This is a genomic window from Sphingobacterium paucimobilis HER1398, assembly GCF_000416985.1.
Taxonomy (GTDB): Bacteria; Bacteroidota; Bacteroidia; order Sphingobacteriales; family Sphingobacteriaceae; genus Sphingobacterium; species Sphingobacterium paucimobilis.
This window is the reverse complement of the sequence record NZ_ATDL01000005.1, coordinates 1-57671: the sequence shown is the minus strand read 5'-3', so window position 1 is coordinate 57671 and position 57671 is coordinate 1. Positions and strand designations below refer to the sequence as shown.

Here is a 57671-nt window from a genome sequence, read left to right as displayed (position 1 = left end):
ATGAACGAAGTGTCGGTTCCAATAATCCGGTGTCCTTTAAAATTATCGCCGAGCGAGATAGGGACAGCCTGTTGGACAAAGGGATTTTCAGCTATTTTATTGGCTTCCGCAAGTGAAATATTTCCAGTAGGGTTATCCACATGGTATAGACTACTCAATATTAATTGCATCGGGCTACCTTTTGCCCCAATTACCAGATCTACGTTCTTACTGTTGTTTTCCAGCTGTTTTTCGAAGGTATCGCCCGATATATAGATGACTAAAAGTATCGCTACGCCAAATGCTGTCAAAACTATACTCAGTAAAGTGGCGCCCCATTGCTGGGTAATATTCTTCCAGACTAATTTGAAATTGTTCATATTATAACTGATAGGTATTGGAGAAATTGTCCTTTATTCGTTTATCATGTGTCGCTATCAATAGGGTCGCATCATAGGTTGTTGCGGTATCCAATAGTAGATCCAGTACGTGCTTGGTGTTGGTGTCATCCAATGCTGCCGTTGGTTCGTCCGCAACCAGAAGTTTGGGCCCGTTGATCACGGCTCTAGCTATAGCGGCGCGCTGCATCTGTCCCCTGCTCAGCTGCGATGGATAGCTGTTGATCTTTTCGGACAACTGTAATTTGTCCAAGATCGCAGCAATAGCTGTCTTATCGACGGTTTTCTTGGCGAGGGTTTGAGCCAGTGCTATGTTTTCACCGATAGTCAGATTTTTCAAAAGGTGGGCCTCCTGAAAGATAAAACCAATATTGTCTGCCCGAAATCGATCGAGCTGACTTTCGCCAAGTTGATAGATATCCTGGTTGTTTATGAATACTTTCCCACTAGTGGGGCGGGAAAGTCCACTCAATAAATGTAGTAAAGTCGTTTTTCCAGTTCCTGAGTCTCCTAATAGAAGGGTATGTTGGTGCTTTTCTATTTTGAAGTCAGGAAACTGAAGTTCGTGCGACGGTAAATAGTTGAATTTAAGGTTTTCTGAACGTATCATGAATAATGTATTCCTACGGTGTGAATTTTCAACCTTAAAGGTATCGGAAATTGGTTACAATAGAAAATCTTAATAAAATTATTACAGGATTAAGTCCTTTTCGTCTTAAAGAAAAATTAATGTATCTGAAATAAAACGTGGGTTATCGAGGGGGCTGAGAGGTCTTTTTTTGTTCAATGGGGTCTAGTTAACGATTAATTAACAATAGGTTGAGCTAAAAGTAATTTGTCGGTAATATTGAGTTAATATACCCCTTATACTTTTGTGTTAAATTAAAATTAATTCAAGTTGAAACTAAATTTAAACATTAAAAAGGCAGGTTTGCTAGTATTAGGTGTAGTAGCAGGCTCAGTTGTATTTGCACAAAAGACAGATCCGAAAGGAAATGCCTTAGTAAAGGAGTCCACTAAAAAGGATACTGTTAATACGTTGAATGCACAGCAGAAGACAAGTGCTTCAATCGCTGATGGGGTTTCAGCTTCGGTATTAGGTATCCGGGGTCGGATCATCGACGTAGAGACGATGAAGCCTATAGCAGGAGTAAGTGTGTCCTTGTCTGATAATAGCAAAGTGACATCGACGAATGCGAATGGAGAGTTTATTATCCCTGTAGCCAAAAAGGGTGATTATAAAATAGTAAGTAGTTATCTGGGGTATAATAAGGAAGTTACTCCAGTAGTTTTAGAAGCTAAAAATTGGGAGACCGTAAGTGTTGTTTTGGTCAGTGAGTCTTCTACTCTGGATGAAGTCGTGGTAACACGTAGACGTGTACAAGCTAGTGAATTTGCGTTATTAGAAGAACGAAAAAACTCGAATCTATTTGTAGAAAAGATCGGAGCCCAGGAGCTGTCCCGTAAAGGGGTGTCTGATGCCGCTGGTGCTGTCAGTCAATTATCAGGAGTTTCCAGACAGGAAGGATCAACACAGGTTTATGTCCGAGGATTAGGGGATCGTTATATCTCTACATCGTTGAATGGTTTACCTATACCAGCTAGTGATCCTAACCTGAAAAATATTGCATTAGATATATTTACGACTGATGTTGTGGATTACATTGGTGTCGATAAGTCGTATAATGCCCCTTTGAGTGGAGATTTTGGAGGGGCAAGTGTTAACATCGGATCGAAAGATTTTAAGGGAGATCGTTTGTTTGAAGTTTCCGTAGGATCTTCTGTAAATACCAATGCTCTACAGCAGTGGAATAATTTTTATTTGCAGGATGGACCTAATTTTTTCGGGTATTCGGATTACAAAGCACCAGCGGATGTAGAAGGAAGTTATCATTTCAAAAATGGATGGGATCCGAAAAAGAAGACCCTGCTTCCAATGAATTTTGGCATAAAAGCAGGAGACTCCTTCAAAGTCGGTTCTGAGGGAAGGATGAGTTTGTTCGCTATGATGGACTTTGCGAATGGATACAACATACGCGAAGGTGTGAACTCCAGTTTTAGTGCGCAGGGAGCACCATTAAAATCCTTAAGTCAGTCCCAACAAAGCTATACTGCCAATACAACCGGAATGTTGAATGCCAATTATCAAATTAATCCTAAGCATAAATTGACCTATAACTTCATGTATGTCAATGCAGGGAATCAATACAGGGATGTGTTTACTGGATATATCAGAGACGCAGGCGTAGACGCTGAGAATTACAGAGGAACAATCAATCGTAGTACGTTTTCAAGTACGCAATTGTTTATTAATCAATTGTTGGGCAAACATACCTTGACGGATAAAATAGAATTAGATTGGGGAGTCGCTTACAACAATGTGAAAGGAGATATGCCTGATCGTTTGCAGAGTATGCACAGTGAGACTATTGATGGAGACCATTATTTCATTCGAGTCAATGCAGGAGATAATCATCGGTATTCCCATTTTCTTAAAGAGAATGAACTTGCTGCTAATATCGCTACATCTTATAAGTTAGGAGATAACAGAGGTAAACTAACCGTAGGTTATAGCGGAAAAAAGAAAGAGCTTTCTTTTAACGTCATGCAATTGAACTTTAATATTCTGGATGGACAGCAGAATACCACCAAGATAGATCCTTCTAACCTAGATCAGTACCTCGGAGCTTCTGGTTATGGCTCATTTTATAATCTTATTGGCTTGGCTGGGAATGCTTTTCAATATTATAATGGAGATCAAGATATTCATGCCGGTTTTGCAACAATGGATTATAAGTTGACCGATCGGTTGACAGGAGTATTGGGTGTACGGTACGAGAATATAAAGCAATACGTTGATTTCTATAGCATCGAGTATTCAAGAGATAAAAGCACATTAACCAAAAATGGATTATTGCCGAGCTTGAATCTAAAGTATGAATTAAATGCTAATAATAATCTGCGACTTGGAGCAAGTAAGACCTATACATTACCACAGTTTAAGGAACGAGCGCTCTTTTCGTATGATGATGTGACACAGCGATTCTTTGGTAATCCACATTTGTATGCATCCGACAACTATAATGTTGATCTAAAATGGGAAATGTTTCCTCGTGAAGGAGAACTATATTCTGTAACTGGTTTTGGAAAGTATATTGAAAACCCCATCAATGAGATCGTCGTGTCATCGACATCGAATGATATCTCTTATGCTAATACTGGTGATAAAGGATATGTCTATGGTATAGAACTAGAAGCTAAAAAATATCTGTTGAATTTGACAAATGATAAGCTCTCTATTGGTTTCAATACTGCAGTTATGAAGACAGATCAAAAGTTCAATCCAAATAAAGTACTCACTGAGACTGATGGATTGATCAATATTGATCCAACTAATATGTCATCAAAATTTACTGGAGCGTCTGATTTTATAGTTAACGCTGACTTATCATATCTCAAAAGCTTTGATGCTAATCGAAATCTTTCAGCGACGATATTATACAATTATTACTCCGATAAACTCAATGCAATCGGTACCGGAGGACGTGGTAATTTGATGGATAAAGGTTTAGGTACATTAGATTTTGTATTAAAATCAAAAGTAACCAAACACCTAGGAGTTGATCTGGCAGCACGTAATATCCTGAATCCTTCTTTTGAAAGATGGCAGCAAAATGAGACACCAGTGAAGGTGATGTCCTACAAGAGAGGGGCTTCCTTTAGCTTAGGTGTAAACTATAAATTTTAAATATAAGCTTAACAAAAAGCTAATATAGAGTTAATTATAAATAAATAACAAACGTCTTTCTTTGTATTATCGAAAGAAGAAAAAATTAAAATTAAAGAAATGAAAAGATCTACTTCTACATTGTTAATGCTCGCTTTACTTGCGGCTACTCCAACGGTTTTTACAGCTTGTAGCAAAAATGATGATGCTACTGAAATTATCGATACCGATATTCGCACAAATCTGCAAGGAGAAGTTAAGGATGGTCAACATCTAGTATTGGAAAGCGGTACTTACAAATTGAATGGTCCGTTGATTGTAAAAGCTGGTGGAAAATTAACGATCAAGCCTGGTGTAATTGTAGAGGCAACACCTTTTAAAGGTGGTGAGGAGATTCGTTATATTGCAGTAGCTCAAGGGGGACAGATTTTTGCAGAAGGAACTAAGGAAAAACCGGTAGTTTTTACCGCGGTAAACAAAACACAACAAGCTTGGGGTGGTATTGTATTGTGTGGTAAAGCTCCAATTAATAAGGGCGTTACTGCATCAGCAGAAGTTTCTTCATTAACCTATGGAGGTAATGTGGCTAACGATAATTCTGGTGTAATTAAATATGCTCGTATTGAGTATTCAGGTTATTCTTATAACACAGAAAAGGAGTTTAACGGTCTTTCTATGTTCGGTGTAGGTAGCGGTACTACGATTGAGTATGTTCAAGTACACGAAGGTTCTGATGACGGTTTTGAGTGGTTCGGTGGTACAGTAAATACAAAGTATTTGGTAGCTACTGCCAATGAAGATGATCAATTTGACTGGACTGAAGGTTGGAATGGTACGAACGAAAACTGGTATGGAAAAGAAGCCGCTTCTAAAGGAAACAGAGGTATAGAAGCGGATAACAATTCTAATAACCATTTAGCGAATCCTATTTCTAACCCAACAATTAAAAATTTAACGTTAATCGGTCGTGGTGAAGCTGGAGCAGAGCCTCAAGCAATGAAACTACGTGTAGGTACTAAAGCAAACATCGATAACGTCGTGTTAAGTAACTGGTCAGTTGGCTTTGATGTAGAACATAATGAGGGAATTAAATATGTTGGAGATGGTACATTGAAAGTTACTAATGTGAAATTTGACAAGGTCCTTACCAAGTCGAAAGGAACAACAACTAGTCCTGGAAAAGATCCAGTAACAAATAAAGATCTTCCAGGTTTACCAGCTGATGTGTCAGCAATCTATACAGAAAATGCTAATGCTACAGGTGCTGGTGCTGGAGCAGGCGTTCCAGAGTGGGCTAAAGGATGGACTGTTGGTTTGTAATCAAATAGTTTCTAAATAGATAAGAAGGGCTAACTCGTAGAGTTAGCCCTTTTCTATGGTGCTTATCTGCAGTTTTTTAAATTAATCATTTATTAATAATGTTTTGACGATTAAATCATATGTTTTGCATTTATTGTGATTATAAATACCATGTTTTTTTTACTAGAAATGACCTCAATATGAAAGCACTTTGTTTATTTATCTTCTGTTTATTATCTATTAGTCTCTCTGGGCAAGAAGTAAATCTCTTTGTCAATGCTTATAATCCGAGTAAAGAACAGATTGATAGTGCTACTACTTTTATTCCGCTAAAAGATGGAAAGGTGGTGTATAGGGAATTATTACCTTATACTGGTGACAGAGTTGAAGTTCATGCGACTTTAAAAAGATGGTTTGTAGATAGGTTTCCAGATATTCAGAATGTGATCCAAATCGATGATCCACACTTGGGGACATTGGTAGGAAAGGCTGTCATAAAATATAGTTTTAAATCAGGAGTTAATAGTTCGAATTTTTCTATGTTCTTTACTGTCTCGATCGATATTGGTCCCGAGACTGTTGATATGAGTATATATAACATATACGGTAGCGATAAGAGGAGGAATAATCTGCAGATGTATCTTGAAGCAACCAATTCCATGCTGAATGACGTTAATTTTGATCAGCATAGTTCCGTAGATAAGTTTGATCTGGACTTAACTAAATCCTATTTTGATTATATGAAAGGGAAGCAGGAAAAATATAACGGCAAAGTTTTGTATGCGATGGATCGAGAGATTAGGTCGATTTTTGAGTCGGCGGAGAGTGTATTGAAGTAGACCTAATTGAAGAGAGAAATTAATACTTATTAACGGTTATAACTAAATTTAGTTTATGGCATTGTGAAGTGCTACAATTTCAATTAGTCAGTAGTTTAAGAGTTATTCTGAATGTAATACAGATTACAAATAGCTACGTGCAACTATTGAAGTAAGTGATGATAATTTGTGCTCTTGCTACGTAACATGCGTTTAAAGAAATAGTAGTTTCTCTTGGATTACAGTGAAGACTATCTCTGGTTAATTAAGAACGGGGTAGACTGTGTTCTCTTTTTCTTAGTCTTGTACAAGTGTGACATCAATTAGATACTGTTTGTTTCAATTTTAAGATGATTTTTGATAAAAATGTGACTTTGGCTCCAATAGCTACGTAATGATGGGATAAATTTGTTTAAGGACGACATAAACTGGTAGAAAGTTATCACAAGCTCAGAGCAGACCCGGAGTTACTGTTATCAGTTTCTAGTTTTTTTTGTTCTGATTGTTTTTTTGTTGTACACGGATAGATCTATGTTACGTAGCAACATTAATCTTGTAGAAACGTGATAAATTAATTGGCCAGAGTCCGCTCAAGTCCCTTTAAGTCCGCTCAACTCCGTTCAACTCCATTATAGCTTCGACTATACTTCGATAAAGCTTCGTACCATCTTCGAGATTCCTTCGGGACTGCTTCGCCTGTCCTTTGACAGTTCCTCGACAATGCTTTGTCTCCAAGGCAAACAATAGCTGAACAATAGCCGAACAGCAGACGAGTATGTCCCAAGGCAGTCTCGAGCCTGTCTCCTCCCTCTCTGGAAGGGACGTGCAAGAACTACCGAATGCTATGAAAAAAATCTGTACAAGGTGATGCGAAGGATCTCCTTCTTCCGCTGGGATTACGACTATGATCTTACTCTGTTTTTTGACGTGGGTAGATTTTTAAGATTTTGTGAAAAGGATATGAGATTAAATGTTATTTTAACCGATCAGTTTGATTTGCTAAGGTTTGTAGTGATACACAATCTCGTATTTTTCGTGCTTGTACTTCTCGGCTAGTTCGCCAATATTTAAATTTTGTCCTTGCGGAGTAGGTTCGCAGATGGAAAAATACTGGCCTTCATATTTGATAGCCTTTCCGATTTTTTGCTCAAACTGTACCGCCATGGTAATATGTGTCGGATACAGTATAGCGATCATCGGGAGATTGTACAGTTCCTTGACCAAGAAGAAAAATAGTCCTGCACGGTCATCACAGTCACTATAGTTGTTCATCAAAGTTTGTTCCGGTGACAAGCGTTTTTCTATACCGAAGTTGATATCATCATTTTCATATAAGAAAGCATACCGTGTAAACCGCATAAGGTAATCGACACCATCTTTGGTCGTCATTCCTTTGGTATTCTCTTTCAGTACCGGAATCAATGATTGGTAGGTCACCTTGGTGAGGGGGATGTTGAAATACGTTTCAAAGTCTACACCTGGATAGTTTTTAAAAATCCCGGCGACATGATCATTGACTTTGATGTCAAATTCATAGACTTTGTCCTGATATTGAAAGTTGACATTCTTAACCGCGTAGGACTCATCTTTAAATTCGGGCATTTGCGCGATTTTGTAACTGAAGTCGCCTTCTGCGCCAGGGATGGTAATTGCTACAGGGCGATAGACATCGGAGCGTTTGAATAACTTGCCATAATCATGGTAGTTAAGGCAAGTAAACTGCTGTCCATCGATGATAAAAAAGGGAATATCCGAGATATCCTCTTTGTTTTTGATGTAGAATATCACTTGGTCATCGCCAACCGCTAGGCGGGCATCGTACCCCGATTTGTTCATCAGGTACCATTTATAGAGCGTGTAGCGATGGTAGTTCTCGGCTTTAGGGCTTATTGCTTCCGATACCTGTCGGATAAGCTGGTAGTAAAGCCAGTCATTAAGGTTATTTTCCGTTTTAAATGCTGTTAATTGTTCTATAAGCGGTGTATATTCCCTTGATTCGATGTCCTTGTAAAAGTGTAAAATAGACTGCTCATCAGTTTTTCCCAGAATTTGAACCTGAGGGGTATGAGATCTGTCGAAAACAAACGGTTTTTTGAAAAAGTCGATGGTATCCAATTGCTGTCCCCACAACGAAGCCGTACAGGTCAGACCTATACAGAGTAAGAGGATATATCGGATACAAAGCCTCATTTTATTAACATTTGCTTAATATAAAGTTAATAAAAAAATAATGTTATTTTTCTTATCCTGACTTATTTAGGTTCAATAGGCGGACTGTCGTCTAATCGGGTCGGGTCAGTTATTTTCGGTGGAGTTTGATCTAACCAAACCTATTGTGTCGAATTTCAAACCTTGGAGATAGGTTTTTGATTCTAATTCCATATCTTTGCAGGGATGGATAATTTCATTGTTTCAGCCCGTAAATATCGCCCAGCGACCTTCGACTCCGTTGTAGGACAGTTGCATATTACAAATACGCTAAAGAATGCGATTCATAGTAATCAGCTTGCGCAAGCGTTTTTGTTCTGTGGACCTAGAGGAGTGGGGAAGACGACCTGTGCCCGTATATTGGCTAAGACGATAAATTGTGAGAATATCTCCTCGAGTACCGAAGCTTGTGGAGAATGTGAAAGCTGTAAATCTTTTGCGGGAGGTGCTTCATTCAGTATTCATGAGTTGGATGCGGCATCGAACAACTCTGTCGACGATATCCGTAGCCTGATCGATCAGGTACGTATACCGCCTCAGACGGGAAAATATAAGATTTATATTATTGATGAGGTGCATATGTTGTCTCAAGCAGCGTTCAACGCCTTTTTGAAGACCTTGGAAGAACCACCTTCCTATGCGATATTCATATTAGCGACCACAGAAAAACATAAGATTCTGCCTACGATACTATCGCGTTGTCAGATATTTGACTTTAACCGTATCCGTGTAGAGGATATGTCCAATCATTTGGCGTCTATCGCAACAAAAGAGGACGTAGCTTTCGAAATGGACGGTCTTCATGTGATTGCGCAAAAGGCTGACGGTGGTCTGCGGGATGCTCTCTCTATGTTTGATCAGATAGTCAGCTTTTCGAATAGAAATCTGACCTATCAAGCTGTAATCGAAAATTTAAATATTTTGGATTATGATTATTACTTCAACCTAGTCGAAGCAATAAAGAAAGAAGACGCAGCAGAAGCCTTATTGATACTGGATAATGTGCTAAACCGCGGGTTTGATGGCGGACATTTTATCGCTGGGCTTTCCGGACATTTAAGAAACCTCTTGATTACAAAGGAACCCAAGACCTTAAAGCTCTTGGAGGTAAGTGATAATATCAAGAAAAAGTATCTTGAACAGTCCTCGTCTTTGAGCTCAGGTCTTTTATTGTCGGCATTGAATATAGCAAATCAATGCGAGATAAGTTATAAGGCAAGCAAGAACCAAAGGCTTCAAGTGGAGTTAGCACTATTAAAGATGTGCCACCTTGCTGCAGCAATACAGCTCGGAATAAATGGTGTATCAACTCAGGTTGATCAAAAAAAAAAACTACCTGAGTCCACAGTAAAAGCTCCTGTTCAGGTGACAGCACCTGTCGCCCAGCCAGTGGATAATAAGACGGTTGCGCCTAAAGAAGAAGCTCCTAAGCAGCGTGTTCCTGCCCGCAAGCTTCCTGTCGAGGAAAAGAAAAGCTTCTCTTCCGGAAAAGGTTGGGGAAGTTTTAAATCAACTGTAGCTGTCCCCAATTTGAATACGGTATTCGAGGAAAAGAATGAGGAGGAGGAAGAAGAAAATGATCTCATACAGGGAAGTGAATTCAGGGAAGTGACATTCAATTCTTTTATCGCTAAATGGAATGATCTGGCGGAGAAAATGAAAGCGAATAATCGGATCACCATTTATACCATAATGACAGCCAATCCGCCAAGGCTGAAAGGCAATGTTATTGAGATCGATGTAGAGAATGCTATTCAGAGTGATCAGTTGAGAGAAGGCAAGATCGATATGTTGAATTACCTGCGTCCAGAACTTCAAAACTTCTCCTTGGATATAGAGACGGTGCAGCTGGAACAGGCGGTCATCCGTAAGGCCTATACCTCTCAGGAAAAATATCAGGTTATGGCTTCCAAAAATCCCGCACTGGAAGTGCTGCGGAAGACTTTTAATTTAGGACTTAGTTGAGTAATATTCTTGCCGTTCGATTTGAATGGCTTTTTAATTTTTGTTTTTTAACCGAGCTTTTGCGAGTTCACCTTCAGATAATTTAATACATGCAACATAATTTCCAACGTCGCGATAGAGGCGAAAAAAGAGAAACTAACCAAATGGTTTTCGGTATCCGTGCCGTTATCGAAGCTATCGACAGCGGAAAGGAAATAGAATCGCTTTTCATACAGCGAGGTATCAGTGGCAGTCTTTTTCTAGAGCTTAAATCATTGCTCAAAGAACATGGATTGAGCTACCAACAGGTTCCGGTCGAAAAACTGAATAGAATCACTAGAAAGAACCATCAGGGTGTAATCGCTGTAATCTCACCGATTACCTATGAGCGCATTGAAGATTTGTTGCCTACGATTTATGAAAAAGGAGAAACACCTTTGTTATTGATGCTGGATGGCGTGACCGATGTACGTAATATGGGTGCTATCGCACGGACAGCAGAATGTGCTGGCGTACATGCGATCATTGTTCCTAAAAAGGGATCGGCCGAAATCAATCCGGATGCGATAAAGACTTCGGCAGGAGCGTTGTACAAAATTCCGGTATGTAGAGAGGATTCCTTGGGTAAGACGGGACGTTTTCTGATCGAGTCGGGAATCCAGTTGGTGGTGAGTACCGAAAAGACAAAAGAATCGGTATATGACATGGATTACAGTGGGCCAACCTGTATCATTATGGGAGCGGAAGATGTGGGCGTGTCGGATGAACTGATCCGTATCTCCGATAAATTGGCAAAAATACCTATGTTCGGTGAGATCGGTTCGTTAAATGTATCGGTATCTGCAGCTGTAGTGATTTATGAAGCGATACGTCAGCGAGGTTTAGAGCGTTAAGGAAGAAAGAGGGAAAAAAGAGGAATGTTAAAGAGAAAGCTGGAGCGGCAGTTCAGAAAATACCGATATGTCATGTATCGGGAGACATTGATCGATCATCGTGAGCATTTCTGGTCTTTTATAGGTGCGTTTGTTGGTATAGGGATTATAGCATTTATCCAATCACTTCATTTACCTTCTCTGGAGAATGTCTTTTTGATAGGCTCTTTTGGGGCGTCCAGTGTGCTGGTTTATGGTGCCATACAAAGCCCGTTGGCACAACCACGGAATTTGATAGGAGGGCATGTCGTATCTGCCATCATCGGCGTGACAGTAGCAACCTTGTTGCCTGACATTATATGGATTACTGCACCATTAGCTGTGGCTTTTTCCATCGTTTTTATGCAAATTACGCGGACACTGCATCCGCCAGGAGGAGCGACGGCTTTGATCGCAGTATCCGGAGGGACCAAGATCGCTTCTTTGGGGTATTGGTACGTGTTGAGCCCGGTCTTTACGGGAGCCATTATTCTCTTTCTCGTTGCCTTGTTGTTTAATAATATTACAAAAAACAGGCATTATCCTGTGAAGGGGTCTCGCCTGAGGAGATCTCGGAGAGAGTCCTTGAAAAAGCGATTTAATAACTCATAAAAAAACGCCTCATCAATGATGAGGCGTTTTTTGTGAGTTCGAATCTTACGATTAGTATTTTCCTTTTGATTCACGGCGTTTGCCAGAGAAGTCACGGAATCCACCATTGTTTCCTCCACGGTCTCTGCGTTCGCCACCACCGTAACCACCACTGCGACGATCACCGCCACCGTAGCCGCCACGTTCTCTGCGCTCGCCACCACCGTAGCCACCGCTACGACGATCTCCGCCTCTTGAACGGCCACCTCTATCAGATTGGCTGTCACCAGAAACTTCGATGCGAACTTGACGACCGTTGAAATCAACAGCTTTAAATCCTTCAAAGACTTTGTTTACCTCTTCATCTTGAACCTCGAAGAATGTAAATACACCTTTCATGTCAATCTTACCGATTGATTTTCCGGATATCTTCGCGTTGTTACAGATAAATCCCAGCATGTCTCCACGGGAGAATTCATCCACAGCACCTAAGTTCATAAACAAACGTGTATAGCCTTTTGATCCTGTACGTGGTCCACGTTCGCCACGATCGCGGTCTCTACCATCTCTGGTATCACGGCCATCGATATTCAGGTCCGGAGCATTGTTATAGTACTCTAGGAATCTGTTAAATTCTAGTGAAGCAAATCTTTTTACGATATCTTCTTTAGATAACGATTCAAAGCCTTCCATGATAGCTGGTAAGAATTGATTGATTTGATCCTCATTGACTTCTACATTCTGAACCTTATTAATGATCGTTAAAAGTTGTTTTTCTACAACTTCTGGACCTTGAGGTACCTGTTTGCGTTCAAATGTTTTACCGATTACTTTTTCAAGTTGACGGATTTTACTTTGCTCTTTGATGTTGATCAAGGAAATTGAAATTCCTGTTTTACCAGCACGAGCGGTACGACCAGAACGGTGCGTATAGTTTTCGATTTCGTCTGGTAACGAGAAGTTGATAACGTGTGTGATGTTGTTTACATCTATACCACGAGCTGCAACATCTGTCGCAATTAACAACTGTAAGCTACGATCGCGGTAACGCTTCATCACTTTGTCACGTTGTTGCTGAGACAAGTCTCCATGGAGCGCATCTGCGTTGTAACCGTCTTTGATTAAAGCTTCCGCAATTTCTTGCGTCTCGATTTTAGTACGACAGAATACGATGCCGAAGATTTCAGGATTGGAATCCACGATACGCTTGAATGCTGCATATTTATCTTTAGCTCTAATCAGATAGTACTGATGGTCAATGTTTGCATTACCAGTGTTTTTCGTTCCGACAGTCATTTCTACCGGATCTGTCATGTAGTTTTGAGCTATACGACGGACTTCTTTTGGCATGGTTGCTGAAAATAACCATGTTTTTTTGTCATCTGGAGTTTCCGATAAGATGTCGTTGATGTCTTCTTTGAAGCCCATGTTCAACATTTCGTCGGCTTCGTCCAATACAACATATTTTACCTGTGAAAAATCAATCGCATTTCTGCCGATGATATCCAACATACGACCTGGGGTCGCTACTACAATCTGCACACCACGTCTAATCTGACGTAATTGGTCTGAGATGTTTGCACCTCCGTATACAGCAACAACATGTACATTGTCAATGTATTTCGCAAATTTTTCTAAATCCTTAGAGATTTGTAAACACAGCTCACGGGTTGGGCAAAGAATCAAAGCTTGAGGCTGTTTTTGAGAAAAGTCTAATTGCTCTAATAATGGTAGACCGAATGCTGCTGTCTTACCTGTGCCGGTTTGGGCTAATCCGACAAAATCGTCGTTGCCAGTCAATAATACAGGAATGGCTTTTTCCTGAATTTCAGAGGGCTTTTCGAAACCTAACTCTGAGATGGCATTAACAACTTCCTCACGGATTCCCAGTTCTAAAAATGGGTTCATGAAATAAATTATACAATAGGCACTATTGCCTAAGGCGATGCAAAGGTACAACTATTATTTTATATATCCTAGACTATAAGCAGTTGATAGTGAATATTATGAAGTTTTTTCTGTTCAAATGGCTTGGATGATAATAATTTAGAAGAAAAGCATATTCTTTTATTAGATGTAGTCAATTTTTTTTAGGTTTGGATAACATTTAACTAATTATACATAAATTATGTGGTACAAAAAATCGATAGCGAAGCTTGTATCTGAAGCGGAGCAAAGCGGAGAGGGGACTTTAAAGCGAACATTGTCTACTTCTGGGCTGGTAGCCTTGGGGGTAGGAGCGATTATTGGAGCGGGATTATTTTCATTGACAGGAATCGCTGCAGCTGAGAATGCGGGACCCGCAGTTATGCTTTCTTTTATCATAGCAGCTGTTGGCTGTGCATTTGCGGGACTTTGTTATGCCGAATTTGCTTCAATGATTCCTGTAGCGGGGAGTGCATATACGTATTCCTATGCAACTATGGGAGAGTTTATGGCCTGGATTATCGGTTGGGATCTCGTGTTGGAATACGCTCTTGCAGGAGCAACCGTTGCTGCAAGTTGGTCGCAATATTTTAATGAGTTGCTCAAGATATTCGGTATGGCCTTGCCCAACGAGCTGCTGTATTCACCCTGGGTAGAGCATCATTTGGCAGATGGTACCGTTTTCTCGGGAGGCATCGTTAATCTGCCTGCTATTATAATTGTATGTTTATTGTCGCTGTTGTTGATTCGCGGTACACAGGAATCTTCGTTTGTGAATAATATCCTGGTGGTGTTGAAAGTGGCGGTCGTTATTCTTTTCATTGCATTGGGCTGGCAGTTTATTGATCCGGCTAACCACAATCCTTTTATCCCTGTTAATGAGGGGGAAGAGTTGTTGAAGAACGGGCAGATCGGTTTTTTTGATTTCTTCAAAGAGGGATATTTTGGACATTTCGGCATATCTGGCGTGTTACGGGCGGCCGGTGTACTGTTCTTCGCATTTGTGGGTTTTGATGCGGTGAGTACAGCTGCGCAGGAAGCCATCAATCCGAAGAAAGGTATGCCTATCGGTATTATAGGCTCGTTGTTAGTATGTACCTTGTTATATGTATTGTTTTCTTATGTGATGACAGGTTTGGCGCATTATTCTGATTTTAAGGGAGATGCCAAGCCTGTGGCTACTGCTTTTGCAAAAACAGGATATACATTCTTGAATACAGCGATGATTGTGACTATTATTGCGGGGTATACCTCCGTCATCTTAGTGATGTTGTTGGGTCAGAGTCGCGTTTTTTATTCTATGAGTAAGGATGGACTACTGCCCAAGGTGTTTTCAGATTTGTCCAAAAGACAGACGCCGTGGAAAACTAATCTTATTTTCATGGTATTTGTTAGTTTGTTTGCTGGCTTTGTACCGGTGGCAGAATTGGGGCATATGGTGAGTATCGGGACCTTGTTTGCATTTACCTTAGTGTGTATTGGTGTCATTGTGATGCGAAAGCGCAGTCCGGATATCGAACGGCCATTTAAAACACCGTTAGTGCCCCTGATTCCGATTTTAGGAATTATTGTGTGTGTATTGATGATGGCTTCCCTGCCTTTGGAAAGTTGGGAGCGGTTGGGGATTTGGATGCTTATTGGTGTCGCTGTCTATTTTCTGTACGGGAAAAGACATTCTGTTCTGAGAAAAGAAATAGAATCTGGCAATACCAAATAAAAAAAGGGAGCTCTTGCTCCCTTTTTTTATTTGGTATTGCGTATTGTTAAAACAAGGTGAATTCTACACGACGGTTTTGTTGACGTCCTTCTGCTGTAGCATTGGTTGCAATCGGCTGGTTAGGACCATAGCCTACTGCTTCAATACGTGATGCATTTGCACCTTTCGATACTAAATAAGCTTTAACCGACTCCGCACGTTCTTTGGACAGACGTAAGTTTGTTTGAAGAGACCCTGTGTTATCCGTGTGTCCTGCTAATTTTAAGCTGAAGTTCTTTTCGATTAATAAAGAAGCAACACGATTCAACGATTCGAATGAAGTCGAACGTATAGTAGCTTTTCCTAAATCAAACTCTAGGTTTTTGATGGCTTCATCAACTACTTTTTTATCTTCTTCTGTAACGATGATTTTTTCGATTACCTTAGTTTCGTTTTTCATCTCAGGTAATGGACAGCCCGAACCATCAACTTTTACACCAGCTGGAGTGTTGGGGCATTTGTCGAATTTGTTCGCAACTCCGTCTCCATCGTCATCTCTTAAGTCTGCTGCGATTTCATTCAGTTGCTGTTTCAATTGAGCATTGGAGGCAACTAACGCATCACGTTCTGCTTTTATAGCATCATATTTCTTGTTGGCATCATTTACAAACGCTGCAACAGGGTTGCTGTTGTTCATGAACGGTTTCTCTTTGTTGCCCAATGCAACTTCGATACCTGCGTGTGCATAAGAGAATAGATCGTTTTTGTATTGTCCTCCCATCACACCGTCAAAGCGTTGGTTAGCCCAATTTAATTGGTAACCCAAATCAAGGTTTATACCTTTTGTAATAGCGAATTTAAATCCAGCGTCAGCAGGTACGTATAGTTTTGTTGTCGCGTCGTTCTTGTGAGAAGCTCCACCTACATCGGTAGTCGTGGTTTCAAAATTTAAAGCGCCCAGACCTATTGCGAAATAAGGCTTAACGATGCCATTTGCAAAACGCCAACTGGTATTACCTAGTGTCCATTCTGCCGATAAGGCTGCAGACCAAGGTGTTTTCGCTTCGAACTCGTTGATGCCTGCAGTTGCATTTTTCATCGAGCCGCCTACTTTACCCCCCAGGTATTGTGCTTTCAGACCGAAAGAAGGAGTAAGGTGCTTCTTGATATAAGCGCTATAGCCTACTTCATGGTTTAGCTTGTTGAAGCCAGCTCTGTTGAAGCCAAAGATGTTCGTTTGGTTAAGAACACCAGCGTTAACACCGACAGACCATGTTCTGTACTCTTCGGATGATCCAAAAGGTGTGGTGCCATCAATTGTAGCTGTGTTGGTGATTTGTGCAAATGCTCCTGTAGAGGTCAAACCTAAAGCAAGTGCCAAAGTCAGATTGCGTAAATTTTTAATTTCCATGTTATTTTTATTGATTTGTGTTTCAAAAGAACGATTAGACATCCCCTTTCTTTCTTTTGAAATTATAGATGCTGAGCGCAAAAGTACTGCCAAAAAAATGTGAAAATAGAAAAGTATTCAAAAAAGGTTGATTCTGTAGGTTGAATCCGACAAAACAAACCTTAATTGTTTGACTTACTAGGTTATAGACCTGGCAAAGAATTTTGGGATTTGAATCTGATAGGCCATCTTCTTGACGATGTTTTCTTCTGTGATTTTTCGTAAAAATCCTTTTTTACTTTTGGTAACCAATAGAACGTCCAGTAGTTCATCAGCGATGACGGTGTCAATGGCGGAGGAGATATCTTCTTTATACTGGATTAGAAATGCTTGGTTTTTGATAACATATGAAATATTGTCAATCCCGGTTTCGGTAATGATATGCTGGATGAATGCTGCAAATTTGGCATCCAGTGCTTTAATGCTTTCGTCAGCTGTATTGATATGGATAAGTACCAATTCAAAGTCGTGGGTGTAGAGTGCTGTCGCTTGCTTGAGTACATCTATTTCACCCTCTTTGAAATTGCACAAAAGTCCGATTTTCTCCGTTTTGTATGTCTTGTCGCTGAAAGGGACAGCGAGTACAGGCGTTTTTGTGTTCTGAAAAACATCAAACATGTTGGATCCGATCAATAAAGAGTCCAGCCCTGAGGAGCCTTTAGTGCCCATCACTATAGCATCGTAGGTGTCTGTTTCGGTAAGTTTCCCGATTTCTTCGAAAAGATTGCCATCGCTAAAGACACTGCGGACTACTGTCTCAGGGTTGTCCTTTTTGATGGACGAAATTAACTCTTCCATCTTGCTTTTTGCTTCTGCAACCCGGGGGTCGATTAGGGCTGTGTCTTCAATAGCGTTGCGATAGCTGTTAATATGACCCGTAAATACATGGATCAATACCAGCTCGTGTTTTGTCGCTTTAGTGAGCTGGCAGGCATACGCAATGGCCTTGTTGGAGTATTGTGAAAAATCAACGGGTATAAGTAGTTTGTTTGCCATGGTGTCTATATGCGTTAATTGTTGTCAAAAAATGTTGGACGTTCCAAGTCCAGTACGATTTCTTTGGAAACAGAGGGCGAGAAAAGTCGCTTGAAAAAAGATTTTCTTGTTTTTGTAACAACCATCATATCATAGTCATTCTCTTTTATGATATGATTGATGACTTCGGGAATGCTGTCTAGATTTTCATCGTCAATATGGATCGATTGGGCGATACTATGCACATTTTCTACTCCATTAAGGTTCTTGATGTTGAATGACCAGCTTTCCAAGTGCTCAGTTATTTCAGTGGTATCTTTAGAGTCTCTGTACACATGGATTGTATCGAGAGATGGGATGGAGGAAACTAGAGACAGGTATTCTTTTAAGGTGTCGAGTTCTTCGACTTTGAAGTTCGTCAACATCCCTACTTTTTGTAAACGAAAATCTGAAGTTGTGCTGGGGATGGCTATAACAGGGATTCGAGCTTTTGTCGTGATGCTGCTGGTATTGCTGCCCCACACCAACGATTTTCCCTTTCCTGTCCCCGTAGTCCCCATAATGATCAAAGCATAGCTAGGCGGTACCGCAATTGTAGGAAGGATTTCAGAGAGTAATCCACTTGTACAGGTTGTTTCAAACGACAGGGAAGGGTAATCCTTTTGTAGGCTTTCTTTGAGATCCAGTATGAGCATGTCTGCTTTTAATACGGGAATGCTGGTGTCTTTGTTTGCTTTTTCCTCATCAAAAAGTGCCGAGTCGGAGGTGTAGCAATGAAATAAATGAACCCCATAGTTGTTCTGTTTTGCCAATTCACAGGCATATCTGATCGCCGTTAGCGCATTGTCTGAAAAGTCAGTAGGTACTATTATTTTTTTTGTCATATTTCTTCTAACTATCTGCATCGAAAGATGGAATAAATCTACTAAAATTAATTGACTTTTTAATGATTTCGGTTAGTTTTAAGCGTGATTCTGGTCACTTTTAAATAGCGTTATCTTTTGCTTTATGCATTCATTGGATAGTTGGTTGATTTATTCTACAGACATCAGGTCGGCGGGCTCCTTATAGTGCTTGCTACTGAAAAAATCAATTGTAATAGCGCGCTATTTTGAGTAAATTTGGCACTTTATAAAATATAATTTCATGACTAGTAGAGAAATACGCGAAGCATTTTTAGAGTTTTTCAAGAGTAAATCACATCATATCGTACCGTCTGCACCTGTAGTGGTGAAGAATGACCCTACATTAATGTTTACCAATGCAGGGATGAACCAGTTTAAAGATTTGTTTTTAGGGGAGGCCGCTGTCAAATACTCGCGTATTGCAGATACGCAGCGCTGTCTGCGTGTCTCCGGTAAGCACAATGACTTGGAAGAGGTGGGGATTGATACCTATCATCATACCTTATTCGAGATGTTGGGAAACTGGTCGTTTGGAGATTATTTTAAGAAAGAGGCGATTACGTGGGCTTGGGAGCTGTTGACAGAAGTCTACAAGCTGGATAAAGACCGGTTGTACGTAACTATTTTTGAAGGCGATGATAGCGAGGGGTTGGTTAGAGATCAAGAGGCTTATGGGTTCTGGAAGGAGTTTATAGCAGAGGATCGTATCTTGTTGGGAAATAAAAAAGATAATTTTTGGGAGATGGGCGATATGGGACCTTGTGGTCCTTGTTCGGAGATTCATTACGATATGCGTACGGATGCAGAGCGTGCCCAGCAAAAGGGACAGGAGCTGGTCAACGCAGATCACCCTCAGGTCATAGAGGTATGGAATCTTGTATTTATGCAGTTCAATCGGTTGAAAAATGGTAGTCTAGAGCCTCTCCCTGCCAAGCATGTGGATACGGGTATGGGCTTTGAGCGTTTGGTTCGTGCGATACAGGGGAAGACGTCCAATTACGATACGGATGTGTTTCAACCATTGATCAGTTATATTTCTCAAAAATCAGGTATTCAATATGGTGTCGCAGAACAAACGGATATTGCGATGCGGGTATTGTCGGATCATATCCGTGCCGTCGCTTTTGCTATCGCTGATGGACAACTGCCTTCGAACAATAAAGCGGGCTATGTCATCCGACGTATTCTGAGAAGAGCTGTCCGCTATGCGTATACGTTCCTGAACTTTAAACAACCATTTTTCCACGAGTTGGTGCCTTTACTGGCCGATCAATTCAAGGGCGTATTTGATGAGCTTTATCAACAGCGGGATTTTGTGGAGAAAGTTGTCATGGAAGAGGAAGTTTCCTTTTTGAGAACATTGACGACTGGAATACAGCGTTTCGAAAACTATGTCGAAGGACACCAATTCATCGATGGGGATTTTGCTTTTGAGTTATTTGATACGTATGGTTTTCCGATAGACTTAACGGAATTGTTGGCTCGGGAAAAGGGCGTAACCGTCGATATGGAAGCTTTTACGAAGGCTTTGCAAGTACAGAAGGAGCGCTCTAGAGCAGCGACTACAATAGATACTGGCGATTGGGTAACGGTCAATGATAGTGACGAAGTGGATTTTGTGGGGTATGATGTATTACAGGCCCAAACGGAAATCCTTAAGTACCGTAAAGTGAGTGCTAAAGGAAAAGAACAGTTCCAGTTGGTATTGGCAGTAACACCATTCTATGCAGAAGGGGGAGGGCAGATCGGTGATTCGGGACTGTTAGTCTCCGACCGTGGGGAGAAAATAATCGTTACCGATACCAAAAAAGAGAATGGACTTATCGTGCATTTTGTAGATCAGTTGCCTGAAGAGATCGGTGCGAAGTTTGAGGCTACGGTCGATGTTACAAAACGTATCGATACCGAGAGTAACCACTCTGCTACGCATTTGTTGCATGCGGCCTTGAAGGAGGTGTTGGGAGAGCATGTCAATCAGAAAGGTTCTTTGGTATCACCGGATATACTGCGTTTTGATATTTCTCATTTTGCCAAAATGACCTATGACGAAATCAAAGCGGTGGAAGATATTGTCAATGCAAAAATCAGAGCCAATATTCCATTGAAGGAGGAAAGACAGGTGCCTTTTCAGCAAGCTATCGATTCGGGAGTGACGGCTCTTTTCGGTGAAAAATATGGTGATTACGTACGGGTGATTACGTTTGATGATCAGTACTCCAAAGAGCTGTGTGGTGGCACGCACGTAAGGGCTACAGGGCAGATCGGTTTCTTTAAGATTGTATCTGAGTCTGCTGTAGCTGCTGGTGTGAGACGGATAGAAGCAATCACGGGTTCTAAAGCTGCTGCTGTGATTAGAGAGCATTTTGAGTTGTTTCAGCATATGAAGGAAATATTGAATAATCCGAAGGATTTTGTTTCTGCCGTGACTAAGATTATGGATGAAAATGGAACGTTGAAGAAGGAAATCGATAATTTCTTAAAAGAGCGCTCTTTGTCTCTAAAGAATGAGTTAAATGAGAAGATGGAAGTGGTTAATGGTGTTAACTTTTTGGCTACTGTAGTCGATCTGCCAAGTGCTGACGCGGTCAAAACGTTAGCCTATGCGCTGAAAGGAGCCATGGATAATCTGTTCTTGGTGCTCGGGGCGAATATAGATGGAAAGCCGAGCTTGACGGTGGTGGTTTCTGAAGGGCTGGTAAAGGAGCGTGGTCTCAATGCGGGGACTATTGTACGCGACCTGGCTAAAGATATACAAGGTGGCGGTGGCGGACAGCCTTTCTTTGCTACGGCAGGAGGGAAAGATGTTACAGGACTAGCTGGTGCTATAGCCCGCTCCAAGAATTTTTTAATGTAGTATTATTTGCACTATAATAGATATGGACAAGTTTAGTATTTTTCTTTTTTCAATTTTAGGATTTGGACTTTTGGGTTGCTCTAATAAGGATACAATTGCTATCTCTGGGGAGGTTTTAAATCCTGGTAACGTAAAGGTGGTAGCTTTTTATGAAGGAGATCGTAAACTTGATTCTGTTTTTTTGAGTGACCAAAATAAGTTTAAGTTTGAACGTGAAGCGACGCAGCCGCGTCTTTTGACCTTAGAAGTCGGTAAGAATAGATATCCCGTTATTGTCGCTCCTGGAGAGAAGTTGTTGTTTAGTTCTGATTTGCAAAATAATCCAGAGGGGTATAAGGTCGAAGGGTCTGAGCTTTCTTCTGTATTGCAGGACTTTGCGCCAATTAAACAGCGTAAAGAGTTTCTCGAAGATTCTCTACAAGGGGATTTTGTGAAGCGTATGGCAGGAAAGAGCGAGAATGAAATCGAAAGCCTCCGTGCAGATTATATGGCACAGTATAGAAAGGAAATGGTGAGTTTTACGACACAGGCAGTAGCTTTTGCGAAAGCGAATCATGCTAATTTAGCGGGTTTCTATGCGATGAGTACCTTGGATCCGGATGTTTCAGAAAATGAACTGATAGCTTATGTCGATAATCTTGGCGATTTATTTGCAGACAATAGAACCGTCGTTCAATTTAAGGAAGAGATCGCCAAATTGAGGAAACTGGCAATAGGTCAGCCTGCGCCGGATATAACGGCATATACACCCAATAACAAAACGGTAAAGCTTTCTGATTATCGTGGTAAATATGTATTGGTCGACTTTTGGGCATCTTGGTGTGTGCCCTGTAGAAAAGAAAATCCTAATATCGTGCGTCTCTATAATAGTTATAAGGACAAGAATTTTACGGTATTGGGGGTATCTCTGGATAATAATCCAGGCTCATGGATGCGCGCTGTTGAAGAGGATAAGTTGGACTGGACAAATATATCGGACTTGAAGGCATGGAGCTCGGACTTGGTATTGGATTATCGTATTAAGGCAATACCAGCATCCGTAATCGTCGATCCTGCCGGAACGATCATCGGTAAAAACCTAAGGGGTACGGACTTGGAGGCATTTTTAAAGCAGACGCTAATAGCAAATTAGAGGAAGTTTATTAATTTATTAAGTTATTTTTAATAGTTAACAATTTCATAACATTTGATTAACTTTATCTTACCATAAAGTACATACTTTAGCAAAAAAACTAATATGAGTGCCAAGCAAAAAATACTTGTGGTAGATGATGAGCAGGATATCTTAGATCTCATTTCCTACAATCTGAACAAAGAAGGATACCAGGTCTATACAGCATCAAATGGAAAGCTGGCAATTGATAAGGCAAAAGAAGTAAGTCCGGATTTAATTATCTTGGATGTCATGATGCCTGTGATGGATGGGATAGAGGCTTGTCGGATTATGCGGTCTTTACCAGAGTTTAAACATACCTTTATGGTGTTTTTGACAGCGAGGAGTGAGGAATACTCCGAGATAGCTGGCTTCCATGTCGGAGCCGATGATTATATTGCCAAACCCATAAAGCCACGGGCATTGATGTCTAGAATCAATGCTATACTGCGAAGGAATTCGCAGGAATCTGTCGACGAACCTGCAGATAAGTTGGAAATAGCAGATTTGGTGATCGATAGAGATTCGTTCTTGGTATATAGAGATACAGAGAAAATCGTGTTGGCAAAAAAAGAATTTGAACTGCTCTATCTCTTGGCTTCTAAGCCGAATAAGGTGTATACGCGCGAGCAGATATTAAAAGCAATCTGGGAGGATTCTGTCGTTGTTACCAACAGAACCATTGATGTTCACATCCGGAAGTTGCGAGAAAAAATTGGTGATAACTACGTAGCAACAGTCAAAGGTGTTGGTTATAAGTTTGAACTTAATTAAATATTTGATAAATAAATGGGGCGAAATTAATTTCGCCCCATTTATTTTATATCCTTATCATTTTCAATAATAAAGGATCTCAACTCTTCCAACATGAGTTCAAAGTTCAGTTTTAATTCTTGGAACTTGGTGTTAATGATGTCCATTTCCAGTTCATCTCGTCCCATATTTTCTAATTCTTGAAAAGCTGTAGAAAGTGTCGATGCACCAATGTATTGCATGGTAGGTTTGATGTGGTGGGCGCTGTCTCGGATTACTTTTTTATCTCCGTTGTTCATTCCAGATAGCAATGCCTGGAAATCAATAGGACTTTGTTCCAGATACATCTCTACAAATTGTTTCACCAAAGAAGGGTTTCCCATCATTGATTTTTTTATGATATCTGGATTGATGATTTTATAGGGCATTTACGTGTTATTTAAATATACTTTTTGACAACAAGTGTATCTGTGGACTGGGCCAGTAACTCCTTGTTGCTACGGCGCAATACGGGATGTACATATTCCGCTGCGATTTCGCATAGCGGAACCAGTACGAAATTACGGAGCTGTAATAATGGATGTGGAATGATAAGATTCTCCGATTCATATACGTCTTCATTGAAATAGATGATGTCGATGTCTATAAGTCGAGCCCCCCATTTGACAAGACGGACGCGTCCCAGTTCCATCTCTATCTCTTGACAGATGGAAAGGCATTTTTGTTTTTCAAGTGGAGTCTCTATAATCAGTGCTTGGTTATAAAAAAGGGGCTGATCTTTGACGCCCCATCCCTCGGATACGTATAGGGCAGAGGATTTGATTACTTTGCCGATCCTATTCTGTAGCAGGGTGAATGCCTGCTTGATTTGTGTAGTAGGATTGCCCAGATTAGCGCCTAATAGGATGTGGATTGTGTTCATTCTTTCCAAAAATACAATATTGAACCTTTAAATTCGACAAAACCAATTAAATACACTAAATTTAGTTTGTAAAAAGATAATTTATGAGCTTTATTAAACAAGTGTTAGCCACTATCACAGGGATACTTATTACCAGTATTATCCTGTTTTTTCTTTTTTTAGTATTTATTGGCGTGCTGGTCCAGCAGTCGTCGCAACAGGCCACAGTAGTCGCGCCAGCCAAATCCGTGTTATATCTGTCGCTGGATTATAAAATTGTAGAAAAGACGGAGAGCAATCCCTTGGGAGATTTGAATCTGCCTCTTTACAACGTGGAAAAGTCTATTGGACTGAATGATGTTTTGGCACGTATTAAAGCTGCTAAAACGGATGATAATATTAAAGGTATCTATCTGAATCCTTCGACGGTGGGTATGGGCTTTGCCAGTTTAAAAGCGATTCGTGACGCCCTGTTGGATTTCAAAGAGTCGAAGAAATTTATCGTTGCCTACAGTGAAGGTTATTCCCAAAAAGCCTATTACTTGTCCACTGTGGCGGACAGTATTTATTTGAATCCCCAAGGATCGTTAGATTTCAGGGGATTAAGTTCTTCAGTCGTATTTATGAAAGAAGCCATGGATAAATTGGGGGTCGAGATGCAGGTGATCAAAGTCGGAACTTATAAATCGGCGGTAGAACCTTTCTTGCTCAACGAAATGAGTGATGCAAACAGGGAACAGGTCACCTCTTATCTGGGCAGTATCTATGACTCTTTCTTATCGGATATTTCGCAAGCTCGAAATCAATCGGTCGATACATTGAAAAATATTGCGAATGAATACTTGATTCGGAATGCCGATGATGCGCTTCGTTATAAATTCATCGATGGTAAGGTCTATAAGGATGAACTGTTATCCCTGCTTAAAAAGCGATTGGATATTGCTGAGGATAAAGATATCTCGTCTGTCTCTATATTGAATTATGGAGGTAGTCCTGCCAGTACCTCGGGAGCTAAGATAGCGGTGCTGTATGCGTATGGCGATATCGTGGATGGCGAGGGTTCTGTAGGTCAGATCGGAGGAGATAAAATTTCACGACAGTTGCGTAAGCTGCGCAGAGATAAGGATATTAAGGCTGTGGTGCTGCGGGTTAATTCCGGCGGAGGATCTGCTCTAGCATCCGATGTTATTTGGAGAGAGGTGGAGCTGATAAAGAAAGAAAAGCCTATTGTAGTCTCTATGGGTGATTATGCTGCTTCGGGTGGCTATTATATCGCCGCAGCAGCCGACTCTATTTTTGCTGAGTCGAGCACGTTGACTGGGTCGATTGGGGTATTTGGGCTAATACCCAATTTTAAAGGGCTGTTGAACAATAAGCTGGGTATACATATCGATGAGGTGAATACGGGTAAGTATTCAAGCCTGATGGCGAATCCGGACAAACCGCTTACTGCCGAAGAGCGGTCTATCATACAGATGGAAGTCAATCGGACGTATTCGACATTTATGGAACGTGTAGCTAATGGACGTAAGATGAATGTAGAGGCTGTCGACAGTATTGGTCAGGGACGCGTATGGACAGGTAAGCAAGCGCTTGACTTGGGGCTGGTTGACGGGATCGGTAACCTGCAGCGTGCCATTGGTGCAGCAGCGGCGAAAGCTTCGTTGAAAGACTATCAGCTGGTGGAGCTTCCGGAGAAAGAGGATCCTTTTGCGAGTATATTGTCTTCTTCCAAAGACAAGGTTAAGATGTGGTTGTTTGGCGAAGAGTTGGGCGATTATCAAAAATACTTATTGGACGTGACCAAAGTTTTAAAACATACCGGAATACAAGCAAGATTGCCTTATCAGATAGAGATCTACTAGCGTTATTTTTGTAATATTTTTTACGGTATGGCGTGAATGCAAAGCAATTTATATAAGTTTACGTCTCAATCAACTTAAATACTTTTAGTACACATATGAAAACAATTGACGATTTAAATTTTTCTGGTAAAAAGGCCTTAATCCGTGTAGACTTTAATGTTCCTCTTGATGCGGATTTTAATATTACGGATGACAATAGAATTCAGGGGGCAACTCCGACTATAAAGAAGATTCTTGCAGACGGAGGGGCTGTCGTATTAATGTCCCACTTGGGGAGACCAAAAGAAGGGCCGACTGATAAGTATTCGTTGAAGCATATTGTTTCGCATCTTTCAAAGGTATTGGGGGTAGAGGTGCAGTTTGCCAACGATTGTATCGGTGACGAAGCCCGCGAGAAGGCGGCAAACCTAAAACCTGGTGAAGTGTTGTTATTGGAAAATCTTCGTTTTTATAAAGAGGAAGAAAAAGGAGACGTGGCATTTGCAGAAAAGCTTTCTAAATTAGGGGAAGTATATGTTAATGATGCATTTGGAACGGCGCACCGTGCGCATGCTTCTACGGCTATTGTAGCGCAGTTCTTCCCGACAGCCAAGTATTTTGGCTACCTGATGGCGGCAGAACTGAACAATGCTGAAAAAGTGCTTAATCATCCGAATAGACCGTTTACAGCAATTATGGGTGGGGCTAAGGTCTCGGATAAGATACAGCTGATCGAAGCATTGCTGGATAAGGTGGATAACCTGATCATCGGTGGAGGAATGGCTTATACCTTTGTCAAGGCGCGCGGTGGTGAAATCGGTAAGTCATTGGTAGAAATGGACAAGCTGGATTTGGCTAATGAACTTGTTAAAAAAGCAGAAGAGAAAGGGGTCAATCTGGTATTGCCTACGGATGCGCAAATAGCGGATAGCTTCTCGAATGATGCTAAAACATATGATGGACCTAATGATCAGATTCCTGCAGATCTTCAAGGTCTGGATATTGGTAACGAGTCGTCTCGGCATTTTGCAGAGATTATATCAGCCTCCAATACGTTATTGTGGAATGGCCCGATGGGGGTGTTTGAGTTCGATACGTTTGCTAGGGGTACGAAAGCGGTTGCTGATGCGATTGTCGCTGCGACAGAGCGAGGTGCATTCTCCTTGATCGGTGGTGGTGATTCAGCCGCTGCTATTGCCAAGTTTGAGATGACGGAGCATGTAAGCTATGTGAGCACAGGTGGTGGAGCTTTGTTGGAATATATGGAGGGAAAAGAGTTGCCAGGTGTTGCTGCAATAAATGCTTAGTTATCGTAACTATAAAGAATCATAAAAGCCGCAGATTATGCGGCTTTTGTTTTATCAGCTGATTTACATTTCTCGTGTAAATAAAAAAAGGGATTTGTCAAAGACAAATCCCTTTTCTATATAGTAAGAAGGCTTATTTAGCCTCAGCTTCTAATTTATTTAAAATCTCGTCGTTCTTAGTGATTTGACTATGCTTAGGCATTTTTGAACGTGATCCTGGTTCGATGTTACGACCCAAGCTTAGAAACTGAACTTCCATACGTGAAGTAGTTTTGTTTCTTCTATCTTTTCTTTTTAAACGTGTAACTCCCATTTTATTATAATATTTTTTGTACGTTATAAACGAGGTCGGAAGCGGATTCGAACCGCTGTAGGAGGTTTTGCAGACCTCAGCCTAGCCACTCGGCCATCCGACCCTTTTACCCTTACTGGGCATGCAAAAGTAATGTTAAAAATTGAAAATGCAAAATTAATTATAAAAACCTTTGTGATGAAATGGCAGTTGAGCAGATTGTCCTGACGGGCACTTGAAGTTCCGTTACTTTTTTGTAGAAATATATTGACATTTTTTGGTTGTAAAGGTCTTGAAAACAGATAGAATGCGGTTGGGGTCGTTGGTGTATTTATTGTTCTAGAAAAGATTTAAGTTTGGTATCAAATTTGAATAGATAGTAATCGATAGGGTTGTCTGTTCAATCCCACATATTAAAAAAGAGTATTAAAATAAACGTTATGAAAAAAGTTTTACTAACATTAGGTGTTGCATTATTAACAGCGGTAGGAGCACAGGCTCAGATTGGTTATGGGGTTAAAGCAGGTTTAAACTTTCCCAAATTGAATTATTCTGGAGGAAATGTAAGTTATACGACGAGTGCAGCTACTAATTTTTATCTTTCCGGTTATGCAAGTATCCCTGCTGCGACTAATTTTGCTATTCAACCAGGAGTTTCTTTGCAAGGTAAAGGAGGTAAAGTTGAAGTAGGTAATCTAACCACTACTCGAAATCTAATGTCTATTGAAATTCCTGTTAATGCGGTATACTATATTCCTACTGGAGCTACTGGCTCTGTTTTCGTTGCTGCTGGACCTTATGTTGGTTTTAACGTGTCAGGAAAAGATAAGGCGGGGGATGTAAAGAAAGACATTAAATTTGGTTCAAAAGATGATCAATTAAAGGTTGTTGATTACGGACTTAATTTTCAATTGGGCTATAAATTATCAAATGGTTTGTTAATTAACGGAGGTTATGGTCTCGGATTAGGAAATATGTCAAATGTTGACGCTCTAAAAATTAAGAACAATGTATTCTCTGTAGGTATTGGTTTTGAAATTTAATCAATATTTCTCTAGTAAGAGATAATTGAGCCCCTTGGATAATTATCCAAGGGGCTTTTTATTTAAAGTGAATATGATACAAGACTAACAAATCTTGTCTCTTGGATTCAGCGAATAATATTTATCTTTGTACCATGATTGAATTGCCTGTTATACCCGTAAATCAGACACAGCGTAAACCAGATTGGCTACGTGTGAAACTTCCGGTAGGAAAAGAATATCGCCATGTACGTGGTTTGGTCGATGAGCACAAGCTTCATACCATCTGTGAAAGTGGTAATTGTCCCAATATGGGAGAGTGTTGGGGAGCTGGTACGGCTACTTTTATGATTTTAGGTAATATCTGTACGCGTTCTTGTTCTTTCTGTGCGGTAGCAACAGGAAGACCGCTTCCTGTGGATGTAGACGAACCGAATCGCGTAGCAACTTCTGTTAAGTTGATGGGGGTAAAGCATTGTGTAATTACTTCGGTCGACCGTGATGATCTAAAAGATGGAGGTTCTACTATTTGGGCGGAGACTATTCAAGCAATCCGCCGAGAGAGTCCGGAGACAACTTTGGAAACACTTCTTCCCGACTTTAAAGGACAGTGGGATAATCTTGACCGTGTGATTGCAGTTCGGCCAGAAGTGGTGTCACATAACTTAGAGACTGTGCGCCGCTTGACTCGAGAGGTACGTATACAGGCCAAATATGACCGTTCTCTAGAGTGTCTACGACGTATCTCGGAAGCAGGTCTACGGACTAAATCTGGTATCATGCTGGGCTTGGGAGAGACGGAAGAGGATGTGATCGAGGCTATGCAGGATCTGTATGACGTTGGTGTTCATATCTTGACTTTGGGGCAGTATTTACAACCGACCAAAGCACATCATCCGGTTGTTGATTGGGTTACACCTGCACAATTTGATAAATATAAAGAGATAGGATTGCAGATGGGCTTTAAATATGTAGAGTCGGGACCTTTGGTTCGCTCTTCTTATCACGCTGAAAAGCACTTGTTCGATATGCAATAATATGAATAGTATAAAAAAAGGGGATAGCTGTAGCTATCCCCTTTTTTATTTTAATGAATCACGTTCGCAGGTCTATTGAGAACTTCGTTGGAATACGGTCTCTCCGCCAATGACGGTACGTAGGGTCTTGACTTTGCGTAATTCTTCTGCTTGGACTTCCATGATATCTTTTTCGAGAATGACGAAGTCTGCATCTTTACCTTTTTCAATTGAGCCCCTTTTCTTTTCTTCAAAGCAAGAGAAAGCTGCCCATATCGTCATCCCTCTCAATGCCTCTTCACGACTGAGGGCATTTTCCATTTGAAAGCCACCTGACGGATATCCTGAATGGTCCACGCGCGCAATAGCGGCATGAAATCCGTATAGGGGATTAAAGTGTTCGATAGGGAAGTCAGATCCGATAGCTACTTTACCATATTGTTTCAATAGTTCTTTATAGGCATAAGCCCCTTTAATACGTTCGTCACCCAGTCGCTGTGGTGCCCAATACATATCTGATGTGGCGTGAGTAGGTTGTATTGACGGAATGATGTGAAACTGGTTGAATTTGGCAAAATCTTTGGGAGCGATGATCTGTGCATGTTCAATGCGCCATCTTCGCGCTTTATTGTCGGTGAGGTATTTGCCGTAGACGTCCAAGATCAGGCGGTTTGCAGAATCTCCAATAGCGTGAGTATTGACCTGAAACTCGCTGTTGGCTAGTTTTTTGATAGTTTCATCAAATTGCTCGGGTGTGTGCAGCAGAAAGCCTTTCGTAGGAGAATCATGGTAATGTTCCAAAAGGCAGGCACCTCGGGAACCCAAGGCTCCATCTGCCAACAGTTTGATCGACCGTATATTCAGTCTGTCACTTTCAAAAAAATCTTCTTTAATATAGCGGTCGATTTGTAAGGGATCAGCTAGAATCATCGCGTAATCTCGGATCTTAAGCTGTCCTTTGGCATAGAAGGTCTTGAGATAATCAAGCTCTTCATCGTTTAGTCCTGCGTCAATGATGCTGGTCAATCCGACGGATACTAGGGAATCCTGTGCTTGTTGTAAGAATTTCAGGATACTCTGTTCGTCGTGCTTAGGAAGATGCTTACTGACCAAGGGCATAGCATTGTCAATCAGTAATCCATCGGGTTTGCCGTGTGCGTCAGGAGAGATGAGACCGCCCTGTACATCAAATACAGAATCTAGCCGTGCGATCTTTAATGCGGCAGAGTTGACTAACGCAGCATGATAATCTACACGAGAAAGGTAAATTGGGATGTCGGGAAAGTATTTGTCCAGACTATCTTTAGTAGGGAACGTTTTACTAGGCCATAGATTTTGGTCCCAACCACCACCGATGATCCATGGCTTGTTTGGATTTTTCTGATGGTATTGTTGAAGCCTGCCAATAAGCTCTTCCATGGATTTGGTTCCATTCAGATCCACTTCTTGGAAAAGGTTCGCTAATTCGAAGTAATGGGCATGGGCATCATAGAAACCAGGGTATACCGGAGCCTGTTGAGCATCGATGATTTCTTTTGCCTTGTAGCGTTTCAGAATATCTTTTGAAGTGCCTATGTCTATAAAAATGCCGTTTTTTATTGCAAATGCCTCTTTAATCGAAAAAGAAGAATCGACACTATAAACTTTGGCATTATGCACAATAAGATCCACTTCGTTATTGCTGGTGCAGCGAATAAATAGAAGTGCTGTCAGAAAAAATAAAAGCGTATTTTTCATAATCGGAGGTTGTTCTACACATTTTTCTTAAATGTAACCTTTTTTCCTCAGGAAATAAAAAGGCCTGTAAAAGAAGAGAGCCCAATAGTATATATTGGGCTCTCCGATACGTCTAAAAAAACGTGTATTACATGGCTTCGGCGACAACTTCCTCTACTTCAGGAACCATACGCTTTAAAAGTCCTTCTATACCAGCTTTGAGTGTGATCGTTGACGACGGACAGCCGCTGCAAGACCCTCTGAGCTCGACCGTTACAATCCCTCCCTCAAATGATTTATACGCAATAGCACCACCATCTTGTTCGACAGCAGGACGCACATAGTCGTGTAGGACTTGTTGAATCTTGATTTCAGTTTCTGTCCCTTCGAAATTGACGTCTTGGTCACTCACGACTTCTTGCACTTTAAGCTCAGATTCTACGGCACCTTTTACGAAATCTTTCAGTATTGCTTCAATATCGCTCCATTCTGTATCTTCAGCTTTTGTAATCGTAACAAAATTGCTTGCAAAGAAGACGCCGTTTACAAAGTTGAATTTAAATAACTCTTTGGCAAAAGGAGATTCCTGAGCTTTTTCTCTGTCAGGGTAATCTACACTCCCATTGATAAGAAGCTTATTGACCAAGAACTTCATGGTAGCAGGATTGGGAGTACTTTCTGTATATACGTTTATTGTAGCCATTTTTTTATTTTAAAAGTATGGAAGTTATAAATTGTAACTTCATTTTATCCTCCCAAAGATAGGGTATAAGTGTTTGATGCACGTCATTGTTTCGTAAAACCTTACGTTTCAGGACCTGTGTTTTACAGCATAACACCTGTGTAATTGGAGGGACTGATGTTTTTTATTTCTTGTTTGACATCTTCAGATATATTGAGGTTGTCTACAAAACTTGCAATCGTTTCTTGGGTGACCTGTGTATTGGTACGGGTTAAGTCCTTCAGGGCTTCGTACGGCTTAGGGTATCCTTCACGACGCAAGATCGTTTGTATCGCTTCGGCAACAACGGCCCAATTGTTTTCCAAATCTTTCTGAAGCGCAGATTCATTAAGAATCAACTTGCTTAGTCCGCGTAATGTTGATTTGATGGCAATCATGGTGTGGGCAAAAGGCACTCCTATATTCCGTAGTACGGTGGAGTCTGTAAGATCACGTTGTAGCCTAGAGATAGGTAGTTTAGCTGCCAGATACTCAAACAGCGCATTTGCTAAACCTAGATTTCCTTCTGCATTCTCAAAATCGATAGGGTTTACCTTATGAGGCATCGCTGATGAACCGATCTGTCCTGCAGTGATCTTTTGTTTGAAATAATCCATAGAAATATAGGTCCAGACATCTCGGCACAAATCGATAATAATATTGTTTATGCGTTTTAACGCATCACAGCTTGCTGCAAAATTGTCGTAATGTTCGATTTGTGTTGTTGTCTGTGATCGGTCTAGTCCCAATTGTCCGTTGACGAACGAGTTTCCGAAAGCGACCCAGTCTTGACTTGGATAAGCAATGAAATGTGCGTTAAAGTTACCTGTAGCACCACCAAATTTGGCAGAGTGAGGTACCGTTTGCAGTAAAGCAAGTTGTTTTTCCAGACGTTCTACGAATACCTTGATTTCTTTGCCCAAACGGGTAGGAGAGGCAGGCTGTCCATGGGTACGTGCGAGCATAGCCACATCGTTCCATTCGTCTGATAATTTTTTCAGTTCGCCTACGAGGTTCTGTACTCCTGGGAGGTAAACCTGATGGAGAGCTTCTTTCCACGCGTAAGGAATCGCTGTATTGTTGATGTCCTGGGAGGTGAGTCCAAAATGTATAAACTCTAGGGAGTCATGAAGCCCTAGTTTTTCGAACTCATTCTTTAGAAAATATTCAACTGCTTTGACGTCATGGTTTGTTACTTTCTCCGTGTCTTTAATCCACTGTGCGTCCTCTAAACTGAAATCTTGATATATCTTACGGAGCTTTTCGTTTAAGGAACCGTCAAAATGTTGCAATTGAGGGATGCCAGATTGTGCCAAAGCGATGAAGTACTCTACTTCTACCAGAACGCGATGTTTGATCAAGGAGAATTCCGAAAAATAAGCAGATAGTTCTTGTGTGGCATTGTGGTATCGTCCGTCAATAGGAGTAACAGCTGTTAATGCTGATAATGTCATTTTCTGTGGAAATTAATAAGTCAAAAGTAAAAACTAAAAAGATGGATATTCGCCGATTATAAGTGAAATTGGCGATTGTTATGCCTTCTCTGTGATACAAAAGTACAAAAAGCAGTGGTTTTTTGGTAATTAAAGCGTATAAAAAAAGCCTGTGTCATTAAGAACACAGGCTTTTATAGGAGTATTTTAACTCTCTTTCGGATTACTGAGCGTTTTTAGTAGAATCGATAACTTGTGCAGTTGAATCGATAGCTTTGTTCGCTGAATCAGCAACGTTGTTGATTGAATCAGTAAGAGCACCAGCTGTTGAATCAACGATTCCTTTTAAAGAATCAGCAGTTTCTTCAGTTTTAGAAGTGTTGTTACCACATGAAGCTACAGTTAAAGCTAATGCTAAAAATCCGAATGCGAATAAATTTTTCATCTTTTAATTTTCTATTTAATTGAAACAAATATTGTTTTATACTCTTTAATACCGGTAACCTGAAAAGGTAACCCAAAAAATAAAAATTTTTATTTATCAATAATAACATTCTGATTTACAGATGTTAAAATAATAATGATTTTTATTTCGGATGCAAATATAGTATTGTTTTGTTGAAATGCAACAATAAAAAACTATTTTAAGTAAAAAATGTTGTTAAACTATAAAAACGACTTATGTTAGGAAAGATGAAGAATATTATCAAGCTGTTAAAAACAGTTGATTTCGAGCAGCTTGAAAAGGTATCTAAGAAAGTAGACCTGGCTGAGGTAATGGGGGCAGTGAGCAAAATGGATGAAAAACAACTTCAAATGGCGATGAAGTTATTGACAGGAACTAAGAAAAAGAAAGATCCGCCGCCCATTGATGCTGATTTTTATAATATTGATGGAAAGCTTTCCGCTGAAGACAGAGCCTTGCAACTTCGTGTACGTTCCTTTTTGGAAGCAGAGGTAAAGCCATTAGTCAACAATTATTGGTTGCATGATGAATTTCCTTTTGAGATTATTCCTAAACTGGCGGAACTGAATGTATGCGGTTATGTCTATCAAGGTTACGGCTGTGCAGGAGGAACTTCGCTCATGGATGGTATTATTGCAAGCGAATTTGGGCGTATTGATCCTTCTATTGCTACATTCCTGGGGGTACAGAGCGGCTTGGCCATGGGCTCGATATATATGTGTGGTTCTGATATCCAAAAAGAAGAGTGGCTGCCCAAGATGCAACAGTTGAAGGTAATAGGAGCTTTTGGTTTGACAGAACCCGAGGTCGGATCAGCTACGGCTGGAGGATTAACAACGACTTGTAGGCGTACCAATAAAGGATGGGTACTGAATGGTCAGAAGAAGTGGATTGGGAACTCTACTTTTTCGGATATTACGATTATTTGGGCTAGAGACTTGGATGATAACCAGGTAAAGGGCTTTATTGTGCGTAAAGACAATCCGGGTTTTTCAGTAGAGAAGATAAAAGGCAAAATGGCGCTGCGTATTGTGCAGAATGGTCTTATTACATTGACTAACTGTCTCGTGCCCGAATCGGATAGACTTCCCCATGCGCAGTCTTTTAAGGATACAGCGAAGGTTCTTCAGATGACACGCGCTGGCGTAGCGTGGATGGCTGTCGGCTGTGCTCGTGGTGCTTACGAAAATGCATTAGCATATACCCTGCAACGCGAGCAGTTCGGAAAGCCTATTGCGTCTTTTCAATTGATTCAGAATCATCTTGTAGAGATGCTTTCTAATCTGACTGCTATGCAGACATTGGTGTTTCGTCTTTCGGAACTACAGGATGAAGGAAAGTTGAAAGATGAACATGCATCCTTGGCCAAAGTATTCTGTACGCTTCGGACGCGGGATATTGTATCGCGCGCAAGAGAAGTCATGGGGGGCAATGGTATTCTCTTAGAGTATAATGTAGCTCGTTTCTTAGCAGATGCAGAGGCTATTTATTCTTATGAGGGCACCAAGGAAATAAATTCTTTAATCGTAGGAAGGAGCATAACAGGCTTTAGTGCATTTGTTTAGTCCTATTGTGTTCAAAAATGGAAGAGCCTGCTTCCGGTTTTTTACGGCTTTGGTATGTTTATTGTAACGAAAATGTGAATAATAGATTTTATATGAAAGTAACAAAAACCTTATTGGCCGCAGCCCTTATCGGATTGGGGACCTATGGTGCGCAGGCTCAGATTAAGATTAATACTAAGTCAATCGGTTCTGCTACCAAAGCCGTGAAAGCTGCAACCCTTTCAAACGAAGATGTGATCGCTTATACAAAAGAGTATATTGATTGGATGGATAAAAATAATCCGGTAGCACCCGCAGATCACGAATTGGCGCAACGTTTAGTGAAGATGACGGCTGGTCTAAGTAACTATGATGGGCAAAAGCTCAATTTCAAAGTATATCTTGTGCGTGATGTCAATGCGTTTGCTTGTGCTGACGGTAGCGTGCGAGTTTGTGCAGGGCTGATGGAAGCTATGAGTGACAACGAGGTGTTGGGGGTTGTGGGGCATGAAATAGGACACGTCAAGAATCAAGATTCTAAAGATGCTTTCCGTACTGCATTACTTACATCAGCTTTGAAAGAAGGTGTCTCCTCCCAAGGAGGGACAGCTGGAGCATTGTCGGACTCGCAATTGGGCGAAGTCGGAGAGCAGGTTGCAAATATGAGCTTCTCACGCAAACAAGAGAGTATGGCAGATGAATATGGTTATCAGTTCTTGAAAGCCAATAATGTCAATCCTTGGTATATGGCCATGGCATTTGAGCGTTTGTTGGAACTCTCGGGAGGTGGTAAAGATAGTTTTACGCAGAAGTTGTTCTCTTCGCATCCTGATACACAGAAACGTGTAGAGGAAATGGCTAAGCGTGCAGAGAAAGATGGTTTTAAGAAACCTGAGCACTAATAAAAAAGGCATCTGATTCAGATGCCTTTTTTATTAGTGCTTATTTTTTCTTGTTCTGCTGCGCAGCCTGTTGCTGTCTCATCATCTCTTCCATTTTAGATTGGAAAGAAGATTTCTTGGCAGCTTTAGGGTTTTTCTTGTTTTCCTCCAACTTGGCCAAAATCTTTTCGTCGTCGATAGACTGGCGAATGATAAACTGCGTTAAGAAGGTGAAAACGGCACCCAAGAAGTAATAGTAGTTTAATCCTGAAGGGAAACTGTTCAGCATGAAGAAGAATAGCAACGGCATGATGTAACCGATGTATTTCATTTGACTGCCCATTCCTGAAGTGGCTCCCGAAGTAGCATTATTGTACCAAGTGGTCAATAAAGTAACAGCTGTCATCAAGACACACATCAGTGAAATGTGATTGATCCCGAATATAGGGCTGAAGGTGATAAATGTATCGTAGGTTGATAGATCTTTCATCCAAAGGAAGCTCTGTCCTCTCAATTCAAATAGATTAGGGAAGAAGAAGAAGAAAGCAAGTGTAAACGGCATTTGTAATAACATCGGAAGACAGCCTCCCAATGGGTTGACACCGGCTTGCTTATACAGTTTCATTTGTTCCTGCTGCAATAGCATGGCATTGTCTTCGCCTACTTTTTCTTTGATCTGGTCAAGCTGTGGTTTCAGCACGCGCATCTTGGCCATAGAAAGGTAAGACTTGCGGGTCAATGGGAACATCGCTCCCTTCAACAGTAAGGTTAAGATCAAGATAACAATACCGTAGCTCATGTGGTAGCCATCCAGAAAGTCAAACAAAGGAACGGTAATGAATCTGTTGATCCAGCCCATTGGACCCCATCCCATATTGATGATTTTTTCGTAATTGTGTCCCTCTGCTTTTAAGGTCTTATACTGATTCGGACCAAAGAAGAAATTGAACTCAAAGTGGTTGTTCGATTGTGCGTTGAATGCCAACTCTGCCGTTGTCTTGTAGTTTTTTACAACTTCATCCTGTGTGGTATAAGTCACTTTGAGATTGGTGTTCTCAAAGGCTTGTTTTGACGAAAGGATAGACGAGAAGAAATGCTGTTTGAAGGCGATCCATTCTACTTTGTTTTTCTCTATTTTTTCTTCTGCATCACTTGTTTCGGAAAGGTGGTCGATAGAACCTTCCGAATCTTTGTAGAAAATAGAAGATTTGTCCCGCTCTGATTTGATGTTCTGTTCTTTGCGCAGAAGATTGGCTTCCCAATCCAGAATGATTGTTTTTTGATTTACACCGATAAGATTCTGGATACCGACTGCGTTGACTTGTAAGCCCAGGTTGTAGCCGTTCTGTAAGGTGTAATTATATTCAAGATACTGATCTTCGCTGTACTTTAAACGTAGGGATGCCGCATTGGCAGAAGAATTGCCCACTGCAAAGAAGAGATCATTGGTATTGATGTTCTGTCCTGCTGCGTTGAAATGGAAACCAAAGTTGTTGTTGTCACCTTCTAAAAGATAAAGTGGTGAACCATCAAAATTCTTTTCGCCTTTCAGCTGAACAGATTTGACTTTACCTCCTTTTGAAGATAGTTGGACGATCAATTGTTCGTTTTCTAACGTGATCAATTGTTCTTCGCCCACTTTCGTCGCGCCAAAAGGTTTGCTCAATGAGGCCGAGTCGAGTACTTCGTTTGGTTTAGTAGAAGCTAGGGTATCGTTGAATACCTTTCCTTCTTTGACAGTCTTTAATGAATCTTGTAGTCTCTGTTCATTTTTGATTTCCTGTTCAGAAGGTTTCATCAGGTAAAATGAACCTGCGAAAATCGCAAAAATGAGCACTAGCCCTATAATGTTATTTCTATCCATCTATTGTAAATTAATCCTTTTAATTTTCTCCTCTCGATTTTTAGCCCGAATAGAGTGTGTTATTTTGTTCCTCCTTTTTTATTCGCTAAAGAAGCGGCTACAAAGCTAACAAAAAGTGGATGAGGATTTGCAACGGTTGACTTTAATTCTGGGTGAAATTGTCCAGCGACAAAGAAAGGATGGTCTTTGAGTTCAACAATTTCCACTAATCCCGTTTCAGGATTGAAGCCCGAAGCGATCATTCCGGCTTTTTCGTAATCTTTTAAATAGGCGTTATTGAATTCGTAACGGTGGCGGTGGCGTTCTGAAATTTTTGCCTTGCCATATATCGCGAAAGCCTTAGTGCCTTTTTTGATGTCACAATCATATGCTCCTAGACGCATTGTACCACCCATATTGGTGATGTTCTTTTGTTCCTCCATCAGATTGATTACTGGGTGAGGAGTGTTCTCGTCCATCTCAAAACTGTTGGCGCCTTTTAACCCTAGGACATTGCGGCCAAATTCAATCACAGCACATTGCATACCGAGGCAGATGCCGAAGAAAGGAATTTTGTTCTCGCGAACATGCTTTATGGTATTTAATTTACCTTCAAGACCGCGCTCACCGAAGCCTGGTGCTACCAAGACTCCGTCTAAACCTTTTAGCTTGTCGGCTACATTTTCTGGTGTAATGCTTTCCGCAGCGATGAAATTTACCTTGACCTTCGTTTCATTCGCAGATCCGGCATGAATAAAGCCCTCCACGATCGATTTGTAAGCGTCAGGGAGCTCTACGTACTTGCCGACCAAGCCAATATTGACTTCTGTCGTCGGGTTTTTCAGACGACCTAAAAATGCTTTCCAGTTTTCTAGGTCAGGATCATTCTTCGTCGATAATTTCAGTTTGGTCAAGACCGTTTTGTCCAATTGCTCCTTCAGCATTAACAAGGGAACATCGTAAATGGTCGGAGCGTCAATGGACTCTACTACAGCGTTGATGTTTACATTGCAGAATAAAGCCAGTTTCTTGCGGATTTCCTGTGTTAGCTTATGTTCGGTACGGCAGACCAAGATATCTGGTTGTACACCATATTCTAATAGGGTTTTTACAGAATGCTGGGTTGGCTTCGTTTTAAGCTCACCTGCGGCAGCAAGGTAAGGTACCAGTGTCAGGTGGATAACCAAAGAATCATTGTTGCCCAATTCCCAACGTAATTGACGTACCGCCTCGATAAAAGGAAGGGATTCGATGTCACCTACCGTTCCGCCGAGTTCTGTAATGATAATGTCGTATTCACCACTTTCGCCCAACAGTTGCATGCGACGTTTTATCTCGTCTGTGATATGTGGGATGACCTGTACGGTTTTTCCGAGGTATGCACCTTCTCGCTCTTTTTCTATTACATGTTTGTAAATGCGTCCGGTAGTGACGTTATTGGCCTGTGAAGTGGGTACATTTAAGAAGCGCTCATAATGACCTAAATCCAAGTCTGTCTCAGCTCCGTCTTCTGTCACATAGCATTCGCCATGTTCGTAAGGATTGAGGGTACCTGGGTCGATGTTGATGTAGGGGTCAAACTTTTGAATGGTAACTTTAAAGCCACGTGCCTGTAAAAGCTTGGCAAGGGAAGCAGCAATAATACCTTTCCCTAACGACGAGGTTACGCCGCCCGTAACAAAGATGTATTTAGTCATAGCAATTAATGGAATTTTCTACTAAAGATGATGGGTTTCAATACCCAAATATCTGCCTTATGTACGGGGTACAAAGATACTATATTTTTCGGGATTGGAATGGCCTGTGAAGAAATAAAATTGAAAATTATTTTAGGCTTTTGAGAGCAGACAAGCAGGAGGGGGGGCGTGTCGAATAAAAAAAAAGGTTACAAATCACTTTGTAACCTTTTTGAAATATTTCTATCTCGTCGTACTAAACTATTTGATACGTTTAGATCTGATACGAGCAGCTTTACCTGTAAGTCCACGTAAGTAGAATAACTTAGCGCGACGTACTTTACCGTAGCTGTTTATTTCAATTTTGTCAATGTTAGGAGAGTTTACAGGGAAAATACGTTCTACCCCAACACCGTTAGAGATTTTACGAACGGTAAAAGTAGCGTTAGTACCTTCGCTGTTTAATTGAATAACTGCACCTTGGTATACCTGAACACGCTCTTTGTTTCCTTCGCGAATTTTATAGTGTACACTGATGGTGTCTCCTGCTTTGAAAGCGGGAATCTCATTCTTTACTACCGCTTGTTCTTCTACAAATTTTACTAAATCCATGATTTTGAGTAATTATAAACGATTTATATCCTGTAAAAATCGGAATGCAATATTACAGCTTTTATTTCGATTTTAAAAATGTTTTTAAAAAATATTTAACTCCGATTCTCGAAGCGAGTGCAAAGGTATAAAAAAAAAGTAAACTAGGCTATAGTGTGGTGCGATAATTTTCCACACAGAGCAGTTTTTGTTTATAAAAATATCTTGCATTAAATCAGTGTGTTAGTTGCAGGGTGTAAAAAAGTCCTTGGTTTTATTGAAAAACGCTGTATATTTGCATCACTTTAAAGGTGATACCTTTTCGGGGTGTAGCGTAGCCCGGTATCGCGCCACATTTGGGATGTGGAGGTCGTAGGTTCGAATCCTGCCACCCCGACAAAAAAAGCTCTAAACGAAAGTTAGGGCTTTTTTTCGTTCAGGGGGTTGGCTGATGAGAACCTTGGTTCGATCCGGAGGAGATTCATGGATGTGTTTGGGGCTGTGGGTCTGAAGCAATCCTGCCACCCAGAGTTTTAATGTAAAAGCTAAATTAGCTTGTTGAATCGGGCTTAACATTTAGCTTCTCTCAAATTTACTTTAGCAATAATTAAAAGGCGTTTTACTGACAAAACACCTGTTTTTGTTTTTCAATTTCCTAAGTTTATGTTGTTTTTTAAAGTAACAAAGATTAGAAACTTATGATTTTTAGAAAAGCAAAATTAGAAGATGTGCCAATGATTGTTGCAATGTTGGCGGATGATGCGTTGGGTGCAGCAAGAGAGCGTTTTGAAAATACTTTGCCAAGCTTATACAAATGCTTTTCAGAATATTGACAAAGACCCGAATCAGGAATTGATCGTTGTTGAAAATGAAAATGGGCAAATTATTGGCACATTGCAACTGAGTTTTTGGCAGTATTTGACGTACCGAGGTGGCATTCGTGCGCAGATTGAAGCCGTGCGTATTCATAAAGATTTTCGGGGCAAAGGTTTGGGTGAGCAATTTTTCCAATGGGCAATTGCGCGTGTCAAAGCAAAAGGTGCTCATGTATTGCAATTGACTTCGGACAAAAAGCGTCCTAAGCCATTCGATTTTATGAAAAACTAGGTTTTGTAGCTTCGCATGAAGGCATGAAGTTACATTTTGCAAAAAGATTAGCAAATAAGGAAATTTTTTAAAAAAATAGGTTTTAACTAAATAACTCGCTTTACCAATGAAGTTTAGGTCTTTTTCCGATACGAAATATTTATGGCTAGTAATAGTTTTGCTCTCCATCATAGCCATTCTATTTAAATCTATTTACAGGGAGTATATTTATTCCAATGAGATTAATGATTTTGGGATTGCAGACTCTTCTCCCAATTTTTTTTGCAAAACTTATTATCATACTTTTTTATTATGTTCAGTATCAGAAAGTATCCTTAAAGGTGTATGCTTTATTTGCGGCAATTGGTCTTATTGGATATAAGTTGATTCAAGGAAGTGTATTTAAAAGCAATATCTTCGACTATAAAGATATCTTGGCTTCGATAATAGGAGTTACGATGGGATATATCATTTGTTCCGGATTTAAAATAGGAGCGCTATTTAATAGTCCTATCCGGTAGGCTATGGCTGACAACCAAAAATAGGTACCGCACATCAGAGGTGATGGCGATACCTTAACATGTATATATACGGAAATGTTGAACTTGCGTCAGGACAATGCTTTGATCCGCACCAATAGCTCTTCAAAATGAAAAGGCTTGGTCAGATAATCGTCGGCTCTGCAATTGAAGCCTTCGATTTTATCTTGGATGGTACTAAGGGCTGTCAGCATCAAAATGGGAACATCTGTTTTGAGCCTCCGTACGTGCTTGCATATTTCTGTCCCGTTTAGATGGGGGAGTATGCCGTCTAAAATAAGCAAGTCAAAATCTTGTTCCATAGCTAGTTTTAAGCCAGTAGCCCCGTCATAGGCGACCTGTACTTGGTGTCCAGCCTCATGCAGTCCCTTTTTTATAAATTCGGCAACCCGAACTTCATCTTCTACCAAAAGAATATTCATAGCGATGTATCTGCTGTTTTCGTTAGCGAATTTGCTTTTTATTTGTCGAAAAAATCTCAACATTAGAAAAATATAATGGGATTGTACAACTTTTGCTGACTTTTTTGTTTCTTACGATGTTTTTATGGTATTCTATTTTTTCGTTTCTATGCTACAAGATTATTTACACCTTTTTCCGAATCATAATGCAAAAACTGTTCCGACAGTACGACTGTCGGAACAGTTTTTAAGTCGATATCCCAAGTTGCCAAGGGAGTATGCTGATTTTGTGGAATCCTTTTCGTTGCTCTCTAATAAATCGGATACGACTTGGTTCAATAGTGCTGGGGATTTCAACGGTAAAGAAGAAGGCGGGTTTCGTTGGGACGAATTCGAGCAGCAATCCTTAGTAGCTTTTGATGGGGATACGGTTGGTCAGGAGCAAGTGCGCGATTTTTGGAACCAGCATATTCCGATAGTGCTTTCTGTCAAAAATGGGTATAGTCATTTCTCGATGGGAGTGGGAGATCGCAATCTTGGAAAAATCTATTTTGGAGAAGAACCCGATTATGAAGAGGTAGAATGGGTTGCGGATAGTTTTTTGGTGTTTATGGAAGCTTTGAAAGCAGGGCAGCTGGCTGAAAAATATCAATACCTCTTCGCTTAATTAGGGGAATTTCGATAAAACCAAGCAACGAATGTTACCACGTAGAAGAGAAGGGTGATAATTTCGTCGCTTGGTTTTGAGTGATAAAGCAAAAGGTAGTAAACTACTTCTTTATAATTTTTCTAATTCTGCTGTTAGTTAAATCTGCCACCACAATATTTCCTTCGGGATCTATTGTGACATCTGTTGGTTGATTGAATTTTGCGGAGGTTCCGTAGCCATCCGCAAAGCCTTGTGTAGAACCTGCAATAGTGGTAACGACTTGTTCTGTTAAATCTATTTTTCTAATCTTATGTCCCCCTAGTTCAGCAATGATCAGACTGTTTTCTGCCTTATGGTAGGCGATACCATAGGGTTGATTAATGGTAGCTGTTGTAAATGGTCCATCTATAGATCCTGCAGTAGTACCAACTAGTGTGGAGAGTGTTCCATCCGGAGATAGTTTTCGGATCCTGTTGTTCATTCTATCTGCAATATATAGATTTCCCGAATCGTCAAGAGCTAAACCCGATGGAAGGTTTAGTCTAGATACTGATTTACTGCCATCAGCATATCCTGGCGTACCATTTCCTGCAAGAGTAGTGACAGTTCCGTCTGTACTGATTTTCCGTATAACGTGGTTGTTGTCGTCGGCTACGTATAGGTTTCCTGTTTTATCAAAGATTACATCCACAGGTCGTTTAAACCTTGCCGTGGTAGTAGTACCGTCCACTAGGCCAGGCGAATTTGTTCCAGCATATGTCGTGACATTGCCTGAATTATCGATTTTTCGTATGGCACTGTTTCCTCCGTCTGCGACAAAGATATTTCCATTGTTATCAGCAGCTATTTTCCATGGATAATTGAGTCTAGCTATATTTGCAGGACCATTTATGTAGCCCGACAATCGGTTGTTACCTAGTAATGTGGTGATCTCGTCGCTGTTTTTTGCTATTTTACGTACGGTGTTATTATCTCTGTCCGCAATATAGAGATTGCCCAAGTTGTCATACTCAACCCCTTCACAATACCAGAGCTTGGCTGATAAAAGTGGTCCGTCTAAGAATCCCCTTTCTCCTGTTCCTGCATAAGTGATAACTTTGTAAAGCAATTCTTTCACATCATAGGTAAATACTGAAGAGAGGACTAGCTCGCTGTTCATGTATACTTTTACCTGGGCTTCATTGGCATTTTCTTTTCCGGGTATCACTGCAAGAACTTTGTCGTTGTATTTTTCTATGATGTTAAGATCCTTGTCGTTAAATGTAATCCTTATGGAGGAATTGTTCAGGTTATTACCATACACTGTAAATATATCCTCTTCGAATCCTGTTTGTGGAAAAGAAGAAACGACGTTTTGTTTTGTTACTCCTTTAAGCCGTTCTTCACTCTTGTTGCAGCTGCTCATTATCAATGCCCCTAGGAATAAAAAACATGTTATTATAAATATGTTCGTTTTCATATAAATCATTTTAGTTATTACTCAATATAACCCAGCCATTTCCAACGCTACGTTCGTAGCCATCACTTACGCGGTTACGGACTTGATATGTTGCGGATTTTGGGTGACGGATAATAAATGTAGAGGATCCGCCACCATCTAAATTAATAGCTTCCTCACATCCTAGGCCATACATGAATTGGGCTAAATCGGGTATAGTCAATCCATTAGAATAGTCGAATTTCCGACCATCTACTACGGCAAAGTACAAGATATTATCTTTTGTGTAGCCAGCCGCAGTTCTGGGGTGTCTGCTGCTGCTCAACGAAGTTAAATCTGGACTGGTGGTTACTGCTCCTTCTTTAACGAGCCTGTGGAACCCGCCAATAGCATTGTAAAGACCGTTCTTGTGTGAGGTGTATTCATCTATTCCGCCCATGATTGGATTACCTGTTGCGGTAAACCCTAAAAAGGTTAAATAGTCATAGGTCATGGTCGATTTGATGATTTTTCCATCCAGATGGACTACGCTCATTGGTTTTTTAGCTGCATCAAAGAAATCTCCATTTACGGCGCCGACTATTTTTTTTCCATCTGGAACATTGGCAAAACTCAGCATATCTCGTACGGGTTGAAAGGTCGTCGGGTCTTCTGCTCCATAAGCAGTTACAGGGATTATCGTGTTGCCAGCTACATTTAGATCTACACGTAAGATAAACGCTCTTGTGGTGTATCCGTTCATAGACAAGTAGTGTACATCAATTTCATCCACACCGTTAGCGATGTGCATTAGGCTGTCCGAATATACCCGAGAGATGAGGTTTGTTTTGTTTTTTAGCTGTTGAACAAGTTCTGTTGTCGGTTCTGTATCGATTGTCACTGTATGTTCTTTTTTATCGCATGAAAAGAAAACAGTTGATAAAGACAAGTATAGTAGGATTAACTTTTCCATTTTTTTATTATTAGTTAGAATAACCTTCGTTTGGTTCCAATTGATTGTTTAACATCAGCTCATCTGATGGAATCGGGAATTTTTTATAATGATCACTAATCCCCAGTGTGGATGTCAGCCTATTTGTTCTGACCAAGTCATAATACCTGAAGCCCTCAGCATAAAGTTCCTTTCTTCTTTCTTCTAGAATAAGATCTAGAAAGTGGGTTTCATTAGCTGTTGTAGTAGTTGTGAGGCCTCGTTTTGAGCGTAGATCATTAAGTCTCCCTATGCCATTAATATGGCCCTTGGCCTCTGCGCTGATTAGAAACATTTCTGAAAGGCGGATGATAATTAAAGGGTCTCTTCCTGCCTGTCCGCTTGGAAATTTATTGACAATGTTTAAACTATTGTAAGTAGTAGCCGAGTAATCTTTTCGGTTGTCACCAGAAGTGTATAAATTCATAGCTTCGTTCGTCGGTTTGTATACATAAGAGCCTCCTGTCGAGTGGGAGTAAGTATAAAAAAACTGGCCACTGAGGTTTACACTGCTTTCTTCCAATATATTGGCGAATGAAAAGATTGTTTCTGTATTATCTTGCCCGCGGAATATTTTGGAGTAATCGTCTAATTGGAAGGTGCCTGAGGTAATGATCTCTTCTGCTAGTATTGCAGCAGTAGGTTTGTCTCCACGCATCAGTTTTACTCTAGCCATTAACGCTTTGGCAGCTTCGCTTGAAACATAGAAGTATGATTTTGCTTTTGCTCTATTAAACGAGGGGAGCAGTTGCATTGCTAACGACAAATCTTGCTCAATCTGTGTCCATACTTCAGCTTCCGAATTTCTAGGGATTTTTGCATCGGAGGTGACAGTAAGCAGCGGAACCCCTCCCCAGCGAGTCACTAGATTGTAGTATGTCAGCGCCCTGAAAAAATACGCTGTTCCTAATAATGTATTTTTATTTGTAGAGGAGGGAAGATCTTCTACAGATTGTATAGCGGTGTTGGCATAGTAGATAGCTCGATAGTATCCATTCCACCCAGTTTTCAATATGCCATTTTCAGGACGTAATATGTTTTCGATGAAAGGAATAATAGCTGATCCCGAACCTGCAGAAGAATTTATTAAATTACCTCCGACGAGATCAAAAAGTATGTACGATTCCGATCCAGCATTGTTTTGAGCGGTATTGTAGATGCCATTGGTTAATGGGACGATATCCTTTTCGGTAATGTTTCCGGGAGTGACCGCCGATGTAGGATAAAGATTCAGGACATCCTTACAGGAGGATAAAGTCAGCATTACTGCTGTGCAAATACTGAAAAATATCTTAAGTTTCATTGTGTTAGATTTTTAGGTTTAAACCGAAATTTATTATACGGGGCTGAGGTAGTATCATATTGTCTACACCAAAATACCGCGGATCAAAGCCACTGCTCACTTCAGGGTCCATGCCAGGGTATTTTGTGAATAGAGCTAGGTTGTCTGCCTGTATGTATAATCTTAAGTCTTTGATTTTTAGTTTGCTCAACGCTGCGGATGGAAGGGTGTACCCCAACATTAGGGATCGTAATCTGATGAAGGATCCGTCGTGCAAAAACCTTGTGGTATTCTGATGATTCCATGTGCTGCCATAGATAGCTCTAGGATACTCATTCGTGCTGCCTTCGGAAGTCCATCTGTTATAAGCAGCTCCCTCTAAAATGTTGAATAAACCTCCAATACGCTCTATTTGTTGCATTTCTGCACTTTTGAAGACATCACTTCCAAGGGAGAATGTTAAAAACATAGTGAGATCAAATTGTCCGTAACGGAATGTGTTGTTCCAACCCCCATAAAACTTTGGGTTACTAGAGCCTATTATCTGTCGATCATTGACGTCTATTATGCCGTTTCCATCTACATCTTCTATAATGATGTCTCCTGCTCTTATATTGTTGTTGGTGTATAAGGAAGCGGGTACATCGCTGTCTTTTTGGTATACACCAAGCATCTTGTAAAGGTAAAAGCTACCTATTTCTTCACCTACTTTCAAAACCCGGTTGTTGTCAAATATAGGTTCATCTCCCAATAGAGAAGTCAGTTTGTTTTTTACTGAAGATATATTGAAATCGGATGACCAGTTGAGTTTACCAAAATTGGTGTCTCCATGAATAGTGAATTCTATACCATTGTTACGCATTGAGCCGATATTGCTAATAATGCTGCTAAAACCAGTCGTTCCGTGCAGTGGTTTACTGTAGAGTAAGTTGTTGGTATTCTTGATGAAATAGTCTACTGTAAAACTCATTTTTCCTTGTAGAATAGCAATATCTAGCCCAGCATCGAATTGCTGTGCGGTTTCCCAGGTCAAGTCTCGGTTTCCAGCTGCCGTATTTCCAATGCCACTTTGGTTATTGTAGTTTTTGCCTCCAGACATTAATGCCTGATAAGCGTAACTGCTTATTCCGTCTTGATTGCCAGTTGCACCATAACTTGTTCTTAATTTAAGTTGATTGATTGCAGGAAGGTTCCAGAAGTCTTCTTTTACAATATTCCATCCGGCAGAAACAGAAGGGAAATATCCCCATCTATTTTCCGGACTAAATTTGGATGAACCATCAGCCCGTAGAGATAAGCTTAATAGATACTTACCTTGGTGAGAGAAGTTACTTCTGAAAAAGTATGACATCAATGTGTTGTCTGAATTGGAGGTTGAGGCATTAGCAATCTCTGCTGCTACTGAAAGTTCCTTGTAGGATGAACTCGGGAAGCCTTGTCCATCTATAGATGATGCTGATGTTGTTGTTTTTTGGAATGATTGTCCCAATAACAAGGAGTAATCTATAGACTTGAAGGAATTATTATAGGTAAAGAAGTTTTCGTTGATAAGGTTAGTCGATAGTCTCCTTCCATCTGAAATTTTTCCTATCCCTACGCCGTATGGATGTGTGTCTAGATAATGTTGAAAATCTACAGTGTATAACGCATCGACTCCTAACATAGTCTTAAAGACTAGGCCTTTGGCAATGTTTATATCAGAGGAGATGTTTCCTAAATATCTGTAGTTGTTTAATTTAACATCAGCTTCGTCCAATATTTGTATAGGATTGTGATATAGCAAATCTTCAGTTCCCCCAATATAATAGTCTCCATTGGGTTTGTACACGCGGTCAAATGGACGTTGTGGTATAGCTCTTCCAAAAACTGTAGAACCTAGGTTTGAACCAGGTACGCGGTTGTTTTTTGAATAACTTAGATTAGAGTTGGATGATATTTTCATCCAGTCTGTCACCTTGTGTCCCACATTTAGCTTAGAGTTGAACTTCTGCATTCTGCTGCTTTTGATAATACCTTCTTGATCAGTATATCCTGCCGAGAAGAAAAAATCTGTTTTATCTGTACCACTGCTGGCAGAAGCATTAAGATTCTTATAGCCTGCTGTCCTGGTTACCAAGTCAAACCAGTCGGTATCCGGTAAGCTTTGATAGGGATTGTATTTGTGCTCCATATAATTTGCCATACCTGGGGTGTAGCCAAACTGGGTGTTATAGTTATCTATCCCTTCATTGACTACCTCGAGGTATAGATCTGAACTTGCCATTTTTAACCTGTTTGCTTTAGGGATATCTTGGATACCTTGAGTATAATCTATATGAAAAGAGGAAACTCCCTTTTTACCAGTTTTAGTGGTGATAATGATTACACCGTTTGTGGCTCTAGACCCATAGATAGCAGCAGCGGCTGCATCTTTTAGTACTTCTACGGATTCGATGTCATTTGGATTTAATTGGGCCAAGACTCCCATATTTTCCCCCATGTTAATTAATGCGGCATTTTGCTTTACTACAGGTATACCATCTATGACATATAAAGGTTCGTTATTAGCTGTTAAAGAGCCTATTCCACGGATGCTAACCCTGTTTTGACCTCCTGGCGTTCCAGAACCCGAAGAAATGTTTACGCCAGCTACTCTACCTTGTAACATTTGTTCGGGGCCTAACACAGGTCTAGAGTTTTGTTCGGTAGGCTTGAAAGTGCTGATAGAGCCTGTTACATCGCTTTTTTTCTGAGTCCCGTATCCAATTACTGTAATCTCGTTAAGCGATTTGCTCGCCTCTTTTAGAATAACGTTAATTTCTGTTCCTGTCCCAACTGCTATTTCAAGTGTAGTGAATCCCATGTAGCTAAATATCAGAGTCATATTCTCTGAAGACTCTGAAATCGAAAATTTACCGTCCGCCGTTGTCGCAGTGCCTTGTGTTGATCCTTTTATCTTTACACTGACACCAGAGAGAGGATTGCCTTTTTCATCAGTTACCCTGCCTGTAACGATAACCCTTGAAGCAGGAGTGTTGTTTGTTGGGCGTTCTTTTGGTGTAATAACGATGTTTTTATCTTCTATGGTAAAAGTGAGGTTTACCTGATTCAAAGTTTTAACTAGAGCTTCGTCTAAGCTGGTATTGGTGAAATTAGTGTTGACTTTCAGTTCCTTATTTACGTGTTTAGGGGACCATAATACATTATAGCCAGTCTGCTTTCGGATTTCTTTAAAAACATCAGCAAGATTGATATTGCTGTGTTTTAGAGTGATCGTTTGACTAAAGGAGCTTTTTGCGCTAAGCTGCAAGAATGTACACAATAAAAATATTGTCGTGAGTTTCATAATTCTCCATATTTTAGGGATATAGCGGGGCAACCGCATAAAATTCTTCCAGTATATTTTATACATTTGAGTTCGTTTTTAAATTTTGAATTAATTGTTTCGTCACAGTTCGTTCGGCCCAACCTTGTTGGGAGAAGATTTAAGAGCAGCAAAAGGGGCGTTACCAGCGCTCCTTTTCACTTTTATACTCCTTTGCGCTTGTGTGGTATTAGTCCATGTTATTAATCGGTTTAATGTATTGGTTGAATTGTTATATATATTGTTATTGTTTTTTTGTTGAGTATACAGTCACTGTTTTGCCTTCTAATTTGAATTTCACAAGTTTTGTTAGCTCGAGCATTCTTAAAACTTTTGATACGTTAGAAAAACGAGTGATGCTCCCTTCAAACGGAAGGTTTTCTAGACTTTTGTCCTCATATTTAACGTCTAGATCGTACCAACGGCTTATTTTACGCATTACAGACGCAAGGTTCTCGTTGTTGAACATAAAGAGTCCGTTTTTCCATGCAGTTGCACTTTCAATATCTGTGCTGGTCACTTCAATTTTTTCATTTTGAAAAATAGATTGTTCCCCCGGTTTTAATAATATTTGGCTTTTAAGGGAAGACACGCGTACGATACCTTCAAGTAGGGTGGTTTTAATTTCGTTTTCGTCGCTATAGGCATTCACGTTGAAATGGGTGCCCAGTACCCTGACTTCTTGGCCGGTACTTTGTACGACGAATGGTTTTTGTTTGTTCTTTGCTATTTCGAAATAGGCTTCACCTTTTAGTTGTACTCTGCGTTCATTTAGAGCCGTGAAATTAGCAGGATACTTTAGTGAAGAGGATGCATTTAACCAAACTTCACTTCCATCTGGTAAGCGTAATCTATAGGTTTCTCCATTTACTGTAGCCAATTCATTGATATTGTCAGAATCAGTATTGCTTCCAGTAATTTCATAGATGACTTGGCCGTCTGTTGTTTTAGTGATGATAACACCAGCTTCTTGTGCCAGCGTGCCATTTGCCGCACCCGTTAATTTTATTTTTTTTCCATTTGCAAGTGTTAACGTTGCACTGGTTTTGCCTGGAGCAGCATCATTTGCGTATGTATCATAACTCAATGGCTGTTTGTTTGTGTTTTTAGATTGATAATAATAGCCCCCTATGGTGATGGAAATAATTATAGATGCGGCTGCAACGATACGACGCCATAGAATAATAGGCCTAGTGACTATAGGAGACTGTTTTGTGATTTCGTTGAAGATTTCTTCTGAACGGTTATCTCTCAAGTTTGTGCCATCTTCGTTGTTCATGCCGTCCCATGTGCCATACACTAATTCCTGCAAATAAGGTTGGTTTTCCGGAATTGATAAGGTATGGATCCAATCTTGCAGTTCTGCAGCTGTAAGACTGTCTTGCAAATATTGTTGGTGTAGATACGCTATTTTTTCTTTGTCTACCATAATGAATCTTTACATCGCCTCCTAAATTTGATGATTTCTTGTGTTGTGGTTTTAACAGTAGGACGTTACAAAGAGAGAAAGTGGGTAATGAGAAAATTAAAAAATTTTCAAGATAGGTATGATGAGCAGTAGAGAGGCTCTATTTGAATGCTTTTCTATATAGTTCCGTACAAAGCGTAAAGCTAGTTTCATGTGCGTTCGAACAGTTAGAGGAGATAGGTTCAATTGTTTGGCGACCTCATCGTTTTTAAATCCTTGTTCTTTGCAGAGCTGGTAGACTCGTCTTTGTTGTGTAGGCAAGCGTGTAACAGCTTCGTTTAATAATGATTTGAAATCTTTTAGTAAGATGCTTTCTTCGGTCTCGTTGTGGAAGGGTTGGTTGTTTTCATCGTCTAAATAAGTGCTGGTTTTTAATCGTCTTGCCCGACTACGAAGCATATCAAGAGATTTGTTCCCAGCAATGGTGCATAGGTATTTTTGAAGATTTTCTAACCCTGTTAGTGCCTCGCCCATTAACCATAATTTAAGAAACGTTTCCTGTACGACCTCTTCAGCGTCTGCTTCTGATTTAAGATACCACAGTGAAAAAGTATAAACATTTTTGTGATAATGTTCGTACAGTTTTTTAAAAGCATAATGGTCTCCCTTAGCAGTTTTTGCTAATAATTCCTGTTCGTTGAATAAAGGACGGATGGCCATCGTATATTTGAATTAATTTATAGAAACTCGCTCCAATAATAGCAAAACAACTTCAATAATAGTAATCTTTTCAATGAGATAGTAAGAATTTAATATCTACTTAACACCACTGGGTATAGATTCTTTTGGAAAGAAGTGATATTCCAAATATCTCCCATGGTAATGCCTAGCTGTGGTACAATGTTAGAGAGGTGGTTTTGTCAAGGTGCTGATTTCGATAAAACCACTGGTTTCGGGGATTCTTTTCCTTGCATTGTCTCCTTAGTTTTGCTTTTGTAATTCAACAATAGAATTCATCAAAGCGTTTAAAACTAAAAAATATAAAAAATGAAAAAACAACTATTGACAATCGCAGTGCTTTCTTCGTTGCTTTTTGCAGCCTGTGGAGAGAACAATAAAAAGACGGAGAATAATGCGCAGACTACAGAAGAGGCTGGAAAGAGCGGGTCCGCATCCGACAAAGGCGAATCAGAGCAGGGAGGTAATTTTCTGACCAATCGGGATGCATTGAAAAAAGCAGAAGCGGAATTGAAGGATATGCCTAAATTCAAAGGTAAAGATGTTAAGGTGTTCCAGAATATTCACTTCTATGAGGATGGTCGTGTACAATTGGCTCTTCAGGATCCCGATAAACCTGAAAATATCGATGATTACCTATTCCAAGGTGGCAAGTGGCAAGAGCCTCAGGCGGTGCAGATTTCGGGCGATGGCGATATGTCTGCCAATGTATTTTCATTGAGTACGCTCAAATTTGAGACGGTAGCTGATATTTATAAGCAGGTGGAGGAACAATCCAAAGAGGTGGAAGGTGCCAAAATCGATGGCCATATCTACTATAATCTAAATGTGATGCACCAAAGTGGGCAATGGATAACCGGAGTACAAGGTTCGCGTGGTCAGTACTCGGGGTATTTTAATGCAGATGGTAGCTTAAAAGAATTTAAGAAAAACTAAGGTTGCTTTGTTTTAATACTGTTCCGTAAAGAGGGGGCCATAACGGCTCCTTCTTTCGTGTTTTCAGTCTTCTTGGTCCAATATGTCATAAATACGTTCTGTAGGACGTGCAATTACCCCTTTATTCCCCTTAATGACAATAGGGCGTTCCATCAATATAGGATATAAGAGTAATACATCTATCCATTCTTCATCGGATAATAATTTGCTGGCAAATTTCTCCTGGAACAACGGTTCTTTTGTGCGGATTAATTCTAGCGGCTTTAATTGTAGGATTTGTAAGATACGCGTTAGTTCTTCTTTATTCAGAGGATGTTCCAGATAAGGAATGATGTCTACGTTCGCCTGCTCTTTTGTCAGTAATTCCAATGCAGAGCGGCTCTTGCTGCAGCTGTTGTTGTGGTATATGCTAATGTGGAGAGCTTTGCTCATTTGACTTTGATATGGTGTTAAAATATATTAAAAAGAGTAAGCAGTCTCGCTTTTCGTTTCCGACAATACAAAATAAGTCTGTACCGTATTTACATGAGGGAGGACAGCCAGTTTATGCCTTAGGAACAAATGATAGGCATCCATGTCTCTAGTAGCTATACGCAGCATAAAGTCATAGGAGCCCGCCATCTGGTAGCATTCCATTACTTCGGGAAACTTAGCAACTTCACGTTCGAATTCGTTGAGAACTTCATAGGTATGCGCTTTTAAGAATACCTGTGAAAAGGAAATGAGTCCAATGCCTATTTTGTGGCGGTCCAAAATAGCTACTGTTTTACGAATGTAACCCGCTGCCTTAAGCTTTTTAACTCGTTCGTGCACAGCGGCTATGGATTTGTGTAGCTTTAAAGACAGCTCTTTGTTGCTGTAAGTTGCATCCTCTTGTAATAGTTTTAGTAACTTTCTGTCTGTTTGGTCTAATTCCATAACGTATTTTTTTTGGTGACGCTGCTAAATTACTATTTTAATCTGTATTTTTTATTGCTTTTCTTTTGCTGTTCGATAAAAATTATTGAATTATCAGTATTGTGTTGAATATTATTTTGTTTTGTTAGATTTTTGCATAGTTTGATATGAAGACCATATTATAAACGGATAATAACTGTAAAAATAATTTATTAAAATAAATAATGATAGAGGAAACTACTTTTAGCAAATGTTTGTCTCCAGAGTTGGATAGTCGCTTTAAGCATTTGTGGTGTTTGGTTGGAAATACACCTATGCTAGAATTGCAGTACGTGTATAAAGGTAAGCCAGGTAAGATTTATGTGAAATGTGAAAACTATAATCTTACTGGTAGTATCAAAGACCGTATGGCGTTGTATATTCTTTATAAAGCCTATATGAATTGCCAGATCAAGCCTGAGGATATGATTGTGGAAGCGACCAGTGGAAATACAGGGATTGCATTTTCAGCTATTGGTAAAGCACTGGGACATGAGGTGAAAATCATTATGCCAAACTGGTTGAGTAAAGAACGTATCGATATTATCAAAAGTATGGGGGCCGAAATCCAATTGATCAGTAAGGAAGAAGGTGGTTTCTTAGGTAGTATCCGTCTTAGCGAAGAACTCGCTGCACAGGGTGGTGTGTTTTTGCCAAGACAATTTGAGAACGAATACAATGCAGAGGCTCATGAGTTGACTACAGGTAAAGAGATTGCCTTGCAGTTAGCTAGCAAAGGCTTGGTAGCAGATGCTTTCGTCGCTGGTGTTGGTACTGGTGGTACAGTGATGGGTGTGGGCAAACAGTTGAAAAACTATAACCCCGCAGTCAAAATACATCCATTAGAGCCTCAGGAAAGCCCTACACTTACAACAGGTTATAAAGTTGGAGCACACCGTATTCAAGGTATCTCTGATGAGTTTATCCCTGCGATCGTTAAGTTGGATGAACTGGACTCAGTTGTTTGTGCTTCAGACGGCGATTCTATTATTATGGCGCAAAAATTAGCAGGTCAATTGGGCTTGGCAGTTGGTATCTCTTCGGGAGCCAATGTAATTGGAGCGATCAAGTTGAAAGAAGAGTTAGGTGATGATGCGGTTGTTGTTACCTTGCTATGTGATGATAATAAGAAATATTTGAGTACAGACCTTGTTAAAGAACAACCTGTAAAAGAAGGATATATTTCTACAGATTTAGATTTTTCAGGTTTCCAACCGATTGCAAGATTGGAGAAACCTTTGTTCGGTTCGAACATATTATAAAGATTTGTTTCAGCCTAAATTTATTTAGGTGTTGTTTGTGTTTGTGTGGTAAGCCGGGATCTTCGAGTCCCGGTGAGCCTCACTTAAATTGGTTTATTAAAAACTAATCCCTTTAAACTAAAATTATGAAAGCATTATTATATGTTTTTGCTGTTTCATTGCTGTTGTTTTCTGGTATAGCTATTGGCCAGGAGGTGGATAGTCTGGTCGATTTTGGCGATGTTTCATTCACGGATGGAGCGGCATCTGACAGTTCGCAGCTTAGTGCTGTTCCTGATGATCTTGTTTTTTCAGACGGACAGGACAGTGGCCAAAGCCAGGTCGACAGTACATCGATATCCAATGATACAGCGGGGGCAGTTACTCCAGCAGGTGCCGACGGCGAGGACAAGTCCATGTGGGGCATATTTATTGCCGGTCTTTTGGGGGGCTTTGCGGCATTCTTTATGCCTTGTATTTTCCCAATGGTACCGCTTACGGTGAGTTTCTTTACCAAGAAATCCGGAAGCCGTTCGCAGGCGATATCACAGGCCTTTCTTTATGGCGTCTTTATCATCGTAATCTACGTTGCCTTAGGTATGTTGATTACGATTGCATTTGGCCCCGAAGCATTGAATGAACTGTCTACAAACGGTATCTTCAACTTCTTCTTCTTCCTGTTATTGGTTGTTTTTGCCGCATCTTTCTTGGGTGCTTTCGAGATCACACTTCCGAGTTCATTTGTCAACAAGATCGATGCGCAGTCGGACAAGGGGGGATTGATCGGTCTGTTCTTTATGTCGGCGAGTCTGGCAGTGGTGTCTTTCTCCTGTACAGGACCGATTATCGGTACTTTATTGGTCGAAGCTGCGACACGCGGTGAGCGCCTTGGCCCTGCGATCGGTATGTTGGGATTCTCCATTGCTTTGGCTGTTCCTTTCGTATTGTTCGCCATGTTCCCTTCGATGTTGAAGTCCATGCCTAAATCGGGCGGTTGGTTGAACAGTGTGAAGGTCGTTCTGGGATTCCTGGAATTGGCATTAGCGCTTAAATTCCTTTCCAACGTGGATCTGGCCTACAACTGGAACTTCCTGGACCGTGAGGTGTACCTGGCCCTGTGGATCGTGATATTCGGACTTTTGGGACTCTACCTGATCGGCAAGATCCAGTTCTCACACGACAGTCCATTACAGTTCCTGTCCATTCCGCGCACGATGATCGCCATCTTGGTGTTCTCTTTCGTGGTGTACATGGTTCCTGGATTATGGGGAGCGCCTTTGAAAGCGATCTCGGCCTTCCTTCCTCCGATCGGAACACAGGATTTTGACCTGAACAATCTGACATTGAGCGCCGCTGGCCCGGCACATACAGGCGGAGCGGATGCCAATAGCCGTAAGCATTATACCTATTTCCACAGCAAGTCGACGATCAAAGGATTGGATCCGTACTACGATTACGACGAAGCGCTGGCAGCAGCAAAGGAACAGAAGAAGCCGTTGTTGGTGGACTTCACGGGCTGGAACTGTGTCAACTGTCGTAAGATGGAGGCTGAGGTATGGAGCAGTCCGAAGATCAGGGCAATGCTCAATAACGAATTCATTTTGGTCGAGCTGTATGTGGATGACAAGGTGTTGACGCTTCCAGAAAGCGAGCACTATGTGTCTGACAAAACAGGCAAGACTATCAATACGGTGAGCAAGCGCAATGCTGATTTTCAGATTACCAAATTTGAAAGTAACTCACAACCTCTGTATGCCCTTTTGGACAACGAGGGAGAGCTGTTGGTTCCGACAAGCGGTGCCATCTACGATATCGAGAAGTATGGAGCTTTCCTACAATCGGGTATCGACGCTTTCAAAGCAAA

At 40.6% G+C, this 57671-nt stretch carries 47 protein-coding genes and 2 tRNA genes (1 of these 49 running past the window's edge); 23 read left to right on the top strand and 26 right to left on the bottom strand.

Translation table 11 applies throughout. The features are described 5' to 3' along the window. Nucleotides 1-359: the start of an ABC transporter permease gene (locus tag M472_RS28080; RefSeq protein WP_021069175.1), read on the bottom strand. The gene continues 1087 nt to the left of window position 1, outside the view; only the first 359 of its 1446 coding nucleotides appear in the window; it begins with the start codon at nt 357-359; its stop codon lies beyond the left edge, outside the window. Nucleotide 360: 1 nt separating this feature from the next. Then, complete coding sequence (locus M472_RS28075; protein ID WP_021069174.1) at nt 361-987, bottom strand: ABC transporter ATP-binding protein; 627 nt, start codon at nt 985-987, stop codon at nt 361-363. A gap of 288 nt (nt 988-1275) precedes the next feature. Between M472_RS28075 and M472_RS28070 the strand changes: the two genes are divergently transcribed. The 3 genes from M472_RS28070 (at nt 1276) to M472_RS28060 (ending at nt 6242) form a co-directional block, all read left to right on the top strand. Further along, on the top strand, nt 1276-4125 hold the full coding sequence (locus M472_RS28070) for a TonB-dependent receptor (protein WP_021069173.1): 2850 nt from the start codon (nt 1276-1278) through the stop codon (nt 4123-4125). Nucleotides 4126-4224: 99 nt separating this feature from the next. Then, complete coding sequence (locus M472_RS28065) at nt 4225-5424, top strand: hypothetical protein (protein ID WP_021069172.1); 1200 nt, start codon at nt 4225-4227, stop codon at nt 5422-5424. Between the two features lie 179 nt (nt 5425-5603). Then, nucleotides 5604-6242 carry a DUF4468 domain-containing protein gene (locus M472_RS28060; protein WP_021069171.1) on the top strand — a complete coding sequence of 213 codons (639 nt, stop codon included), beginning with the start codon at nt 5604-5606 and terminating at the stop codon, nt 6240-6242. Nucleotides 6243-7220: 978 nt separating this feature from the next. Here M472_RS28060 and M472_RS28055 read toward each other — a convergent pair. Further along, nucleotides 7221-8411, bottom strand: coding sequence for a hypothetical protein (locus M472_RS28055; protein WP_021069170.1), 1191 nt, complete (start codon nt 8409-8411; stop codon nt 7221-7223). 204 nt (nt 8412-8615) lie between these two features. Between M472_RS28055 and M472_RS28050 the strand changes: the two genes are divergently transcribed. From M472_RS28050 to M472_RS28040, 3 genes are all read left to right on the top strand, one after another. Beyond that, nucleotides 8616-10394: a DNA polymerase III subunit gamma/tau gene (locus tag M472_RS28050; RefSeq protein WP_021069169.1), complete on the top strand. Its 1779-nt coding sequence runs from the start codon at nt 8616-8618 to the stop codon at nt 10392-10394. A gap of 89 nt (nt 10395-10483) precedes the next feature. After that, nucleotides 10484-11266, top strand: coding sequence for a 23S rRNA (guanosine(2251)-2'-O)-methyltransferase RlmB (gene rlmB, locus M472_RS28045; RefSeq protein WP_021069168.1), 783 nt, complete (start codon nt 10484-10486; stop codon nt 11264-11266). Nucleotides 11267-11290: 24 nt separating this feature from the next. Continuing rightward, entirely contained in the window at nt 11291-11896 is a 606-nt protein-coding gene (locus M472_RS28040) for an HPP family protein (protein WP_021069167.1), read from the top strand. Between the two features lie 51 nt (nt 11897-11947). On the opposite strand, the gene M472_RS28035 is transcribed toward M472_RS28040, so the two are convergent. Beyond that, complete coding sequence (locus M472_RS28035; protein ID WP_021069166.1) at nt 11948-13783, bottom strand: DEAD/DEAH box helicase; 1836 nt, start codon at nt 13781-13783, stop codon at nt 11948-11950. Between the two features lie 220 nt (nt 13784-14003). On the opposite strand from M472_RS28035, the gene M472_RS28030 reads away from it, so the two are divergent. Next, a complete protein-coding gene (locus M472_RS28030; protein WP_021069165.1) occupies nt 14004-15518 on the top strand; it encodes an amino acid permease in 1515 nt (504 codons plus the stop codon). 46 nt (nt 15519-15564) lie between these two features. Here the strand turns inward: M472_RS28030 and M472_RS28025 are convergent, their stop codons facing one another. The 3 genes from M472_RS28025 to M472_RS28015 all read right to left on the bottom strand — a co-directional run bounded on the left by M472_RS28025 (nt 15565) and on the right by M472_RS28015 (nt 18806). Further along, nucleotides 15565-16908 (bottom strand): OmpA family protein, encoded by a 1344-nt coding sequence (locus tag M472_RS28025; RefSeq protein ID WP_031301413.1) that lies wholly within the window; start codon nt 16906-16908, stop codon nt 15565-15567. A gap of 177 nt (nt 16909-17085) precedes the next feature. Next, nucleotides 17086-17943: a universal stress protein gene (locus tag M472_RS28020; protein WP_021069163.1), complete on the bottom strand. Its 858-nt coding sequence runs from the start codon at nt 17941-17943 to the stop codon at nt 17086-17088. 14 nt (nt 17944-17957) lie between these two features. Continuing rightward, nucleotides 17958-18806, bottom strand: a complete 849-nt coding sequence (locus M472_RS28015; protein WP_021069162.1) for a universal stress protein — start codon at nt 18804-18806, stop codon at nt 17958-17960. A 262-nt stretch (nt 18807-19068) separates the two neighbouring features. Here M472_RS28015 and alaS point away from each other — a divergent pair, with 262 nt between their 5' ends. From alaS to M472_RS28000, 3 genes are all read left to right on the top strand, one after another. Then, entirely contained in the window at nt 19069-21681 is a 2613-nt protein-coding gene (alaS, locus tag M472_RS28010) for an alanine--tRNA ligase (protein ID WP_021069161.1), read from the top strand. A gap of 22 nt (nt 21682-21703) precedes the next feature. Beyond that, on the top strand, nt 21704-22813 hold the full coding sequence (locus M472_RS28005) for a TlpA disulfide reductase family protein (protein ID WP_021069160.1): 1110 nt from the start codon (nt 21704-21706) through the stop codon (nt 22811-22813). Between the two features lie 105 nt (nt 22814-22918). Further along, on the top strand, nt 22919-23608 hold the full coding sequence (locus M472_RS28000; protein ID WP_021069159.1) for a response regulator transcription factor: 690 nt from the start codon (nt 22919-22921) through the stop codon (nt 23606-23608). Nucleotides 23609-23649: 41 nt separating this feature from the next. On the opposite strand, the gene M472_RS27995 is transcribed toward M472_RS28000, so the two are convergent. Continuing rightward, nucleotides 23650-24015, bottom strand: coding sequence for an Hpt domain-containing protein (locus tag M472_RS27995; protein ID WP_021069158.1), 366 nt, complete (start codon nt 24013-24015; stop codon nt 23650-23652). Nucleotides 24016-24026: 11 nt separating this feature from the next. Next, a complete protein-coding gene (folK, locus tag M472_RS27990; RefSeq protein WP_021069157.1) occupies nt 24027-24509 on the bottom strand; it encodes a 2-amino-4-hydroxy-6-hydroxymethyldihydropteridine diphosphokinase in 483 nt (160 codons plus the stop codon). Between the two features lie 83 nt (nt 24510-24592). Here folK and sppA point away from each other — a divergent pair, with 83 nt between their 5' ends. Next, complete coding sequence (sppA, locus tag M472_RS27985) at nt 24593-26353, top strand: signal peptide peptidase SppA (protein WP_021069156.1); 1761 nt, start codon at nt 24593-24595, stop codon at nt 26351-26353. A 95-nt stretch (nt 26354-26448) separates the two neighbouring features. After that, nucleotides 26449-27639: a phosphoglycerate kinase gene (locus M472_RS27980; protein WP_021069155.1), complete on the top strand. Its 1191-nt coding sequence runs from the start codon at nt 26449-26451 to the stop codon at nt 27637-27639. 345 nt (nt 27640-27984) lie between these two features. Here M472_RS27980 and M472_RS27975 read toward each other — a convergent pair. After that, nucleotides 27985-28055 (bottom strand) — tRNA-Cys (locus M472_RS27975). A 316-nt stretch (nt 28056-28371) separates the two neighbouring features. Between M472_RS27975 and M472_RS27970 the strand changes: the two genes are divergently transcribed. Continuing rightward, complete coding sequence (locus M472_RS27970) at nt 28372-28974, top strand: outer membrane beta-barrel protein (protein WP_021069154.1); 603 nt, start codon at nt 28372-28374, stop codon at nt 28972-28974. A 134-nt stretch (nt 28975-29108) separates the two neighbouring features. Then, the gene (gene lipA / locus M472_RS27965) at nt 29109-29990 is read left to right on the top strand and encodes a lipoyl synthase (RefSeq protein ID WP_021069153.1); all 882 of its coding nucleotides are present in this window, start codon (nt 29109-29111) and stop codon (nt 29988-29990) included. Between the two features lie 72 nt (nt 29991-30062). Here the strand turns inward: lipA and M472_RS27960 are convergent, their stop codons facing one another. The 4 genes from M472_RS27960 to M472_RS27945 all read right to left on the bottom strand — a co-directional run bounded on the left by M472_RS27960 (nt 30063) and on the right by M472_RS27945 (nt 34284). Next, the gene (locus tag M472_RS27960; protein ID WP_021069152.1) at nt 30063-31706 is read right to left on the bottom strand and encodes an amidohydrolase; all 1644 of its coding nucleotides are present in this window, start codon (nt 31704-31706) and stop codon (nt 30063-30065) included. Between the two features lie 127 nt (nt 31707-31833). Further along, nucleotides 31834-32388, bottom strand: a complete 555-nt coding sequence (locus tag M472_RS27955; protein ID WP_021069151.1) for a NifU family protein — start codon at nt 32386-32388, stop codon at nt 31834-31836. A gap of 122 nt (nt 32389-32510) precedes the next feature. Further along, nucleotides 32511-33860, bottom strand: a complete 1350-nt coding sequence (gene purB / locus M472_RS27950; RefSeq protein WP_021069150.1) for an adenylosuccinate lyase — start codon at nt 33858-33860, stop codon at nt 32511-32513. Nucleotides 33861-34062: 202 nt separating this feature from the next. After that, the gene (locus M472_RS27945; RefSeq protein ID WP_021069149.1) at nt 34063-34284 is read right to left on the bottom strand and encodes a hypothetical protein; all 222 of its coding nucleotides are present in this window, start codon (nt 34282-34284) and stop codon (nt 34063-34065) included. Nucleotides 34285-34520: 236 nt separating this feature from the next. Between M472_RS27945 and M472_RS27940 the strand changes: the two genes are divergently transcribed. Beyond that, a complete protein-coding gene (locus tag M472_RS27940) occupies nt 34521-35870 on the top strand; it encodes an acyl-CoA dehydrogenase family protein (RefSeq protein WP_021069148.1) in 1350 nt (449 codons plus the stop codon). Nucleotides 35871-35962: 92 nt separating this feature from the next. Further along, nucleotides 35963-36751, top strand: coding sequence for a M48 family metallopeptidase (locus tag M472_RS27935; RefSeq protein WP_031301411.1), 789 nt, complete (start codon nt 35963-35965; stop codon nt 36749-36751). 40 nt (nt 36752-36791) lie between these two features. Here M472_RS27935 and yidC read toward each other — a convergent pair whose 3' ends face one another. From yidC to rplS, 3 genes are all read right to left on the bottom strand, one after another. Next, the gene (yidC, locus tag M472_RS27930; RefSeq protein ID WP_021069146.1) at nt 36792-38594 is read right to left on the bottom strand and encodes a membrane protein insertase YidC; all 1803 of its coding nucleotides are present in this window, start codon (nt 38592-38594) and stop codon (nt 36792-36794) included. Nucleotides 38595-38653: 59 nt separating this feature from the next. Continuing rightward, nucleotides 38654-40270, bottom strand: coding sequence for a CTP synthase (locus tag M472_RS27925; protein ID WP_021069145.1), 1617 nt, complete (start codon nt 40268-40270; stop codon nt 38654-38656). Nucleotides 40271-40510: 240 nt separating this feature from the next. Beyond that, the gene (gene rplS, locus M472_RS27920; protein ID WP_021069144.1) at nt 40511-40861 is read right to left on the bottom strand and encodes a 50S ribosomal protein L19; all 351 of its coding nucleotides are present in this window, start codon (nt 40859-40861) and stop codon (nt 40511-40513) included. A 302-nt stretch (nt 40862-41163) separates the two neighbouring features. Between rplS and M472_RS27915 the strand changes: the two genes are divergently transcribed. The 3 genes from M472_RS27915 to M472_RS27905 all read left to right on the top strand — a co-directional run bounded on the left by M472_RS27915 (nt 41164) and on the right by M472_RS27905 (nt 42447). Beyond that, nucleotides 41164-41237 (top strand) — tRNA-Pro (locus M472_RS27915). A 359-nt stretch (nt 41238-41596) separates the two neighbouring features. Beyond that, on the top strand, nt 41597-41947 hold the full coding sequence (locus tag M472_RS27910) for a GNAT family N-acetyltransferase (protein WP_235049484.1): 351 nt from the start codon (nt 41597-41599) through the stop codon (nt 41945-41947). Between the two features lie 215 nt (nt 41948-42162). Beyond that, nucleotides 42163-42447, top strand: coding sequence for a hypothetical protein (locus tag M472_RS27905; RefSeq protein WP_235049483.1), 285 nt, complete (start codon nt 42163-42165; stop codon nt 42445-42447). Between the two features lie 89 nt (nt 42448-42536). On the opposite strand, the gene M472_RS27900 is transcribed toward M472_RS27905, so the two are convergent. Continuing rightward, a complete protein-coding gene (locus M472_RS27900; protein WP_031301410.1) occupies nt 42537-42887 on the bottom strand; it encodes a response regulator transcription factor in 351 nt (116 codons plus the stop codon). Between the two features lie 148 nt (nt 42888-43035). On the opposite strand from M472_RS27900, the gene M472_RS27895 reads away from it, so the two are divergent. Next, the gene (locus M472_RS27895; protein ID WP_144062641.1) at nt 43036-43533 is read left to right on the top strand and encodes an SMI1/KNR4 family protein; all 498 of its coding nucleotides are present in this window, start codon (nt 43036-43038) and stop codon (nt 43531-43533) included. Nucleotides 43534-43636: 103 nt separating this feature from the next. On the opposite strand, the gene M472_RS27890 is transcribed toward M472_RS27895, so the two are convergent. The 6 genes from M472_RS27890 to M472_RS27865 all read right to left on the bottom strand — a co-directional run bounded on the left by M472_RS27890 (nt 43637) and on the right by M472_RS27865 (nt 52676). Then, on the bottom strand, nt 43637-44974 hold the full coding sequence (locus tag M472_RS27890) for an NHL repeat-containing protein (RefSeq protein WP_158499874.1): 1338 nt from the start codon (nt 44972-44974) through the stop codon (nt 43637-43639). Between the two features lie 10 nt (nt 44975-44984). Beyond that, nucleotides 44985-45905 carry a phosphodiester glycosidase family protein gene (locus M472_RS27885; protein WP_081643094.1) on the bottom strand — a complete coding sequence of 307 codons (921 nt, stop codon included), beginning with the start codon at nt 45903-45905 and terminating at the stop codon, nt 44985-44987. Nucleotides 45906-45915: 10 nt separating this feature from the next. Next, nucleotides 45916-47226: a RagB/SusD family nutrient uptake outer membrane protein gene (locus M472_RS27880; RefSeq protein ID WP_031301406.1), complete on the bottom strand. Its 1311-nt coding sequence runs from the start codon at nt 47224-47226 to the stop codon at nt 45916-45918. Between the two features lie 4 nt (nt 47227-47230). Beyond that, nucleotides 47231-50596: a TonB-dependent receptor gene (locus M472_RS27875; protein WP_021069136.1), complete on the bottom strand. Its 3366-nt coding sequence runs from the start codon at nt 50594-50596 to the stop codon at nt 47231-47233. A 196-nt stretch (nt 50597-50792) separates the two neighbouring features. Continuing rightward, nucleotides 50793-51977, bottom strand: coding sequence for a FecR family protein (locus M472_RS27870; RefSeq protein WP_021069135.1), 1185 nt, complete (start codon nt 51975-51977; stop codon nt 50793-50795). 96 nt (nt 51978-52073) lie between these two features. After that, nucleotides 52074-52676: an RNA polymerase sigma-70 factor gene (locus M472_RS27865; protein WP_021069134.1), complete on the bottom strand. Its 603-nt coding sequence runs from the start codon at nt 52674-52676 to the stop codon at nt 52074-52076. Between the two features lie 327 nt (nt 52677-53003). Here M472_RS27865 and M472_RS27860 point away from each other — a divergent pair, with 327 nt between their 5' ends. Next, nucleotides 53004-53630: a hypothetical protein gene (locus M472_RS27860; RefSeq protein ID WP_021069133.1), complete on the top strand. Its 627-nt coding sequence runs from the start codon at nt 53004-53006 to the stop codon at nt 53628-53630. 63 nt (nt 53631-53693) lie between these two features. Here the strand turns inward: M472_RS27860 and M472_RS27855 are convergent, their stop codons facing one another. After that, nucleotides 53694-54062 (bottom strand): ArsC/Spx/MgsR family protein, encoded by a 369-nt coding sequence (locus M472_RS27855; protein WP_021069132.1) that lies wholly within the window; start codon nt 54060-54062, stop codon nt 53694-53696. 27 nt (nt 54063-54089) lie between these two features. Then, complete coding sequence (locus tag M472_RS27850) at nt 54090-54548, bottom strand: Lrp/AsnC family transcriptional regulator (protein ID WP_021069131.1); 459 nt, start codon at nt 54546-54548, stop codon at nt 54090-54092. Nucleotides 54549-54751: 203 nt separating this feature from the next. Here M472_RS27850 and M472_RS27845 point away from each other — a divergent pair, with 203 nt between their 5' ends. Together M472_RS27845 and M472_RS27840 are read left to right on the top strand one after the other, a co-directional pair. Continuing rightward, nucleotides 54752-55828, top strand: a complete 1077-nt coding sequence (locus tag M472_RS27845) for a PLP-dependent cysteine synthase family protein (RefSeq protein ID WP_021069130.1) — start codon at nt 54752-54754, stop codon at nt 55826-55828. A 125-nt stretch (nt 55829-55953) separates the two neighbouring features. After that, a partial coding sequence (locus M472_RS27840) for a protein-disulfide reductase DsbD family protein (RefSeq protein WP_021069129.1) occupies nt 55954-57671 on the top strand: 1718 nt, incomplete at its 3' end.

What these genes read in the sequence shown, in the direction of transcription:
- M472_RS28075 (WP_021069174.1), bottom strand. Translation starts at nt 987, where the DNA reads ATGATACGTTCAGAAAACCTTAAATTCAACTATTTACCGTCGCACGAA.
- M472_RS28065 (WP_021069172.1), top strand. Translation starts at nt 4,225, where the DNA reads ATGAAAAGATCTACTTCTACATTGTTAATGCTCGCTTTACTTGCGGCT.
- M472_RS28060 (WP_021069171.1), top strand. Translation starts at nt 5,604, where the DNA reads ATGAAAGCACTTTGTTTATTTATCTTCTGTTTATTATCTATTAGTCTC.
- M472_RS28055 (WP_021069170.1), bottom strand. Translation starts at nt 8,411, where the DNA reads ATGAGGCTTTGTATCCGATATATCCTCTTACTCTGTATAGGTCTGACC.
- M472_RS28050 (WP_021069169.1), top strand. Translation starts at nt 8,616, where the DNA reads ATGGATAATTTCATTGTTTCAGCCCGTAAATATCGCCCAGCGACCTTC.
- rlmB (WP_021069168.1), top strand. Translation starts at nt 10,484, where the DNA reads ATGCAACATAATTTCCAACGTCGCGATAGAGGCGAAAAAAGAGAAACT.
- M472_RS28040 (WP_021069167.1), top strand. Translation starts at nt 11,291, where the DNA reads ATGTTAAAGAGAAAGCTGGAGCGGCAGTTCAGAAAATACCGATATGTC.
- M472_RS28035 (WP_021069166.1), bottom strand. Translation starts at nt 13,783, where the DNA reads ATGAACCCATTTTTAGAACTGGGAATCCGTGAGGAAGTTGTTAATGCC.
- M472_RS28030 (WP_021069165.1), top strand. Translation starts at nt 14,004, where the DNA reads ATGTGGTACAAAAAATCGATAGCGAAGCTTGTATCTGAAGCGGAGCAA.
- M472_RS28025 (WP_031301413.1), bottom strand. Translation starts at nt 16,908, where the DNA reads ATGGAAATTAAAAATTTACGCAATCTGACTTTGGCACTTGCTTTAGGT.
- M472_RS28020 (WP_021069163.1), bottom strand. Translation starts at nt 17,943, where the DNA reads ATGGCAAACAAACTACTTATACCCGTTGATTTTTCACAATACTCCAAC.
- M472_RS28015 (WP_021069162.1), bottom strand. Translation starts at nt 18,806, where the DNA reads ATGACAAAAAAAATAATAGTACCTACTGACTTTTCAGACAATGCGCTA.
- alaS (WP_021069161.1), top strand. Translation starts at nt 19,069, where the DNA reads ATGACTAGTAGAGAAATACGCGAAGCATTTTTAGAGTTTTTCAAGAGT.
- M472_RS28005 (WP_021069160.1), top strand. Translation starts at nt 21,704, where the DNA reads ATGGACAAGTTTAGTATTTTTCTTTTTTCAATTTTAGGATTTGGACTT.
- M472_RS28000 (WP_021069159.1), top strand. Translation starts at nt 22,919, where the DNA reads ATGAGTGCCAAGCAAAAAATACTTGTGGTAGATGATGAGCAGGATATC.
- M472_RS27995 (WP_021069158.1), bottom strand. Translation starts at nt 24,015, where the DNA reads ATGCCCTATAAAATCATCAATCCAGATATCATAAAAAAATCAATGATG.
- folK (WP_021069157.1), bottom strand. Translation starts at nt 24,509, where the DNA reads ATGAACACAATCCACATCCTATTAGGCGCTAATCTGGGCAATCCTACT.
- sppA (WP_021069156.1), top strand. Translation starts at nt 24,593, where the DNA reads ATGAGCTTTATTAAACAAGTGTTAGCCACTATCACAGGGATACTTATT.
- M472_RS27980 (WP_021069155.1), top strand. Translation starts at nt 26,449, where the DNA reads ATGAAAACAATTGACGATTTAAATTTTTCTGGTAAAAAGGCCTTAATC.
- M472_RS27970 (WP_021069154.1), top strand. Translation starts at nt 28,372, where the DNA reads ATGAAAAAAGTTTTACTAACATTAGGTGTTGCATTATTAACAGCGGTA.
- lipA (WP_021069153.1), top strand. Translation starts at nt 29,109, where the DNA reads ATGATTGAATTGCCTGTTATACCCGTAAATCAGACACAGCGTAAACCA.
- M472_RS27960 (WP_021069152.1), bottom strand. Translation starts at nt 31,706, where the DNA reads ATGAAAAATACGCTTTTATTTTTTCTGACAGCACTTCTATTTATTCGC.
- M472_RS27955 (WP_021069151.1), bottom strand. Translation starts at nt 32,388, where the DNA reads ATGGCTACAATAAACGTATATACAGAAAGTACTCCCAATCCTGCTACC.
- purB (WP_021069150.1), bottom strand. Translation starts at nt 33,860, where the DNA reads ATGACATTATCAGCATTAACAGCTGTTACTCCTATTGACGGACGATAC.
- M472_RS27945 (WP_021069149.1), bottom strand. Translation starts at nt 34,284, where the DNA reads ATGAAAAATTTATTCGCATTCGGATTTTTAGCATTAGCTTTAACTGTA.
- M472_RS27940 (WP_021069148.1), top strand. Translation starts at nt 34,521, where the DNA reads ATGTTAGGAAAGATGAAGAATATTATCAAGCTGTTAAAAACAGTTGAT.
- M472_RS27935 (WP_031301411.1), top strand. Translation starts at nt 35,963, where the DNA reads ATGAAAGTAACAAAAACCTTATTGGCCGCAGCCCTTATCGGATTGGGG.
- yidC (WP_021069146.1), bottom strand. Translation starts at nt 38,594, where the DNA reads ATGGATAGAAATAACATTATAGGGCTAGTGCTCATTTTTGCGATTTTC.
- M472_RS27925 (WP_021069145.1), bottom strand. Translation starts at nt 40,270, where the DNA reads ATGACTAAATACATCTTTGTTACGGGCGGCGTAACCTCGTCGTTAGGG.
- rplS (WP_021069144.1), bottom strand. Translation starts at nt 40,861, where the DNA reads ATGGATTTAGTAAAATTTGTAGAAGAACAAGCGGTAGTAAAGAATGAG.
- M472_RS27910 (WP_235049484.1), top strand. Translation starts at nt 41,597, where the DNA reads ATGATGCGTTGGGTGCAGCAAGAGAGCGTTTTGAAAATACTTTGCCAA.
- M472_RS27905 (WP_235049483.1), top strand. Translation starts at nt 42,163, where the DNA reads ATGAGATTAATGATTTTGGGATTGCAGACTCTTCTCCCAATTTTTTTT.
- M472_RS27900 (WP_031301410.1), bottom strand. Translation starts at nt 42,887, where the DNA reads ATGAATATTCTTTTGGTAGAAGATGAAGTTCGGGTTGCCGAATTTATA.
- M472_RS27895 (WP_144062641.1), top strand. Translation starts at nt 43,036, where the DNA reads ATGCTACAAGATTATTTACACCTTTTTCCGAATCATAATGCAAAAACT.
- M472_RS27890 (WP_158499874.1), bottom strand. Translation starts at nt 44,974, where the DNA reads ATGAAAACGAACATATTTATAATAACATGTTTTTTATTCCTAGGGGCA.
- M472_RS27885 (WP_081643094.1), bottom strand. Translation starts at nt 45,905, where the DNA reads ATGGAAAAGTTAATCCTACTATACTTGTCTTTATCAACTGTTTTCTTT.
- M472_RS27880 (WP_031301406.1), bottom strand. Translation starts at nt 47,226, where the DNA reads ATGAAACTTAAGATATTTTTCAGTATTTGCACAGCAGTAATGCTGACT.
- M472_RS27875 (WP_021069136.1), bottom strand. Translation starts at nt 50,596, where the DNA reads ATGTATAAAATATACTGGAAGAATTTTATGCGGTTGCCCCGCTATATC.
- M472_RS27870 (WP_021069135.1), bottom strand. Translation starts at nt 51,977, where the DNA reads ATGGTAGACAAAGAAAAAATAGCGTATCTACACCAACAATATTTGCAA.
- M472_RS27865 (WP_021069134.1), bottom strand. Translation starts at nt 52,676, where the DNA reads ATGGCCATCCGTCCTTTATTCAACGAACAGGAATTATTAGCAAAAACT.
- M472_RS27860 (WP_021069133.1), top strand. Translation starts at nt 53,004, where the DNA reads ATGAAAAAACAACTATTGACAATCGCAGTGCTTTCTTCGTTGCTTTTT.
- M472_RS27855 (WP_021069132.1), bottom strand. Translation starts at nt 54,062, where the DNA reads ATGAGCAAAGCTCTCCACATTAGCATATACCACAACAACAGCTGCAGC.
- M472_RS27850 (WP_021069131.1), bottom strand. Translation starts at nt 54,548, where the DNA reads ATGGAATTAGACCAAACAGACAGAAAGTTACTAAAACTATTACAAGAG.
- M472_RS27845 (WP_021069130.1), top strand. Translation starts at nt 54,752, where the DNA reads ATGATAGAGGAAACTACTTTTAGCAAATGTTTGTCTCCAGAGTTGGAT.